Source organism: Aeromonas sobria (genome assembly GCF_006243315.1).
GTDB classification, from domain to species: domain Bacteria; phylum Pseudomonadota; class Gammaproteobacteria; order Enterobacterales; family Aeromonadaceae; genus Aeromonas; species Aeromonas sobria_A.
The window spans coordinates 55,652-113,322 of record NZ_NKWE01000008.1; the positions used below are offsets into that span (position 1 = coordinate 55,652).

The 57,671-nt window shown below is 58.8% G+C and carries 48 protein-coding genes and 4 tRNA genes (2 of these 52 running past the window's edge); 34 read left to right on the forward strand and 18 right to left on the reverse strand.

Translation table 11 applies throughout. The features are described 5' to 3' along the window. The 14 genes from murE to mutT all read left to right on the forward strand — a co-directional run. On the forward strand, positions 1-379 hold the 3' portion of the coding sequence (murE, locus tag CF137_RS02510) for a UDP-N-acetylmuramoyl-L-alanyl-D-glutamate--2,6-diaminopimelate ligase (protein WP_139717666.1). The gene continues 1,118 nt to the left of window position 1, outside the view; 379 of the gene's 1,497 nt are visible here — the last part of the coding sequence; its start codon lies off the left edge, out of view; its stop codon occupies positions 377-379. Further along, positions 376-1,731, forward strand: coding sequence for a UDP-N-acetylmuramoyl-tripeptide--D-alanyl-D-alanine ligase (locus tag CF137_RS02515; protein WP_139717669.1), 1,356 nt, complete (start codon positions 376-378; stop codon positions 1,729-1,731). The genes murE and CF137_RS02515 overlap by 4 nt, the downstream gene beginning before the upstream one ends. Then, entirely contained in the window at positions 1,725-2,807 is a 1,083-nt protein-coding gene (gene mraY / locus CF137_RS02520) for a phospho-N-acetylmuramoyl-pentapeptide-transferase (RefSeq protein ID WP_042019586.1), read from the forward strand. Before CF137_RS02515 ends, mraY begins: the two co-directional genes overlap by 7 nt. A gap of 4 nt (positions 2,808-2,811) precedes the next feature. Next, positions 2,812-4,095, forward strand: a complete 1,284-nt coding sequence (gene murD / locus CF137_RS02525) for a UDP-N-acetylmuramoyl-L-alanine--D-glutamate ligase (RefSeq protein WP_139717671.1) — start codon at positions 2,812-2,814, stop codon at positions 4,093-4,095. Next, a complete protein-coding gene (ftsW, locus tag CF137_RS02530) occupies positions 4,092-5,273 on the forward strand; it encodes a cell division protein FtsW (protein ID WP_042019584.1) in 1,182 nt (393 codons plus the stop codon). Before murD ends, ftsW begins: the two co-directional genes overlap by 4 nt. Further along, positions 5,273-6,355 (forward strand): undecaprenyldiphospho-muramoylpentapeptide beta-N-acetylglucosaminyltransferase, encoded by a 1,083-nt coding sequence (gene murG, locus CF137_RS02535; RefSeq protein WP_101348218.1) that lies wholly within the window; start codon positions 5,273-5,275, stop codon positions 6,353-6,355. Before ftsW ends, murG begins: the two co-directional genes overlap by 1 nt. 100 nt (positions 6,356-6,455) lie before the next feature. Continuing rightward, entirely contained in the window at positions 6,456-7,910 is a 1,455-nt protein-coding gene (gene murC, locus CF137_RS02540; RefSeq protein ID WP_139717673.1) for a UDP-N-acetylmuramate--L-alanine ligase, read from the forward strand. A 97-nt stretch (positions 7,911-8,007) separates the two neighbouring features. Continuing rightward, positions 8,008-8,760 carry a cell division protein FtsQ/DivIB gene (locus tag CF137_RS02545; protein ID WP_042019579.1) on the forward strand — a complete coding sequence of 251 codons (753 nt, stop codon included), beginning with the start codon at positions 8,008-8,010 and terminating at the stop codon, positions 8,758-8,760. Then, entirely contained in the window at positions 8,741-10,000 is a 1,260-nt protein-coding gene (gene ftsA / locus CF137_RS02550; protein WP_042019577.1) for a cell division protein FtsA, read from the forward strand. Before CF137_RS02545 ends, ftsA begins: the two co-directional genes overlap by 20 nt. A 39-nt stretch (positions 10,001-10,039) precedes the next feature. Continuing rightward, positions 10,040-11,191, forward strand: coding sequence for a cell division protein FtsZ (gene ftsZ / locus CF137_RS02555; protein ID WP_042019576.1), 1,152 nt, complete (start codon positions 10,040-10,042; stop codon positions 11,189-11,191). Positions 11,192-11,290: 99 nt separating this feature from the next. Further along, on the forward strand, positions 11,291-12,214 hold the full coding sequence (gene lpxC / locus CF137_RS02560) for a UDP-3-O-acyl-N-acetylglucosamine deacetylase (protein ID WP_005336146.1): 924 nt from the start codon (positions 11,291-11,293) through the stop codon (positions 12,212-12,214). A 140-nt stretch (positions 12,215-12,354) separates the two neighbouring features. Beyond that, positions 12,355-13,260 carry a M23 family metallopeptidase gene (locus CF137_RS02565; RefSeq protein ID WP_139717675.1) on the forward strand — a complete coding sequence of 302 codons (906 nt, stop codon included), beginning with the start codon at positions 12,355-12,357 and terminating at the stop codon, positions 13,258-13,260. 58 nt (positions 13,261-13,318) lie between these two features. After that, positions 13,319-16,039 (forward strand): preprotein translocase subunit SecA, encoded by a 2,721-nt coding sequence (gene secA, locus CF137_RS02570; protein WP_139717677.1) that lies wholly within the window; start codon positions 13,319-13,321, stop codon positions 16,037-16,039. A gap of 165 nt (positions 16,040-16,204) precedes the next feature. Further along, positions 16,205-16,609 (forward strand): 8-oxo-dGTP diphosphatase MutT, encoded by a 405-nt coding sequence (gene mutT, locus CF137_RS02575; RefSeq protein ID WP_139717679.1) that lies wholly within the window; start codon positions 16,205-16,207, stop codon positions 16,607-16,609. A gap of 70 nt (positions 16,610-16,679) precedes the next feature. On the opposite strand, the gene yacG is transcribed toward mutT, so the two are convergent. The 9 genes from yacG to CF137_RS02625 form a co-directional block, all read right to left on the reverse strand. Further along, on the reverse strand, positions 16,680-16,874 hold the full coding sequence (gene yacG, locus CF137_RS02580; protein ID WP_042019568.1) for a DNA gyrase inhibitor YacG: 195 nt from the start codon (positions 16,872-16,874) through the stop codon (positions 16,680-16,682). 12 nt (positions 16,875-16,886) lie between these two features. Then, the gene (gene zapD / locus CF137_RS02585) at positions 16,887-17,609 is read right to left on the reverse strand and encodes a cell division protein ZapD (protein WP_162515793.1); all 723 of its coding nucleotides are present in this window, start codon (positions 17,607-17,609) and stop codon (positions 16,887-16,889) included. 37 nt (positions 17,610-17,646) lie between these two features. Further along, on the reverse strand, positions 17,647-18,261 hold the full coding sequence (gene coaE / locus CF137_RS02590; protein WP_101320364.1) for a dephospho-CoA kinase: 615 nt from the start codon (positions 18,259-18,261) through the stop codon (positions 17,647-17,649). Between the two features lie 3 nt (positions 18,262-18,264). Then, positions 18,265-19,137, reverse strand: a complete 873-nt coding sequence (locus CF137_RS02595; protein ID WP_139717683.1) for a prepilin peptidase — start codon at positions 19,135-19,137, stop codon at positions 18,265-18,267. A 143-nt stretch (positions 19,138-19,280) separates the two neighbouring features. Then, the gene (locus CF137_RS02600; RefSeq protein ID WP_068978945.1) at positions 19,281-20,522 is read right to left on the reverse strand and encodes a type II secretion system F family protein; all 1,242 of its coding nucleotides are present in this window, start codon (positions 20,520-20,522) and stop codon (positions 19,281-19,283) included. 240 nt (positions 20,523-20,762) lie between these two features. Next, entirely contained in the window at positions 20,763-22,469 is a 1,707-nt protein-coding gene (gene tapB, locus CF137_RS02605; RefSeq protein WP_139717685.1) for a PilB family type IVa pilus assembly ATPase TapB, read from the reverse strand. A gap of 7 nt (positions 22,470-22,476) precedes the next feature. Next, complete coding sequence (locus CF137_RS02610) at positions 22,477-22,923, reverse strand: pilin (RefSeq protein ID WP_139717687.1); 447 nt, start codon at positions 22,921-22,923, stop codon at positions 22,477-22,479. 326 nt (positions 22,924-23,249) lie between these two features. Further along, a complete protein-coding gene (gene nadC / locus CF137_RS02620) occupies positions 23,250-24,125 on the reverse strand; it encodes a carboxylating nicotinate-nucleotide diphosphorylase (RefSeq protein WP_139717689.1) in 876 nt (291 codons plus the stop codon). A 3-nt stretch (positions 24,126-24,128) separates the two neighbouring features. Beyond that, positions 24,129-24,599, reverse strand: a complete 471-nt coding sequence (locus tag CF137_RS02625) for a retropepsin-like aspartic protease family protein (protein WP_139717691.1) — start codon at positions 24,597-24,599, stop codon at positions 24,129-24,131. Between the two features lie 130 nt (positions 24,600-24,729). On the opposite strand from CF137_RS02625, the gene ampD reads away from it, so the two are divergent. The 6 genes from ampD (at position 24,730) to CF137_RS02655 (ending at position 33,779) form a co-directional block, all read left to right on the forward strand. After that, positions 24,730-25,314 (forward strand): 1,6-anhydro-N-acetylmuramyl-L-alanine amidase AmpD, encoded by a 585-nt coding sequence (gene ampD / locus CF137_RS02630; protein ID WP_139717693.1) that lies wholly within the window; start codon positions 24,730-24,732, stop codon positions 25,312-25,314. 269 nt (positions 25,315-25,583) lie between these two features. After that, positions 25,584-26,348 (forward strand): pyruvate dehydrogenase complex transcriptional repressor PdhR, encoded by a 765-nt coding sequence (pdhR, locus tag CF137_RS02635; RefSeq protein ID WP_042019553.1) that lies wholly within the window; start codon positions 25,584-25,586, stop codon positions 26,346-26,348. 79 nt (positions 26,349-26,427) lie between these two features. After that, positions 26,428-29,088, forward strand: a complete 2,661-nt coding sequence (gene aceE, locus CF137_RS02640) for a pyruvate dehydrogenase (acetyl-transferring), homodimeric type (RefSeq protein ID WP_042019551.1) — start codon at positions 26,428-26,430, stop codon at positions 29,086-29,088. A gap of 124 nt (positions 29,089-29,212) precedes the next feature. Further along, entirely contained in the window at positions 29,213-31,099 is a 1,887-nt protein-coding gene (aceF, locus tag CF137_RS02645) for a pyruvate dehydrogenase complex dihydrolipoyllysine-residue acetyltransferase (RefSeq protein ID WP_139424002.1), read from the forward strand. A 162-nt stretch (positions 31,100-31,261) separates the two neighbouring features. After that, the gene (gene lpdA / locus CF137_RS02650; protein WP_042019549.1) at positions 31,262-32,689 is read left to right on the forward strand and encodes a dihydrolipoyl dehydrogenase; all 1,428 of its coding nucleotides are present in this window, start codon (positions 31,262-31,264) and stop codon (positions 32,687-32,689) included. A gap of 127 nt (positions 32,690-32,816) precedes the next feature. Continuing rightward, positions 32,817-33,779 carry a GGDEF domain-containing protein gene (locus CF137_RS02655; protein ID WP_139717695.1) on the forward strand — a complete coding sequence of 321 codons (963 nt, stop codon included), beginning with the start codon at positions 32,817-32,819 and terminating at the stop codon, positions 33,777-33,779. Positions 33,780-33,864: 85 nt separating this feature from the next. Here CF137_RS02655 and CF137_RS02660 read toward each other — a convergent pair whose 3' ends face one another. Next, on the reverse strand, positions 33,865-35,775 hold the full coding sequence (locus CF137_RS02660; RefSeq protein ID WP_139717697.1) for a methyl-accepting chemotaxis protein: 1,911 nt from the start codon (positions 35,773-35,775) through the stop codon (positions 33,865-33,867). 235 nt (positions 35,776-36,010) lie between these two features. Between CF137_RS02660 and CF137_RS02665 the strand changes: the two genes are divergently transcribed. The 6 genes from CF137_RS02665 to mdtD all read left to right on the forward strand — a co-directional run bounded on the left by CF137_RS02665 (position 36,011) and on the right by mdtD (position 47,208). Continuing rightward, positions 36,011-38,272 carry a patatin-like phospholipase family protein gene (locus CF137_RS02665; protein ID WP_139717746.1) on the forward strand — a complete coding sequence of 754 codons (2,262 nt, stop codon included), beginning with the start codon at positions 36,011-36,013 and terminating at the stop codon, positions 38,270-38,272. 229 nt (positions 38,273-38,501) lie between these two features. Continuing rightward, positions 38,502-41,099, forward strand: coding sequence for a bifunctional aconitate hydratase 2/2-methylisocitrate dehydratase (gene acnB, locus CF137_RS02670; RefSeq protein ID WP_139717699.1), 2,598 nt, complete (start codon positions 38,502-38,504; stop codon positions 41,097-41,099). A gap of 281 nt (positions 41,100-41,380) precedes the next feature. Further along, positions 41,381-42,958 carry an EAL domain-containing protein gene (locus tag CF137_RS02675; protein WP_139717701.1) on the forward strand — a complete coding sequence of 526 codons (1,578 nt, stop codon included), beginning with the start codon at positions 41,381-41,383 and terminating at the stop codon, positions 42,956-42,958. A gap of 158 nt (positions 42,959-43,116) precedes the next feature. Further along, a complete protein-coding gene (locus CF137_RS02680; protein ID WP_139717703.1) occupies positions 43,117-44,511 on the forward strand; it encodes a D-arabinono-1,4-lactone oxidase in 1,395 nt (464 codons plus the stop codon). Between the two features lie 71 nt (positions 44,512-44,582). Further along, positions 44,583-45,710 (forward strand): CobW family GTP-binding protein, encoded by a 1,128-nt coding sequence (locus CF137_RS02685; RefSeq protein WP_162515795.1) that lies wholly within the window; start codon positions 44,583-44,585, stop codon positions 45,708-45,710. A gap of 85 nt (positions 45,711-45,795) precedes the next feature. Further along, positions 45,796-47,208, forward strand: a complete 1,413-nt coding sequence (gene mdtD, locus CF137_RS02690) for a multidrug transporter subunit MdtD (protein ID WP_139717705.1) — start codon at positions 45,796-45,798, stop codon at positions 47,206-47,208. Here the strand turns inward: mdtD and CF137_RS02695 are convergent. From CF137_RS02695 to folB, 3 genes are all read right to left on the reverse strand, one after another. Then, a complete protein-coding gene (locus CF137_RS02695; RefSeq protein WP_139717707.1) occupies positions 47,180-47,668 on the reverse strand; it encodes a YbaK/EbsC family protein in 489 nt (162 codons plus the stop codon). The genes mdtD and CF137_RS02695 overlap by 29 nt on opposite strands. A 99-nt stretch (positions 47,669-47,767) precedes the next feature. Then, positions 47,768-48,277 (reverse strand): 2-amino-4-hydroxy-6-hydroxymethyldihydropteridine diphosphokinase, encoded by a 510-nt coding sequence (gene folK / locus CF137_RS02700; RefSeq protein WP_139717710.1) that lies wholly within the window; start codon positions 48,275-48,277, stop codon positions 47,768-47,770. Then, positions 48,277-48,648 carry a dihydroneopterin aldolase gene (folB, locus tag CF137_RS02705; protein ID WP_042019536.1) on the reverse strand — a complete coding sequence of 124 codons (372 nt, stop codon included), beginning with the start codon at positions 48,646-48,648 and terminating at the stop codon, positions 48,277-48,279. The genes folK and folB overlap by 1 nt, the downstream gene beginning before the upstream one ends. A gap of 156 nt (positions 48,649-48,804) precedes the next feature. Between folB and plsY the strand changes: the two genes are divergently transcribed. The 6 genes from plsY to CF137_RS02735 all read left to right on the forward strand — a co-directional run bounded on the left by plsY (position 48,805) and on the right by CF137_RS02735 (position 51,166). Next, positions 48,805-49,467 carry a glycerol-3-phosphate 1-O-acyltransferase PlsY gene (gene plsY, locus CF137_RS02710; protein ID WP_042019534.1) on the forward strand — a complete coding sequence of 221 codons (663 nt, stop codon included), beginning with the start codon at positions 48,805-48,807 and terminating at the stop codon, positions 49,465-49,467. A 47-nt stretch (positions 49,468-49,514) separates the two neighbouring features. Continuing rightward, positions 49,515-49,590, forward strand: a tRNA-Phe gene (locus CF137_RS02715). A 52-nt stretch (positions 49,591-49,642) separates the two neighbouring features. After that, positions 49,643-49,718 (forward strand) — tRNA-Thr (locus CF137_RS02720). 11 nt (positions 49,719-49,729) lie between these two features. Continuing rightward, a tRNA-Phe gene (locus CF137_RS02725) sits at positions 49,730-49,805 on the forward strand. Positions 49,806-49,813: 8 nt separating this feature from the next. After that, positions 49,814-49,889, forward strand: a tRNA-Asn gene (locus CF137_RS02730). 104 nt (positions 49,890-49,993) lie between these two features. Beyond that, entirely contained in the window at positions 49,994-51,166 is a 1,173-nt protein-coding gene (locus tag CF137_RS02735) for a CD0519/CD1768 family membrane protein (protein WP_139717712.1), read from the forward strand. 86 nt (positions 51,167-51,252) lie between these two features. Here the strand turns inward: CF137_RS02735 and CF137_RS02740 are convergent, their stop codons facing one another. Then, the gene (locus CF137_RS02740) at positions 51,253-51,585 is read right to left on the reverse strand and encodes a nucleotidyltransferase family protein (protein ID WP_139717714.1); all 333 of its coding nucleotides are present in this window, start codon (positions 51,583-51,585) and stop codon (positions 51,253-51,255) included. Between the two features lie 132 nt (positions 51,586-51,717). Between CF137_RS02740 and CF137_RS02745 the strand changes: the two genes are divergently transcribed. After that, the gene (locus tag CF137_RS02745) at positions 51,718-51,894 is read left to right on the forward strand and encodes a ClbS/DfsB family four-helix bundle protein (protein WP_240038500.1); all 177 of its coding nucleotides are present in this window, start codon (positions 51,718-51,720) and stop codon (positions 51,892-51,894) included. 22 nt (positions 51,895-51,916) lie between these two features. Here the strand turns inward: CF137_RS02745 and CF137_RS02750 are convergent, their stop codons facing one another. Further along, positions 51,917-52,609 (reverse strand): B3/B4 domain-containing protein, encoded by a 693-nt coding sequence (locus CF137_RS02750; RefSeq protein WP_139717716.1) that lies wholly within the window; start codon positions 52,607-52,609, stop codon positions 51,917-51,919. A 432-nt stretch (positions 52,610-53,041) separates the two neighbouring features. On the opposite strand from CF137_RS02750, the gene CF137_RS02755 reads away from it, so the two are divergent. Then, positions 53,042-53,497 (forward strand): hypothetical protein, encoded by a 456-nt coding sequence (locus CF137_RS02755; RefSeq protein WP_139717718.1) that lies wholly within the window; start codon positions 53,042-53,044, stop codon positions 53,495-53,497. A 54-nt stretch (positions 53,498-53,551) separates the two neighbouring features. Here the strand turns inward: CF137_RS02755 and CF137_RS02760 are convergent, their stop codons facing one another. The 3 genes from CF137_RS02760 to CF137_RS02770 all read right to left on the reverse strand — a co-directional run. Then, the gene (locus CF137_RS02760; protein WP_139717720.1) at positions 53,552-54,508 is read right to left on the reverse strand and encodes a hypothetical protein; all 957 of its coding nucleotides are present in this window, start codon (positions 54,506-54,508) and stop codon (positions 53,552-53,554) included. Between the two features lie 268 nt (positions 54,509-54,776). Beyond that, positions 54,777-56,162, reverse strand: a complete 1,386-nt coding sequence (argH, locus tag CF137_RS02765) for an argininosuccinate lyase (RefSeq protein WP_139717722.1) — start codon at positions 56,160-56,162, stop codon at positions 54,777-54,779. A 414-nt stretch (positions 56,163-56,576) separates the two neighbouring features. Beyond that, a protein-coding gene (locus CF137_RS02770) for an argininosuccinate synthase (protein ID WP_101320411.1) crosses the window boundary here: on the reverse strand, positions 56,577-57,671 show its 3' portion. It continues 141 nt past the right edge of the window; the window shows 1,095 of its 1,236 coding nt (coding positions 142-1,236); its start codon lies off the right edge, out of view — the gene reads right to left on this strand; its stop codon occupies positions 56,577-56,579.

The window sequence follows — 57,671 nt, forward strand, 5'->3', positions numbered from 1 at the left end:
ACACTGCCAAGGTCAGCTCTGGTGTCTGGTCGGTTGTGGCGGCGACCGCGATCGCGGCAAGCGCCCCATGATGGCAGCCATGGCCGAGCAGTATGCGGATCGCGTGATCCTGACCGACGACAATCCCCGTACCGAGGAGCCGGCCCGGATCATGGCCGACATGGTGGCGGGTCTTCGCGATCCTGCTGCGGTGCAGGTGGAGCACGACCGGGTCAAGGCGATAGCGCTGGCCATCGGTCAGGCGAGCAAACAGGACATCATCCTGGTGGCCGGTAAGGGCCACGAGGATTATCAGATCATTGGAACCGACAAGCGGCACTACAGCGATCGGGAAACCGTCGCAGCCGCTTTGCACACATTACTGGAGTCATTCACATGATGACCCTCAAGCTTGCCGAGCTGGCGCAGGTACTCGATGCCCGTCTGATTGGTGAAGATGGCGAGATCACCGCAGTCAGTACCGACACCCGCACCCTGGGTGCCGGTGCCCTGTTCGTTGCCCTGCGCGGCGAGCGTTTCGATGCCCATGATTTTTGCGATCAGGCGCTGGCGGCAGGGGCCTCAGCCTTGCTGGTCGAGCGTGAACTGCCGCTGGCGATCCCCCAGCTGGTGGTGGCCGACAGCCTCAAGGGGCTGGGCCGTCTTGGCAAGCTGGTGCGCGAGCGCATCAATCCGAAAGTGCTGGCCATTACCGGCAGCTGTGGCAAGACCACGGTGAAGGAGATGGCGACCGCCATCCTGCGCAACGAAGGGGAGGTGCTGGCCACCGCTGGCAACTTCAACAACGAGGTGGGGGTGCCGCTCACCCTGCTGCGCCTTGAGCAGCAGCATCAGTTTGCAGTGATGGAGCTGGGCGCCAACCACAAGGGCGAGATCTCCTGGACCACCTCATTGGCCAAACCCGATGCCGCCATCATCAACAACGTGGCGGCGGCCCATCTGGAGGGCTTCGGCTCGCTGGAAGGCATTTATTACGCCAAAAGCGAAATTTTTGAGGGCCTGCGCGCAGGCGGTACCGCCATCGTCAATGCCGACAACGAGTTCTGGCCCAAGTGGCGGGAGCGGGGCATTGGTTGCGCTTTCTCCATCGAGGATCAGAGCCAGCCGTTCCACGCCCGTGATGTGGCGCTCAATGAGCAAGGTTGCGCCGAGTTTGTGATGGTGACCCCGCAGGGCGAGCTGAGTTTGACGCTGGCGATCCCAGGTCGCCACAACGTGGCCAACGCGCTGGCTGCGGCCGCAGGCTGTCTGGCTCTTGGCGCATCCCTCGACTCCGTCAAGGCGGGGCTGGAGCAGATGGCGCCGGTCAAGGGGCGTTTCTGCGTCCAGCGCTGGGGTGGTCTGACTCTGGTGGACGATACCTACAACGCCAGCGTGGAGTCCGTGCTGGCGGGCATCGATGCCCTGACCGCCATGGGCGGCTTCAAGGTGCTGGTGTTCGGTGACATGCGGGAACTGGGTGAGGAGTCTGCCGAGCAACACGCTCGGGTTGGCCGTCATGCCCGCGAGTGCGGTCTGGATGCCGTGCTGACAGTAGGGGAAGAGAGTCGCCACACCGCAGATGCCGCGGCTGGCCGACATTTCGATAACAAGGCGTCGTTGTTTGAAGTGCTTGCGCAAATGATAAATACACATCAGGAAATTTCGATTCTGGTCAAGGGTGCCCGTGGCTCCCGTATGGAAGATATCGTCGAGATGGTCAAAGGCCATCAGGAGTCAGCCACATGCTAGTCTGGCTGGCGGAATTGCTCACCCCGCACTTCACCTTCTTCAACGTCTTCTCCTACCTGACGTTTCGCGCCATCCTGTCGATCATCACCGGTCTGGGGGTCGCCCTCTGGATGGGGCCACGGCTGATCCGTCGCCTGCAGATCCTCAAATTTGGCCAGGTGATCCGCAACGATGGCCCCGAGTCTCACCTCAGCAAGCGAGGCACCCCGACCATGGGGGGGCTGATGATCATTGCGTCCATCTTTATCTCGGTACTGCTGTGGGGCCGTCTCGACAACGGCTATGTCTGGCTGGTGCTGTTCGTGCTCGGTGCTTACGGTGCCATCGGCTTTGCCGATGATTACCTCAAGGTGGTACGCAAGAATACCGACGGTCTGATTGCCCGCTGGAAGTACTTCTGGCAGTCCGCGGTGGCACTGGTGGTAGCGGTTATCCTCTACTGCACCGCGACCCACGATGGCCAGACTCAGCTGGTAGTGCCTTTTTTCAAGGACGTGATGCCGCAACTGGGGTTGATGTTTATCGTGCTGACCTACTTTGTCATCGTCGGCACCTCCAATGCGGTTAACCTGACCGATGGTCTCGATGGTCTGGCCATCATGCCGACCGTGATGGTGGCGGGGGGCTTTGCCCTGATCGCCTGGGCCACCGGTAACGTCAATTTTGCCAACTACCTGCACATTCCCTACGTGCCCTATACCTCCGAGCTGGTGATCGTCTGTACCGCCATCGTTGGGGCGGGTCTGGGGTTCCTCTGGTTTAACACCTATCCGGCCCAGGTCTTCATGGGGGATGTGGGATCGTTGGCCCTCGGCGGCGCGCTCGGTACCATTGCCGTGCTGGTTCGTCAGGAGTTCCTGTTGGTGATTATGGGTGGCGTGTTTGTAATGGAAACGCTGTCGGTGATCCTGCAGGTGGGCTCTTACAAATTGCGCGGCGTGCGGATCTTCCGCATGGCGCCGATCCATCACCACTATGAGAAGAAGGGCTGGCCGGAGCCGCGCGTCATCGTGCGCTTCTGGATCATCACCCTCGTTCTCGTGTTGCTGGGTCTTGCCACCCTGAAGGTGCGATAAGACCATGGTCATCATCATCGGATTGGGCAAAACCGGACTCTCCTGTGTCGATTATTTCCTCAGCCGTGGCGTGACGCCGCTGGTGATGGATACCCGCGCCAACCCGCCCGGCAAGGATCAACTGCCGCCGGAGGTGGCGTTGATCCACGGGCTAGATGAAACGCTGCTCAAGCAGGCACACATGATAGTGGCGAGTCCCGGTATTGCGCTGGCAACTCCCGAGCTGAAAGCCGCCGCCGAGCGTGGCGTGCAGATCATCGGCGACATCGAGCTGTTTGTCCGCGAAACCCAGGCCCCGGTCATCGCCATCACCGGCTCCAACGGCAAGAGCACTGTCACTACCCTGGTGGGCGAGATGATTGCCGAAGCCGGGCTCAAGGTTGGCGTCGGTGGCAATATCGGCATCCCGGCGCTGGAGTTGCTCAAGCAACCGATGGATCTCTGCGTGCTGGAGCTCTCCAGCTTCCAGCTCGAGACCACCTACAGTCTGCGTGCTGCGGCCTCCGTGGTGCTCAATCTCTCCGAAGATCACATGGATCGCTATCAGGGCATGGCCGACTATCGCGCCGCCAAGATGGAGATCCATCAGCACTCCAAACACATTCTGGTCAATCGCGACGATGCCCAGACCCTGCCCGATGTGGGTCAGGTGTGGCAGAGCTTTGGCCTCGATTGCAATGGCTACGGCCGCTGCCCGCTGGATGGCCGCTACTGGCTGACCCTGCATGGCGAACCGCTGCTGGCGGTGGACGAGATGAAGATCGTCGGCGCCCACAACCAGGCCAACGCGCTGGCCGCCATGGCGCTGTGCGATGCGGTTGGTATTCCCCGTGCCGCCCAGCTCACCGTGCTGCGCCGCTTTGAAGGCTTGCCTCACCGTGCCCGCTTTGTGCGGGAGGTAAACGGAGTGCGCTGGATCAACGACTCCAAGGCCACCAACGTGGGGGCCACTCTGGCTGCCGTGGCCGGGGTGCGCGAGTCGGTCAAGGGACGCCTGTTGCTGCTGGCCGGTGGTCAGGGCAAGGGACAGGATTTTGGCCCGATCCAGGCGCTGCTGGGCAGCCAGATCGATCACATGTACTGCTTCGGTCAGGATGCCGAGGTGCTGCTGGCGCTGGGCGAGCAGACTGAGCTGGTGGCCGATCTGGCTGCCGCGGTTGCCAAGGCGGCGGCGGATGCCAAGCCCGGTGACTGGGTGCTACTGGCTCCGGCCTGCGCCAGTCTTGATCAGTTCAAGTCGTTCGAGGTGCGCGGCGACCGCTTCACCGAGATGGTACAGATGCTATGAACGCCCTTCGCGCAGCAGCAGGTCTGTTCCAGCGCTGGTTGTTACCGGCGCGCCCTGCCGGTCTTTACGATCGGCAGCTGGTACTGCTGGCGCTCTCCCTGATGGCAGTCGGGGTGGTCATTGTTGCCTCGGCGTCGATCCCGGAAGGGATTGCACTGGGGGATGACCCCTTTATGTTCGTCAAGCGGCATGGCCTGTTTCTGGTGATGGCGCTGGGGATCTCCTGGTTTGTGCTGCAGGTGCCGATGGCCCGCTGGCAACAGTACAACGGCCCTATGCTGGTGCTGGCGATCCTGATGTTGGTGCTGGTGCTGCTGGTGGGTCGCAACGTCAACGGTGCGGTGCGCTGGTTGCCGCTCGGCCCCTTCAACCTGCAGCCTGCGGAATTTGGCAAACTGGCGCTGTTTGTCTATCTGGCCGGTTATCTGGTGCGCCGTCAGAGCGAAGTACGGGAAGCCTGGTTTGGTTTCCTCAAGCCGTTGGCGGTATTCGGCGTACTGGCAAGTTTACTGCTGTTGCAGCCTGATCTCGGTTCCACCGTGGTAATGTTCGTCACCTCGTTCGGCATGCTGTTCCTGGCGGGCGCAAAGTTGGGGCAATTTATCACCCTGATCGGTGCCGGGCTGGGGGTGGTAGTGATGCTGATCATTGCCGCACCGTACCGGATGAGACGGGTTACCTCTTTTATGGACCCCTGGGCCGATCCGTTTGGTAGTGGCTACCAGTTGACTCAGTCGCTGATGGCATTTGGCCGCGGCAGCTGGTTTGGTGAGGGGCTTGGCAACTCCATCCAGAAAATGGAGTACCTGCCGGAAGCGCACACCGACTTCGTGTTTGCGATCCTCGGTGAAGAGCTCGGTTATGTTGGGGTGCTGGGCGCCCTGTTCCTGATTTTTGCGCTGGCGATCAAGGCACTCAAGCTGGGTCATCGGGCGCTGGTGGCAGATCGGCTCTATGACGGCTATCTGGCCATTGGTATCGGCATCTGGTTCAGCTTTCAGACCTTCGTTAACGTCGGGGCGGCCAGTGGCATGATGCCGACCAAGGGCTTGACCCTGCCGCTGGTCAGTTATGGCGGTTCCAGTCTCATCATCATGACGGTGGCGGTGAGCATGTTGATTCGAATCGATTTTGAGTTGCGTCAGGCGACAGCCCAGGCGCGCGTGCGGGAGGTTTAGTGAGCAAGACTCTGTTGGTGATGGCGGGCGGTACCGGGGGACATGTGTTCCCCGGTCTGGCCGTGGCTGATCGCCTAAAGGCCCAGGGCTGGACTGTCCACTGGCTCGGCACTGCCGACCGGATGGAGGCTGAATTGGTGCCTGCCCATGGCTATCCCATCTCCTTTATTGATATTCAGGGGGTGCGCGGCAACGGCATCAAGCGGTTGCTGGTGGCGCCCTACCGTATCGTCAAGTCGATCCTGCAGGCGCGTCAGGTGCTCAAGACCGTTCGCCCTGATGTGGTACTCGGCATGGGGGGCTTTGCCTCCGGGCCGGGTGGCGTGGCAGCCTGGTTTTCCGGCATCCCGTTGCTGCTCCATGAACAGAATGCCGCTGCCGGTATGACCAACAAATTGTTGGCGCGCATCGCCAAGCGAGTGTTGATGGCATTTCCGGGGGCCTTCGCCCCGAGCCGTCGCACCGCTGTGGTGGGTAACCCGGTGCGCCCGGAAGTGGTGGCCTTGCCGGATCCGCAACTGCGCAGCAGCAGCGAGCCGCTGAATCTGCTGATCGTTGGTGGCAGTCTGGGGGCCCGGGTGCTCAATGAGCAGGTGCCCGCAGCAGTGGCGGCGGCCGGTGTGCCGATTGCAGTGCGTCACCAGTGTGGCAAAGGCAATGGCGAGACGGTCTCCGCCGCCTACACCCAACACGGCATCAATGCCGAGGTGAGCGAATTTATCAAGGATATGGCCGCTGCCTATGCCTGGGCCGATCTGGTGGTTTGCCGAGCGGGGGCCCTGACGGTCTCAGAAGTGGCCGCCGCCGGTGTGGCCGCCATTTTCGTGCCCTTGCCCCATGCGGTGGATGATCACCAGACCCGTAACGCCCTGACGCTGGTCGACGGTGGTGCGGCCGAGTTCCTGCCCCAGTCCGAGTTGAATACCGTTTCGCTGGCGGCGCGTCTGACCTGGCTGGCTGGTCGCCGGGAGACCCTGTTTAACATGGCGAAGGCGGCCCGTCGCGTGGCTATTACGGATGCGGCTGAGCGGGTAGCGGACGAGTGTAAGCGACTCGCAACCGGGCAGAGTGGTAAAGATTGATGAGCAAGGTTGCAGCGGTGACACCGTGCAGCCTTGTACCTGACTATATTGATGCCGCCGTGTGACAGCACACGGCCAGCGGCAGACTAGCGAGACGATTATGACCAAGGTTGAATTGGCAAAACTGCGTACTGTGATCCCCGAAATGCGCCGCGTGCGTCGCATTCACTTTATCGGCATAGGTGGTGCCGGTATGGGCGGGATCGCTGAAGTGCTTGCCAACGAAGGGTATCAGGTAACAGGGTCTGACTTGGCCCGTAATGCAGTGACCGAGCGGTTGGCCGGATTGGGCGCTCACATCTTCGTTGGTCACAGTGCCGAGCATATCGAGGGCGCCAGCGTGGTGGTGGTCTCTACCGCCATCAAGCAGGATAACCCCGAGCTGCTTGCTGCCCGCGAGCAGCGGATACCGGTGGTGCGCCGCGCCGAGATGCTGGCCGAGCTGATGCGTTTTCGTCATGGCATCGCCATCGCCGGTACTCACGGCAAGACCACCACCACCAGTCTGGTGGCGAGCATCTATGCCGAAGCTGACCGTGACCCGACTTTCGTCATCGGTGGTCTGCTCAATAGCGCCGGTACCAACGCTCGCCTGGGCAGCAGCCGCTATCTGATCGCCGAGGCGGACGAGAGCGATGCCTCCTTCCTGCATCTGCAACCGATGGTCTCTATCGTGACCAACATCGAAGCGGATCACATGGAAACCTACGGTGGCGATTTCGCCAAACTGAAAGCCACCTTTATCGAGTTTTTGCACAACCTGCCTTTTTATGGGTTGGCGGTGGTCTGCGTCGATGATCCGGTGATCCGTGGCATGTTGCCCGAGATTGCCCGCCCGACCCTGACCTACGGTCTCGCTGACGATGCCGACGTACAGGTGCTGGATTTTGTCCAGACCACCAACCACAGCTGCTTCCGGGTGCGTCGTAAAGATGCCGGTGAGTTGCAGGTCACCCTCAATTTGCCGGGTATTCACAACGCATTGAACGCTGCAGCGGCGATAGCTGTCGCGACCGAGGACGGTGTCAGCGATGAGGCGATTATCTCTGCGCTGGCCAAGTTTGAAGGGGTGGGGCGCCGTTTCCAGCAATATGGCGAGTTCGAAACTGGTCGCGGCAAGGCGATGCTGGTAGACGACTACGGTCACCATCCGAGCGAAGTGAAGGTCACCATCAACGCCGCCCGTGCCGGTTGGCCTGACCAGCGGTTGGTGATGGTATTCCAGCCGCACCGCTATACCCGCACCCGCGACCTCTACGAGGACTTCGCTGACGTGCTCTCCAAGGTAGACGTGCTGGTGATGCTGGAGGTTTATGCTGCCGGTGAGGAGCCGATCCCGGGTGCCGACGGACGGGCACTGTGCCGCTCCATTCGCTCCCGTGGCAACCTCGAACCCATCTTCGTTGCCACGCCAGATGACGTGCCAGCCGTGCTGGCCGACCTGATCGGCGAGGGCGATTTGGTGCTGACTCAGGGTGCCGGCAACGTCGGGGCGCTTGCCCGTCGTCTCGGAGAGATGAAATTGAGCATAGATAGCATGAAATCTGGCGCCTGAGGGCCCAATGAGTATTTTGACCGCCAAGCCGGGGCCTATATAATGGCGAACCGGTCTGTCAAAAGGCCGGTTTAGCGCGTTACACGGGGATCGTCGGGTGGAGGCAAGGGCAGAAGGGCGCACCAAGGGTGGCTTCATCGCAGGCGTAGTGTTTTTCCTGCTGGTGTTATGGGGCTGCTATCAGACTGCGCTGGATGTTAAAGGTTGGCTGACAGATGCCAACCGGTTGCCCATGAGCGAGCTGTTGCTACAGGGGCAACACCAGTATTTGGAAACCGAGGAGTTGCGGCTGGCCGTGCTGGATGGCGCCGAGCTGCGCAACTTCTTCGAGTTGGATGTCAACGAATTACAGGCACGGCTCAATGCCCTGCCATGGGTAGCTCAGGTCTCGGTACGAAAAAAGTGGCCGAACAAGATCAAGATCTACCTCACTGAACAGGATGTGGCGGCGCGCTGGAATGGTAATCGCTTCGTCAATGCCAAGGGCAAGGTGTTCAGTGCCCCGGACAGAGTCAAGACGCCGCTGCTGCAACTGTCAGGGCCGGATGACCAGGCTGCCCGGGTGTTAAAAGAGAGTCGGCAGTACCAGTCGCAGCTGGCTGCCAAAGGATATACGTTGCAAGGGGTGAATTTGACCTCGCGCCATGCCTGGGAACTGACCCTGGATGGCAACATCAAGCTGTTCCTCGGGCGCAACGATATTGCGCTCCGGTTACAGCGGTTTATCGATGCCTTCCCGGTGATCGAACCCCGTGCGCAGGTTGCCTACGTGGATCTTCGATACGACACCGGAGTGGCAGTTGGCTGGAAGAAGAGCGAAGAGAAAGTGCATGACCAACACCGCAGATAGGAATTTGATTGTCGGACTGGATATCGGCACAACCAAGGTGGCGGTTCTGGTCGGGGAAGTATTGCCGGACGGTGAACTGAATGTCATCGGCATGGGTAGTCACGCTTCCCGCGGAATGGAGAAGGGCGGGGTCAATGATCTCGACTCCGTGGTCAAGTCACTGCGTCGTGCGGTAGAAGAGGCCGAAATGATGGCCGATTGCCAAATAAGCTCGGTTTATCTGGGATTGTCCGGCAAGCATATTGACTGCCGCAATGAGACCGGTATGGTGCCCATCTCCGATGAGGAGGTGACCCAGGAGGACGTGGACAACGTCATCCATACCGCCAAGTCGGTCCGTCTCTCCGACGAGCTGCGGGTGCTGCATGTGCTGCCTCAGGAGTTCGCCATCGACTATCAGGAAGGGATCAAGAATCCGGTTGGCCTGTCCGGTGTGCGGATGGCCGCCAAGGTGCACCTGATCACCTGCCACAACGACATGGCCCGCAACATTGAAAAATGTGTGGAGAAGGTGGGATTGCGGGTGGATCAGCTGATCTTCTCCGCGTTGGCCTCCAGCTATGCCGTGTTGACCGAAGATGAGAAAGAGCTGGGTGTCTGCGTGGTGGACATCGGTGGTGGCACCATGGACATGTCGCTGTTTACCGGCGGTGCCCTGCGTCACACCAAGGTGATCCCGTACGCCGGCAGCACAGTGACCAGCGATATCGCCTACGCCTTCGGCACCCCGCCGCTCGATGCGGAAGCGATCAAGGTGCGCTACGGCTGCGCCCTCGGCCGTCTGGTCAGCAAAGAAGACACGATTGAAGTGCCCAGTGTCGGCGGTCGTCCGGCGCGTAGCCTGCAACGGCAGACACTGGCTGAAGTGATTGAGCCCCGTTACACCGAGTTGCTCTCCATGGTGAATGATGAGCTGGTGCGGGTACAAAGCGAACTGAAAGCGCAGGGAGTCAAGCATCAGCTGGCAGCCGGTGTGGTCTTGACCGGCGGCGCAGCCCAGATCGAAGGCATTGTGGAGTGTGCAGAGCAGGTCTTCCAATGCCAGGTCCGGGTGGGAGAGCCCATGAACATACGTGGTTTGAGTGATTACGTGCAGGCACCGGTGTACTCGACAGCAGTCGGGTTGCTGCAATATGGCCGCACCCATCAAGCCACTGGTAGCAACAAAGAATATACCGCCAAGGCAAGTGTCGGTGGCCTGGTCAAACGGGTTAGCAACTGGCTGCGTGGCGAGTTCTAAGAATTTTGCTGAGTCAGGCAAATAAAGCGGAGAGACAACATGTTTGAATTTATGGATAGCCACACTGACGAAGCCGTCATTAAAGTGATCGGTGTAGGTGGCGGCGGCGGCAACGCTGTCGAGCACATGGTTCGTCAAAATATTGAAGGTGTTGAGTTTATTACCGTCAACACCGATGCCCAGGCGCTGCGTAATTCCAGTGCCAACACCACCTTGCAGATCGGTGGTGGCATCACCAAGGGTCTGGGTGCTGGTGCCAATCCGGAAGTGGGTCGTGATGCGGCCATGGAAGATCGCGAAGCGCTGCGTGAGCTGCTGACCGGTTCTGACATGGTGTTCATTGCTGCCGGTATGGGTGGCGGTACCGGTACCGGTGCTGCACCGATCGTGGCCGAAGTGGCGCGCGAGATGGGCATCCTGACCGTTGCCGTGGTGACCAAGCCGTTCTCCTTCGAAGGGAAGAAGCGGATGGCGTTTGCTGCCCATGGTATCGAAGAGCTTTCCAAGAACGTCGACTCCCTGATCACCATCCCCAACGACAAGTTGCTGAAGGTGCTGGGTCGCGGCATCTCCCTGCTGGATGCCTTCAAGGCTGCCAACGATGTATTGCTGGGCGCGGTGCAGGGTATCGCCGAGCTGATCACCCGTCCGGGCTTGATCAACGTCGACTTCGCGGACGTGCGTACCGTGATGCGTGAAATGGGTACTGCCATGATGGGTACCGGTTCCGCCTCAGGTGATGACCGTGCCGAAGAAGCGGCCGAAAAAGCCATCTCCAGCCCGCTGCTGGAAGATGTGGATCTGGCCGGTGCCCGTGGCATCCTGGTCAACATCACCGCCGGCATGGACATGACCATTGAAGAGTTCGAAACCGTGGGTAACGCGGTCAAGGCCTTCGCTTCCGAGAACGCTACCGTTGTTGTGGGTACCGTAATCGACCCGGAAATGCACGACGAACTGCGTGTCACCGTGGTTGCGACCGGTATCGGTGCCGAGCGCAAGCCGGACATCACCCTGGTCAAGAGCAGCCAGGTGCAAGAGCGCCCGGTACGTCAGCCGCTGGTGAGCGACATGATGCAAGGCCGTGTGATGGACGAAGCCCCGGCCAAGGTGGTCAACGCCGAGCCGCAAGCTCGTCGCGAACCGGATTACCTGGATATTCCGGCATTCCTGCGCAAGCAAGCTGACTAAGCCTCTTATGGCTCTCGTTTGTTTGTTGTTCAAGGATTGTGCTAAGATGGCCAGCCAACGACCATCTGGTCCGGAATTTAAGCTGTGTAGGGTACACCCATGATTAGACAAAGAACCTTGAAAACGAGTGTACAGGCGACTGGCGTCGGCTTGCATTCGGGCCGGAAAGTCACAATGACGTTCCGTCCGGCACCTGTGAACACAGGAATCGTTTACTTGCGTACCGACTTGAATCCTGTGGTAGAGCTGCCAGCCAATGCCGATCAGGTGCGCGATACCGTGCTCTGTACCGCACTGGTCAACGAAGCCGGCGTCCGTGTCTCAACCATTGAGCACCTCTCTGCCGCGCTGGCCGGGATGGGGATCGACAACCTCTATGTCGAGGTTGACGCGCCCGAGATCCCGGTGATGGACGGCAGTGCGCATCCCTTTATCTACCTGCTGCAGGAAGTCGGGATCCGTGAGCAAAATGCTGCCAAGCAGTTTGTGCGGATCAAGAAGAGCATCCGGGTTGAAGACGGCGACAAGTGGGCGGAATTCCACCCCTATCGCAACGGCTTCAAGATGGATCTCGAGATCGATTTCCAGCATCCGGTGTTTGAAGGGCGCAATCAGCGCTGCGTACTGGACTTCTCCGGTGCCTCCTTCGTGAAAGAGATCAGCCGTGCCCGCACTTTCGGGTTCATGCGCGATATCGAGTACCTGCGTTCCCAGAACCTGGCGCTGGGCGGAAGCCTGGAAAACGCCGTGGTACTGGACGATTATCGGGTGCTGAACGAAGACGGTTTGCGTTATGAGGACGAATTCGTCAAGCACAAGATGCTCGATGCGATCGGTGACCTCTATATGTGTAACCGCAGCATCATCGGTGAGTTCCGTGCTTACAAAACCGGACATGCCCTGAACAACAAGCTGCTGCGTGCCTTGCTGGCCGAGCAGGAGGCTTGGGAACTGGTGACCTTCGAGGGTGAGGGCGACAAAGCGCCTATCGCTTACTACGACAACGGTCTGGTTCTGGCCTGATAGCTGTGCAACGGAACGTCGGTCCTCTCTCCGCACCGACGTTCCGTCATTTATTGACTCCATCCTTTAATACCGATTATCTCCCGGTTTTATTTCCTGTGCAGGCTGTTGGCCGCACCTGACCGAGCAGACAGATTTCTATGAGCATTACCCTGATCCTCCACGGCAAGCAGCGACGCAGGTTGCACTTACCCAAACAACGTCTGGCTTGGGTCGGCGGTATCCTCTTCTCTTTGGCCATTCTTGGTGGTGGTTGGCTCTGGCAGAGCTGGCACCAGAAAATGGAAGCGCTGGAAGTGGCGCTGGCCGTTGCCGAGCAGCAGTCTGTCGACCAGAGTGGTGACGAGGCTCGTGAGCAGTTAGCAATGCTGGCGGCTCAGGTGGGCACCATGCAGGGTCAGTTGGGGCGTTTGAATGCCCTCGGTGAGCGACTGACCGAACAGGCAGATCTCGATCCTGACGAGTTCAATTTCAAAGAGCTGCCTCCCATGGGCGGCCCTTCTTATGATGAAGAGCTGGAAGTGAACCTCAACGAGCTGCAAGCCTCGATGAAACACCTTAGCCAGCAACTCAGTAGCCGCGAAGAGCAGCTGTCGGTACTTGAATCTTTCATCATGAATCACCATATCACCGATGCTGGCTTTATTTCTGGCACGCCAGTCAAACAGGAACGAGTTTGGGTCTCGTCCGGGTTTGGTGGACGGGTTGATCCGTTCAATGGGCGAGCCAAAATGCATAAAGGTGTCGATTTCCGTGGTAAACCAGGCACTCCCATTCTGGCCACCGGTCCCGGTATTATCAGTTGGGCGGGACGTCATCCGGAATTTGGCAATATGGTGGAGATTAATCACGGCAATGGTCTGGTCACCCGTTACGCTCACAACTCCAAGCTGCTGGTCGAAGTGGGCACCCTGGTTGATCAGGGCCAGAAGATTGCCTTGATGGGGCGCACCGGTCGCGCGACCGGCGTCCATTTGCATTACGAAGTGTTGAAAGACGGTCGTCAGGTCAACCCCGCACGCTTTCTGAGTGCCGGACGGGGTTAGGTTTTTTCTCCAGGTTCCCATGACGGAACGCTTTTATAACCAGAAATAGTTGGTACCCATGATTAGCACACTGCTTACCAAGATTATTGGCAGCCGGAACGATAGAACGCTCAAGGCTTTGCGCAAAATTGTAAAACAAATCAATGCAATGGAGCCTCAGTTCGAAGCTCTGTCTGACTCTGAGCTGCAGGCCAAGACGGCCGAGTACCGTCAGCGTCTGGAGCAGGGTGAGACCCTGGAGCAGCTGTTGCCGGAAGCATTCGCGACCGTGCGTGAAGCCTCCAAGCGGGTGTTCGGCATGCGTCACTTCGACGTGCAGCTGATCGGCGGCATGGTGCTGGATTCCAACCGCATCGCTGAAATGAAGACCGGTGAAGGTAAAACCCTGACCGCAACCCTGCCAGCGTACCTCAATGCCCTGAGCGGTCGTGGCGTCCACGTGGTGACAGTGAACGACTATCTGGCCAAGCGCGATGCCGAAGCCAACCGTCCGCTGTTCACCTTCCTCGGCATGACCGTGGATTGCAACGTGCCAGGTATGGATGCGTCGCAAAAGCGTGACGCTTATGCTGCCGATATTACCTACGGTACCAACAACGAATTCGGTTTTGACTACCTGCGCGACAACATGGCGTTCTCGCCGGAGCAGCGCGTCCAGCGTCCGCTCAACTATGCGCTGGTGGATGAAGTTGACTCGGTGCTGATCGATGAAGCCCGCACCCCGCTGATTATCTCTGGCCCGGCTGAAGACAGCTCTGCCATGTATACCCAGATCAACAAGCTGATCCCGCTGTTGGTCAAGCAGGACAAAGAAGACACCGAGGAGTACACCGGTGAGGGGCACTACACGGTTGACGAAAAGAACCGTCAGGCCCTGCTGACCGAAAACGGTCAGATTTTCGTGGAAGAGCTGCTCAAGAAAGAGGGGCTGCTCGATGAGCATGACTCCCTGTTCTCTGCCACCAATATCAGCCTGCTGCACCACGTCAACGCCGGTCTGCGTGCTCACACCCTGTTTGAGCGCAACGTGGATTACATCGTCCAGAAGGACGAGATCGTCATTGTCGATGAGCACACCGGTCGTACCATGCCGGGTCGTCGCTGGTCCGATGGTCTGCATCAGGCGGTTGAAGCGAAAGAAGGGGCCAAGATCCAGAACGAGAACCAGACTCTGGCCTCGATCACCTTCCAGAACTACTTCCGTCTCTACAACAAGCTGGCGGGGATGACAGGTACTGCAGATACCGAAGCCTTTGAATTCCAGCAGATTTATGGTCTGGATACCGTGGTTATCCCGACTAACCAGCCGATGGTGCGCAAGGACATGGGCGATCTGGTCTATCTGACCGCCAATGAGAAGTATGCCGCCATCGTTGAAGATATCCGCCAGTGTGTGGCCAAGGGCCAACCTGTACTGGTTGGTACCGTCTCCATTGAAAACTCCGAGTTGCTCTCCGGCATCCTGAACAAAGAGCAGATCCCGCACAAGGTGTTGAACGCCAAGTTCCACGCCATGGAAGCGGAAATTGTCGCTCAGGCGGGCCAGCTTGGCGCGGTCACCATCGCGACCAACATGGCTGGTCGTGGTACTGACATTGTGCTGGGCGGTAACTGGCAGGCAGAGATTGCCACGCTGGAGAGCCCGTCCAGCGAGCAAGTCGCCGAGTTGAAAGCGGCCTGGCAGGTGCGCCACGATGCCGTGCTGGCTGCCGGTGGTCTGCACATTATCGGTACCGAGCGTCACGAATCCCGTCGTATCGACAACCAGCTGCGCGGCCGTTCCGGTCGTCAGGGTGACCCGGGTTCCTCCCGTTTCTACCTCTCCATGGAAGATACCCTGATGCGGATCTTCGCCTCCGATCGCGTGACCGGCATGATGAAGAAGCTGGGCATGGAAGAGGGCGAAGCCATCGAGCACCCTTGGGTCACCAAGGCGATCGAAAACGCCCAGCGCAAGGTGGAAGGTCGTAACTTCGACATCCGCAAGAGCTTGCTTGAATTTGATGACGTCGCCAATGACCAGCGCAAGGTGGTTTACGAGCAGCGCAACGAGCTGCTGGATACCAACGACATCTCCGAGACCATTCACGTCATCCGTGACGATGTCTATGGCGCTGTGATCGACGAGTACATTCCGCCCCAGTCACTGGAAGAGATGTGGGATGTCGCCGGTCTGGAAGCACGCTTGAAGGCTGACTTCGGGCTGGATCTGCCGCTGCAACAGTGGCTGGCAGAAGATGACAAGCTTTATGAAGAGAAGCTGCGTGAGCGCATTCTGGACGAAGCCAACAAGCTCTATAGCCACAAGCAGGAGCTGGTCGGGGTCGAAGTGCTGCGTAACTTCGAGAAGGCGGTGATGTTGCAAACCCTGGATGGCCTGTGGAAGGAGCATCTGGCGGCCATGGATCACCTGCGTCAGGGTATTCATCTGCGTGGTTATGCCCAGAAGAACCCCAAGCAGGAGTACAAGCGTGAATCCTTCGATCTGTTTACCCAGATGCTGGAAACCCTCAAGCGCGATGTAGTCAGCATCCTGAGCCGGGTTCAGGTGCAAGAGCGTGATGTAGAAGTGATGGAAGAGCAGCAGCGCCAGCAGGCAGAAGCCGCTCCCCGTACCTACACCCACGCCGCCGCAGAGAGCCAGCTGGCCGATGAAGAGGCCGCAGGCGAAGAGGGTCACACCACCTTCGTGCGCGACGAGCAGAAGGTTGGCCGCAACGATCCTTGCCCTTGTGGCTCCGGCAAAAAGTACAAGCATTGCCATGGTCAGTTGACCTGATCGATCGCAATGCCATAACAAGGCGGGCCCGGTGCCCGCCTTGTTTTTATCAAACGAGCGAAGACCGCCAGGGTTGTCGATATCAAGCTAGAGCGGATATGAGCGCTAATCAGGGATTGGCGGTATCGAGCAGCTCGATTAAGCAGATAGTGCAAAGGTAACAAGATGGAACAGAAAAAGCGGATCTGGGTGGCGGTTGGCGTCATCGAGAATGAGCAGGGTGAGATCTTTATTGCCAAACGATCCTCCGATCGTCATCAGGGGGATCGCTGGGAATTTCCCGGTGGCAAGGTGGAGTCAGGCGAAGATCTGCTCGGCGCGCTGGATCGGGAGCTGTGGGAAGAGATCGGTATCCGGGTGCAGGATTGTGCACCCTTCATGGAGTTGCAGCACGACTATCCCGAGAAGCAGGTGTTGCTGGATATCTGGAAGGTGACCCGCTTCAGTGGTGAGCCGTTCGGCAAGGAGGGGCAGGAGTGCTTGTGGGTGCCGGTAACAGAGCTGCATCACTATCAGTTCCCTGATGCCAATGGCCCGATTGTGGCGCGGCTACAGGGCACCCTGGCGTGAGCTGGTAACAAGAAAAGAAAAAGGGCCATTCGGCCCTTTTTTCATGTTGCAGAGGTGAGTGACCGTTGGCTTATAGCCACTGATCGCCCTCTTCCGGCTCTGGCAGCAGATCCGGGTTGATCGCCCCGGGGATCCGCTTCTCTTCATCGGCCCATTCGCCCAGATCGATCAGCTGGCAGCGCTTGCTGCAGAAGGGGCGAAACGGGCTCTGCGGACCCCATTCCAGTTCAGTTTGGCAAGTCGGGCACTTAACCTTGGTGACCATCGGGATGTCTCCTTAACAGCAAGCGAGCTGGAACGGCACATCACCAACCAGCTGTTCAGAGGTGGACAAAAACCGCAAGGCAAAGCGATTTTTATGGCCGCTCAGGGTCGGGTAGCAAGAGAGATTGGCTGGCAGCTTGATGCGGATCAGCTCGGCGCTCTCGGCGGTATCCTGGAAGAAGCCGTTGCTGGCAACCTGTTCGCTGAAAGCACCCGAGTCGCGCCATAGCCCCAGTAGCAGGGTAATGGAATTCATCAACAAGTTGATGTCGGCAAGCCAGCCTTGCATCTGCTGGTGACGGGCAATGGCCGGGGTACCGAGCCAGTGGTGCAGTTGCGGCACATCGAAGGCACACAGGCCGCCGGGAATAGAGAAACGCTGGCGGATCGCCGCAAGCTGGCGATCTTCTTTCAGTCGTGCGCCGGGGCGAGGGGACTTGAGCAGACTGCGGGAGAGCTGGCTGCTCTCTTGCTGCATCTGCTTGATCTGCTCCAGATCGACGTCAGGCAAGCTGGCCCAGTGGCTCAGGCGCTGACTGAGGCGCTCCAGATCCTTGATAAGATCGGCGCGCAGGTCACCCCGTTCCAGCAACTCTTGCAGGTCAAACAACCCTTTGAAGAAGGCGATATGTGCCCAAGGCTGGTCGCTCTCCAGATTGTCGCGGATCTGGGAAAACAGAGACTCCAGACGAAGATAGGTCCGGCTTTTTTCATTGAGAGGAAAATCGTAAATCATGCCTAATCCTGGCCAGCCATAAACCGGCCTAGTGTACTCACAGTTGATGGGCTTGTTGAGAGGCAAATGCCAGATATGTTTCGTGCAGCGCCAAAATCCGCGTTTTAATCGCCATTTCGCCGCCATTGTGGTTTTCGATGACATCATCTGCCGCAGCGAGACGCTCTGACCGGCTCGCTTGGGCCGCGATAATCAAACGGGCCTGTTCGGCTGACACCCCATCCCGGCGGCAGGTGCGCTCAATCTGGGTCGCTTCGTCCACATCGATTACCAGCACCCGGTTGGCCAGTGTGGTGAGTTGGTTCTCTACCAGCAGTGGCACCACCAGCAGGCAGTAAGGTGGGCGGGCAGCGGCGCACTGGCGCAGCATTTCATTGCGAATGAGCGGGTGGAGCAGGGCATTGAGCCACCCCTTGGCCTGTGGATCGGCAAAGATCTGTTCGCGCAGGCGGCGACGATCAAGCTGACCGGCCGGATCGATGAGGTCCGCGCCAAAATGCGCTGCGATGGCCGCCAGCGCCGGGCTACCCGGTGCCACTACCTCGCGGGCGATCACATCGGCATCCACTACCTCGATGCCCAGTTCGGCAAACTGGTTGGCGATGGTGGTCTTGCCGCTGCCAATGCCACCGGTAATTGCGACTACATACATGGGTTAGAGCACCATCTGAAGATACCAGTGGGTGATGGTATCGCCCCACAGCAGGGCGATCCAGCCCGCGATGGCGAGATAGGGGCCGAAGGGGATCGGTTTGCCCTGATGGTGCTTGTGCAAGGCGATCAGGCCGATGCCGATAATGGCGCCGACCAAGGATGAGAGCAGCAACACGATGGGCAATGCTTGCCAGCCCAGCCAGGCACCCAGTGCCGCCAGTAACTTGAAGTCGCCATAACCCATCCCCTCCTTGCCGGTGAGCAGCTTGAAGGCCCAGTAGAGGCTCCAGAGCACCAGATACCCGGCCATGGCGCCGATCACCGCATCCCCCAGTGGCACAAAACCACCCAGCAGGTTGAAAAGCAGGCCACCCCACAGCAGCGGCAGGGTGAGCTGGTCGGGCAGCAGCATCTTGTCGAGATCGATAAAGGTGAGGGCCACCAGCATCCAGGTCAGCAGCAGGGCGGCCAGCGTGCCCCAACCCGGGGTAATCACCATGGCAACGGTAACCGAGAGCAAGGCGGTCAACAGCTCCACCAACGGATAGCGAGCCGAGATCGGGGCTTGGCAGTCACGGCAGCGCCCCTTGAGCCAGAGCCAGCTCAGCAGCGGGATATTCTCCAGCGCCGTAATAGCGTGACCACAGTGAGGGCAGGCGGAGCGTGGCACCATCAGGTTGTAACGCTCTGCTGAAGCGGCCTCCTCATCGGGAGCGAAGTAGCCGCGATATTCCGCCTGCCACTCCCGCTCCAGCATGATCGGCAAACGGTGGATCACCACGTTGAGAAAGCTGCCGATCATCAGGGAGAAGAGAAAAACCAGCGAGAGGTAGAGCCAGGGCAAGCTGTGAGCCAGCTCGATAAATAGAGGCATAAGAATAACCGTTACTAACAATGGGTGAAAAAAGGTCTGTTAAACCAGACCGGCTGGATCGCCAGTGTGAACCGGTCTGGTTAGCGCAGAGCAATCGAGCGTTGCAGTGGCAGGGCTCGGGCACGCGGGTCTATCGCGCATCCTTAGCCAATGACATCACCGAGCTTGAAGATGGGCAGGTACATGGCGACCACCATGCCACCAACTAATACCCCGAGCACCACCATGATCAGGGGTTCGAGCAGGCTGGTGAGGCCATCGACCAGATCATCCACTTCCTGTTCGAAGATGGTGGCGACCTTGGAGAGCATATCATCGATGGCGCCTGACTCCTCACCGATCATCACCATCTGGATCACCATGTCCGGGAAGAGATCGACCGTGCGCATCGCCACGTTAATCTGCATCCCTGCCACCACCTCGTTGCGAATGGCCAGCACGGCGGTGCGATAGACATAGTTACCGGAGGCGCCAGCTGCCGAGATCAGCGCATCTACCAGCGGGATACCCGCTGAGAAGGTGGTCGACAGGGTACGGGCAAAGCGCGCCATCGCCGCTTTGTGGAGGATCATTCCGACCACCGGAATAGTCAGTACAAACTTGTCGGTGTTGTCTTTGACCGTTTGCGAGGCGCGCCAGGCACGCACATAGAGGAAGATCCCTAGCCCCACACCGCCAAAAATCAGGTACCACCAGTTCTGCATAAAGCGGGAGATGCCGATGACAAACTGGGTGAAGGCCGGTAACTCGGCACCAAAGCTTTTGAAAATATCCTCGAACTGGGGGATCACGAACAACAGCAGGATCGAGGTCACCACAATGGCCACCAGCATGACCATGGCGGGGTAAAACATCGCCTTCTTGATCTTCGACTTGAGCGCTTCCGATTTTTCCCGGTAGGTCGCGATACGGTCGTAGATGGTCTCCAGTGCGCCGGATTGCTCACCGGCCTCCACCAGATCGCAATAAAGTTCGTCAAAGTGGCGGGGATGGCGGCGCAGCGCCTCCGACATCGGGGTGCCGGTCTCGACATCGGAGGCAATTTGCCCCATCAGCTCGCGCATTGCCGCTTTTTCATGGCTGCGGGCGATGATCTGCAGGCTCTGCACCAGCGGCACCCCGGCAGAGAGCATGGTGGTGATCTGGCGTGACACGATGGCGATATCCATCGGCTTGATCTTGGCGCCCCCCTTGGAGAAGAGCCCCTGGGATTTTTTGGCGACCTTGGTGACGTTGACCCCTTGCTTGCGCAGCTCGGCCTTGACGGTACTGATGCTGTCAGCCTGCAGTTCGCCGGACACTTTTTGTCCTTTGCGATTGACCCCGTGCCAGCGGAAGGCGAAGACTTTTTTTGGCGCATTACTCTTTTTTGCTAGCGTAGCCATGACTGCATCCTGCAATGGGGTTGGTTGTCAGAGCCGGGCTCTGCGCATCACCAACTGGGTCAAGGTGCCCGGCAGGCTTGATGCCTGAGGGGTATTGATAGGGTGGGTGGTACCTTCTTGGCGCCAGCCCAGTAACTTGAATGTCTGATTACTCTGTTGCCGTGGTTATCATCCGTTCCGTATTCGTGAACGACCGATACCCTTTGCCAACCAAACTGATGAAACGCTTCGCCACGCTAACTAGTTGGTGGTCACCCGGTTGATTTCAGCCAGGCTGGTGACGCCGAGCCGGGCCTTCTCCAGCCCGGAGATCCGCAGGGTGCGCATCCCCTCTTTCTGGGCAATGGCGGCAATTTGCAGCGAGTTGGCCCCTTGCATGATCAATTTGGCGATGTTTTCAGACATCAGCATGATTTCGTAGATACCGACTCGCCCCTTGTAGCCCGCCGAGCACTCTTTGCAACCGACCGGTTTGAACAGCCGCAAGCCAGCCGACAGTTGCTGTGAGGTAAAACCCAGCTCCAGCAGTTCGGCTTCCGGCACCACTTCAGGCGCCTTGCAGTGATCGCACAGTTTACGGGCCAGCCGCTGGGCCATGATCAGGGTCACCGAGGAGGCGATGTTAAAGGCGGGCACTCCCATGTTCATCATCCGGGTCAGGGTCTCGGCGGCGGAGTTGGTGTGCAGGGTGGAGAGCACCAGGTGGCCGGTTTGCGCCGCCTTGATGGCGATTTCGGCGGTTTCGAGATCGCGGATCTCCCCCACCATCACCACGTCCGGGTCTTGCCGCAAGAAAGAGCGCAGGGCGCTGGCAAAGGTGAGCCCCGCCTTGGGGTTGACCTGCACCTGATTGACCCCGGGCAGGTTGATCTCCACCGGATCTTCGGCAGTGGAGATGTTCACCTCTGTGGTATTGAGAATATTGAGGCCGGTATAGAGCGAGACTGTTTTGCCCGAGCCGGTGGGGCCGGTCACCAGGATCATCCCTTGCGGCTTGGCCAGCGCCCGCAGGTATTGTGCCTTCTGCCGGTCGTCAAAGCCGAGCTGCTCGATATTGAGGCGGGCCGCCGACGAGTCGAGCAGTCGGATAACGATCTTCTCCCCCCACATGGTGGGCAGAGTGTTGACCCGCATGTCCATCGACTTGTTGCGCGATAGCTTCAACTTGATGCGGCCATCTTGCGGCAAGCGCCGCTCGGCGATATCGAGCCGCGCCATTACCTTGAGGCGGGCGGAGAAGCGATTGGAGAGGTTGACCGGCGGAGTGGCGATTTCATGGAGAATGCCATCGATGCGAAAGCGCACCCGATACTTGAACTCGTAGGGTTCAAAATGCAGGTCGGAGGCGCCGCGTTTGATGGCATCCATCAGGATCTTGTTGATGTACTTGACGATGGGGGCATCGTCATCGGCGGTATTAACGCTCTCATCGAGCCGGCTGTTTTCGTCAGAGACCTCGAGTTCGGAGATCTCGGACTCGTCGATCTCTTCCATGCCGAGGGCATCGTTTTCGCTCTCCAGCAACTTGCCGATGGCGATGGTGAGTTTGTTCTCCTCCACCAGCAGCGCCTCGGTATGCAGGCCGAAGCTGAAGCCAAAGTCCTCCAACGCCGAGACATTAGTCGGGTCCGACATGGCGATATAGAGGGTGTGGCCCTGGGTATAGATGGGCAGCACATGATGTTTCTCAATCAGCTTTTGATTGAGGTACTTCTGCGGGATCTCGGCCAAATCGAAAGCGGCAAGATCCAACAGAGGTACCCCATACTCCAGCTCGCAAAAATCAGCGAGCGCCTTGCTGTCGAGGATGTCGTTCTCGATCAGAAAGGTGACAAAGTGCTTGCGCTGGGCCTTGGCCTGGCTCAGATAGCGCTGGGAGTCCTCTTCACTTATCAGTGAAGAGGCGGCCAAGCTTAACGCCAGGCCGCTATTAGGGCTAGAGGTCATAATGAACCTAGCAAGCTCCACTCGTGACGCATGTACCGCCTTGAGTTGCGTCAGTTTTATCGTGTGCCCAAATCAGCTGACCATTGGTATTCAGTGTGCTCCTAAGAATATAGGTCAATCCCCCAACAGCCGAAGTAGCTGTTGCAGTGATGATGGGGCCCGCAGCTGATGTGCCTGTCGCAAGATTCATTGCTGCGACGACACCTCTATCTGTAGCACCAGTGAAGTTTGCTGGAATTCCATTCGAACTGGCAGCGCATGCAGTTATTGCGGTACCTGATTGAACACATAGTTCTACGGCTGTTTTTACTGGACCAGTTGCCGCAATTACTTCACTAAAGCGAGCCTTCGCTGTATACGTTTGGTACGCTGGCAGCGCTACCGCCGCCAAAATGGCCACGATGGCGACCACGATCATCAGTTCAATAAGGGTAAAACCCGATTGTTTCTTCATTTCGCTGTTCATGGAAAATATCCTTTTATCCTTGGTTCCTGGGAAGTGCCGGTAGAAAATCGTCCGCACGTCAGTATCTTATCCGAGCTATCAGGGGTGGCAACAGAGATCGCGCTCTTTGTTAACCACTTTTCTATCATTTACCAAAAACATGATATAAATCATAAAATAAGCGGCTTCTATCGACTCTTTTTTAGCGGTTTGGGAAGACCCATCATCACACTCCTTTGCTGCGGGATCCTGCATAAAGAAAAGGCGCCTATGGCGCCTTTTGCAAGTTGTTTATCCGGTTAGGTCGAGTATTTGCTCAGTCCCGGTGGTTTGCCTTACTGCTGGATAAAGCGCATGGAGAGATCGAGCGCCCGCACATGCTTGGTCAGTGCCCCTACCGAGATAAAATCGACCCCGGTGGCGGCAAATTCAGCCAAGGTGTCGAGGGTGACATTGCCGGAGACTTCCAGCTTGGCCCGTCCCTGATTGATGGCGACCGCCTCGCCCATCATGGCTACATCGAAGTTGTCGAGCATCACGATATCGGCGTTTGCCTCTAGCGCCTGTTCCAGCTCGGCCAGCGATTCAACTTCCACCTCCACCGGTTTGCCCGGATTGAGGCGGCGCGCTTCGCCAATCGCCTCGGCAATGCCGCCGCAGGCGAGGATATGGTTCTCTTTGATGAGGTAGGCGTCATAGAGCCCGATGCGGTGATTCTTGCCGCCGCCGCAGGTGACCGCATACTTCTGGGCGGTGCGCAGCCCCGGCAGGGTCTTGCGGGTGTCGAGCAGGCGGCAGTCGGTGCCCGCCAGCTCTGCCGCATAGCGGGCGGTAAGGGTGGCGACACCGGAGAGAGTCTGGACGAAGTTCAGCGCGGTACGTTCGCCGGTCAGCAGCAGGCGGGCAGGGCCGTGCAGGCGGAACAACTCTTGGTTGGGGGTGAGCAGCTCGCCATCTTGCACTTGCCACTCGACCTGCACGTCGCCACCGAACTGGGCATTGAGTTGCAAAAAGACCTCGTCCACCCAGGGTTGGCCGCAGAACACCCCGGCTTCGCGGGTGATGATCCGGGCGCTGGCCATCCGATCCGCCGGGATCAGCTGGGCGGTGATATCGGCGCTGGCGTCCGGTTGATCCAGTGTGGTGAGGGCATCGCCCAGATCTTCGAGTAGTGCGGCGCGCACGGCGCGGCTGACATCCTGTTGAAACATGCCTTATTCCTGCAAGGGTCTGAGCAGCAACTGCCGCTCCTTTTGAACCAGCTCCAGCCGACCGAGGGCGTTCATGCCAACCAGCACTTCGTCACCGTCTGCCGCCGGATTGATAAAGATGGCCAGATCGTACAAGGTCAATGGCCCCATCGCCAGCGTTTCGATGGTGCCGTTGCCAACGCGGATCTGCCCCGCGGCGGTATTGACCAGGCTGCCGCCCCGGGCGGTCAGGCCGAGCCGCTCGGCAACCTGCTGCGGTATGGTGACGCGGGTGGCGCCGGTATCGAGCAGCAGTTGCACCGGCTGGCCGTTGATGGCACCCTCCAGACGATAGTGGCCGCTCTGGTCGGCCCGCAGCAGCAGCTCGCCGCTGGCGGTGACGCTCGGTTGCGAGCGGGAGTGGAAGTAGAGGGTCAGTAGGCCCATCAAAGAGAGCCAGGCCAGTAACCACAACCAGCGCGCCGTTTGCTGCATAGCCCATCCATATCGAGCAAAAGATGACTCAGCCTAACATACAATTTCCCGTTGATTCAGCGAGTTGCTGCAGGCTTGCCCATTACAAATCTTCATCTTTTCGCCATTAATCAGCCATATCGAGTAGCCAATGACTCAACTCGCTTCGCAACCTCACTTTTCTATCGATGCCGCTGGTTGGTGCCAGCAGGCGCGCCGGGTGCCCTCTCCCCATCACAACGAACGGGCCGTGCCGGATGATATCTCCCTGCTGGTAGTGCATGGCATCAGCCTGCCGCCGGGGGAGTTTGGCGGCCCCTTTATCGACGATCTCTTTATGGGGCAGCTCGACCCTGACGCTCACCCCTATTTTGCCGGTATCCATCAGTTGCGGGTCTCGGCCCACTGCCTGATCCGCCGTGATGGTGAGCTGGTGCAATATGTGCCATTTGGCGCGCGCGCCTGGCATGCGGGGGTATCGAGCTGGCAGGGGCGGGAGGCGTGTAACGACTTCTCCATCGGCATAGAGCTGGAAGGAACCGACGAGACCCCCTATACCGAGGCCCAGTATCGGGCGCTGGCAAGCCTCGCTCGAGCCATCTCAGGCCGTTATCCGGCGATTACCTGCGAAAAAATTGTCGGTCATTGCGACATAGCGCCGGGGCGCAAGACGGATCCCGGTGCCAGTTTTCAGTGGGATCATCTGCGCCAGTTACTCAATCTTGAAAGTAAATAATAAAATTTAGTTTAGATTTTAAAATCAATGGCTTGCCGAACTGGCAGGCCATTGCCCCCGCCAGTTGCTCAAATGTTATCTGTGAGCGCCATCAAATTTATTGGTCAGACCAATTTCTATGAGCTAAATCATGTTTACCCCGTTTTACCCCTTAAGTGGTGGGGTTGGTTCTTGATTCAGATCATCTTTTGAGTGGACTTTTCAAAAGGCCTCTGCTAATTTTCGCCCCATCCATGAAATTGGTAATACCAATTTAACAAAGTAGCCTCATGCCCTATCGCAAGATTACGCAACCCAAGTTGGCCGACGCCATTGTCGCCGAGCTGGAACAGATGATTCTGGAAGGCAGTCTGCAGTCCGGGCAGAAATTGCTGCCCGAGCGGGAACTCGCCATCCAGTTTCAGGTATCGCGCCCCTCCCTGCGCGAAGCCATTCAGCGGCTGGAAGCGCGCGGGTTGCTTTATCGCCGTCAGGGCGGCGGCACTTATGTGCAGAATGCCTTGAACAAGGGGATCGCGGATCCGCTGTTTGAACTGCTCAGTACCCACCCGGAAGCCCAGTATGACCTGCTGGAGTTTCGTCACGCGCTGGAAGGCATCTGTGCCTACTATGCGGCGTTGCGCGGGACCGAGTCTGATTTCGAGCGCATTCGTCAGGTGCAAATCACCATCGAAGAGGCGGGCCAACTGGGTTCGCTAGTGGCTGAATCCGCCGCTGTCACCCAGTTTTATCTGGCGGTGGCCGAGGCGTCCCACAACGTGGTGCTGCTGCACCTGTTGCGGGCGATGGGCCCGATGCTTGAGCAGAACATTCTGCAAAATAACGAAATTTTGAATCGCCGCCCGGGAGTGGTAGCCAAGATCCGTCGCCATCGTGCGAATCTGATCGAGGCTATTCTTTCGGGGGCTCCGGAGCGGGCCAGAACTGCTTGTCATGAGCATCTGGCCTTTATCGAGGACACCTTGTTGGATATGCAGAGGGAAGAGACCCGGATCCAGCGATCCATGCGTCGGATCCGTCAGCAGGAAAACTAATCCCACAAGGCTTTATTGTCGAATGTTTGCGCCCTTCGCCGCGCAATGCCGTGCAATCACAACAAAATAGGAACCAGCCATGTCTGATATCCTGAAGAACGATGTGGACCCGATAGAAACGCTGGAGTGGCTTGCCTCTCTGGAATCCTTGCTGCGTGAAGAGGGTCCGCAACGCGCTCAGTTCATTCTTGAACAGCTTGCTGAGAAAGCCCGCGCAAGCGGTGTGGACGTGGCTGCCAAGGCAAATCGCGATTACATCAACACCATCCCGTCCAGCGATGAGCCGGACTACCCGGGCGACCTGGAGATGGAACGCCGCATTCGCGCCATCATCCGCTGGAACGCCATGATGATCGTGCTGCGCGCTTCCAAGAAAGATCTGGACCTCGGTGGTCACATGTCTTCCTTCGCCTCTTCTGCGACTATCTATGATGTCTGCTTCAACCACTTCTTCCGCGCTCGCAGCGAGAAGGATGGTGGTGACCTGGTCTACTTCCAGGGTCACATCTCCCCGGGCATCTATGCCCGCGCCTTTGCCGAAGGTCGTCTGACCGCAGAGCAGCTGGACAACTTCCGTCAGGAAGTGGATGGCAAGGGTATCCCTTCCTATCCGCACCCGAAACTGATGCCGGACTTCTGGCAGTTCCCGACCGTTTCCATGGGTCTGGGCCCTATCGCCGCCATCTATCAGGCGCGTTTCCTGAAGTACCTGACCGACCGTGGTCTCAAGGATTGCTCCGAGCAGACCGTTTACGCCTTCCTGGGTGACGGCGAGATGGACGAGCCGGAAGCCAAGGGTGCCCTGACCGTTGCCGTGCGTGAAAAGCTCGACAACCTGGTATTCGTGGTCAACTGCAACCTGCAGCGTCTGGATGGTCCTGTGGTCGGTAACGGCAAGGTGATCAACGAGTTGGAAGGTCTGTTTGCTGGCGCCGGTTGGGATGTCACCAAGGTGATCTGGGGTCGCAAGTGGGATGAGCTGCTGAAGAAAGATACTTCCGGCAAGCTGATCCAGCTGATGAACGAAACCGTGGACGGTGACTACCAGACCATGAAGTCCCGCGACGGTGGCTACATCCGCGAGAACTTCTTCAACCGTTACCCGGAAACTGCCGCGCTGGTCAAAGACATGACCGACGAGGAGATCTTTACCCTGAACCGCGGTGGTCACGATCCTCGCAAACTGTTCGCCGCGTTCAACAAGGCGACCCAGACCAAGGGCAAGCCGACCGTTATTCTGGCCAAGACCATCAAGGGTTACGGCATGGGTGAAGCGGCTGAAGGCAAGAACATCGCTCACCAGGTCAAGAAGATGGAGCTGGACTCCGTGCGTCACCTGCGTGACCGCTTCAACCTGCCGGTGGCCGACGAGCAGCTGGCTGATCTGCCTTACCTGAAGATCGAAGCCGGTTCTGCCGAGCACAAATACCTGCACGACCGTCGCACCGCGCTGAAAGGCTATGTGCCGACCCGTCTGCAGGAGAGCACCACCAAGCTGGAAATCCCGGCATTGGAAACCTTCGGCCCGCTGCTGGGTGAACAGGCGCGCGAAATCTCCACCACCATGGCGTTCGTCCGTTCCCTGAACGTGATGCTGAAAGACAAGTCCATCGGCAAGCGTATCGTACCGATCCTCGCTGACGAAGCCCGTACCTTTGGTATGGAAGGTCTGTTCCGCCAGATCGGTATCTACAGCCCGCACGGTCAGCAGTACACCCCGCAAGACCGTGACATCGTCTCCTACTACAAGGAAGACAAGCAGGGTCAGGTTCTGCAAGACGGTATCAACGAGCTGGGCGCCATGTCCTCCTGGCTGGCTGCTGCGACCTCTTACAGCACCAACGACTGCCCGATGATCCCGTTCTACATCTACTACTCCATGTTCGGCTTCCAGCGTGTCGGCGATATGGCGTGGGCAGCCGGTGACCAGCAAGCCCGTGGCTTCCTGCTGGGCGCGACCTCCGGTCGTACCACCCTCAACGGTGAAGGTCTGCAGCACGAAGATGGTCACAGCCACATCCTGGCCAACACCATCCCGAACTGCGTCTCCTACGATCCGTCCTACGCCTATGAAGTGGCGGTGATCGTACAAGACGGCCTGCGCCGCATGTACGGTGAGAAGCCGGAGAACGTCTTCTACTACATCACCACCCTGAACGAGAACTATGCGATGCCAGCCATGCCGCAAGGCGCGGAAGAGGGTATTCGCAAGGGTATCTACAAGCTGGAAACCGTTGCTGGCAGCAAGGGCAAGGTTCAACTGCTGGGTTGTGGTTCCATCCTGGGTCATGTGCGCACCGCCGCCCAGATCCTGGCGAGCGAGTACGGCGTGGGTTCCGACGTGTTCAGCGTTACCTCCTTCAACGAACTGGCCCGTGACGGTCAGGACGTGGATCGCTGGAACATGCTGCACCCGACCGCCGAGGCTCGCGTACCGTACATCGCTACCGTACTGGGTTCCGAAGCCACCATCGCTGCGACCGACTACATGAAGTCCTTCGCCGATCAGGTTCGCGCCTTCGTACCGACCGAGCACTACCGTGTGCTGGGTACCGACGGTTACGGCCGTTCCGACAGCCGCGCCAACCTGCGTCGTCACTTCGAAGTGAACGAATTCTACGTGGTGGTTGCTGCCCTGACCGAACTGGCCAAGCGCGGCGAGATCGACAAGCAGGTTGTGGCTGATGCCATCACCAAGTACGGCATCGATGCCGACAAGGTCAACCCGCTGTACGCGTAAGAGGATCAAGTGTCGCGCCGCACTGCGGCGCGACACTATCTAGGTTTACAGTAAACGGTTAACGCGCGATACGCGTGAGGGCGGTCAGCCAGTCACGCGGATGCACGCAAGAGGATAAAGCACAATGTCCAAACAGATTATGGTGCCGGATATCGGCGCCGATGAAGTGGAAGTGACCGAGATCATGGTGGCGGTGGGCGATAAGGTCGAGCTCGACCAGTCCCTGATCGCTGTGGAAGGTGATAAAGCCTCCATGGAAGTCCCGGCTCCTGCCGCCGGTATCGTCAAAGAGATCCTGATCAAGGTGGGCGACAAGGTTGCCACCGGTTCCCAGATCATGATCTTCGAAGCAGAGGGCGCAGCTGCCGCTCCTGCTGCAGTGGCCGCCCCGGTTGCCGCTGCACCGGCCGCCGCTCCTGCTGCCGCCGTGCGCAAAGATGTACACGTACCGGACATCGGTGATGACGAAGTCGAAGTAACCGAGATCATGATTGCCGTGGGCGACATGGTTGAAGCTGACCAGTCCATCATTGCTGTGGAAGGTGACAAGGCCTCCATGGAAGTGCCGGCACCGTTCGCAGGTCGCGTGGTCGAGATCAAGGTTGCCACTGGCGCCAAGGTCTCTACCGGTTCCCTGGTAATGGTCTTTGAAGTGGCTGGCGCTGCCCCTGCTGCCGTTGCTGCTCCGGCTCAAGCCGCCGCTCCCGTGGCTGCTGCCCCGGTTGCCGCCGCTGCCAAAGAGGTCAACGTACCGGATATCGGTGGCGACGAAGTGGAAGTCACCGAGATCATGGTTGCCGTGGGTGACAAGGTTGAAGCTGACCAGTCCCTGATCGCGGTTGAAGGTGACAAGGCCTCCATGGAAGTGCCTGCACCGTTCGCCGGTGTTATTAAAGAGATCAAGGTGAAGGCGGGTGACAAGGTCTCCACCGGTTCCCTGATCATGGTCTTCGAAGTGGCTGGCGCAGCTCCTGCCGCCGCCCCGGTGGCACAAGCTGCCGCTCCGGTCGCAGCTGCACCCGTTGCCGCGGCTCCGGCACCGGTTGCCCAGGCTGCTGCCGCTACCGATTTCGTTGCCAACGATGCTTACGTGCACGCCTCTCCGGCGGTACGTCGTCTGGCCCGTGAGTTCGGTGTCAATCTGGCCAAGGTTAAAGGTTCAGGTCGCAAAGGCCGCATCGTCAAAGAAGACGTGCAAGCCTATGTGAAGGATGCCATCAAGCGCGCCGAATCCGCTCCGGCTGCTGGCACCGGCACTGGCAACGGCATGAGCGTTCTGCCGTGGCCGAAGGTTGATTTCAGCAAGTTCGGTGAAGTGGAAGAGGTCGAGCTGACCCGGATCCAGAAGATCTCTGGTCCTGCCTTGCACCGCAACTGGGCCATGATCCCTCATGTCACCCAGTTCGACGAAGCTGATACCACCGAGCTGGAAGCGTTCCGCAAAGAGCAGAACCTGATGCTCGAGAAGCAGAAGTCGGACGTGAAGATCACCCCGCTGGTGTTCATCCTGAAAGCCGCCGCCAAGGCGCTGGAAGCGCACCCGCGTTTTTGCAGCTCCCTGTCTGAAGATGGCAGCCGGATTATCATGAAGAAGTACATCAACATCGGTGTGGCGGTGGATACCCCCAACGGTCTGGTGGTTCCGGTGGTGCGCGATGTTAACAAGAAGGGCATCATGGAGCTGTCGCGCGATCTGGCCGAGATCTCCAAGAAGGCCCGTGCCGGCAAGCTGACCGCTGCCGACATGCAGGGCGGTTGCTTCACCATCTCCAGCCTGGGTGGCATCGGCGGTACCAGCTTTACCCCGATCGTCAACGCGCCGGAAGTGGCTATCCTCGGTGTCTCCAAGTCCGAGATGAAGCCGAAGTGGAACGGTAAAGAGTTCGCGCCGCGCCTGATGCTGCCGCTGGCTCTGAGCTACGACCACCGCGTGATCGATGGTGCCGATGGTGCTCGCTTCATCACCACCATGAACGGCGTGCTGTCCGACATTCGTCGACTGGTCCTGTAAGTGAGAGGGCGGGCCCAGAGCCTGCCCTTTTTACTTCTCATTTCATTAACAGGATTGTAAACTTGCCCCGTTTTTTCACGGCCGCAGCCGCCCTCTTGTTTAAGTAAAAAGTAGGCTTGAGACTGCGCCGTCCGGGGATATAAGAACGACAAAGAGGTCATGATGAGTAAAGAAATCAAAACTCAGGTCGTAGTACTGGGTGCTGGCCCTGCCGGTTATTCCGCTGCTTTCCGTGCGGCTGACCTGGGTCTGGATACTGTTATCGTCGAGCGTTACTCCACCCTGGGTGGCGTCTGCCTGAACGTGGGTTGTATTCCCTCCAAGGCGCTGTTGCACGTTGCCAAAGTGATTGAAGAGGCCAAGGCGCTGGCCGAACACGGCATCATCTTCGGTGCCCCGCAAACCGACATCGACAAAGTCCGTCTGTGGAAAGAAAAAGTCATCAACCAGCTGACCGGCGGTCTGGCTGGCATGGCCAAGATGCGTAAAGTTCAGGTTGTTAACGGCTTTGGTAAATTTACCGGCCCGAACACCCTCGAAGTAACCGGGGAAGATGGCAAGACCACCGTCACCTTCGACAACGCCATCATCGCCGCCGGTTCCCGTCCGGTGAAGCTGCCGTTCATCCCCCACGATGACCCCCGCGTATGGGATTCTACCGATGCGCTGGAGCTGACAACCGTGCCTGGCAAACTGCTGGTTATCGGTGGCGGCATCATCGGTCTGGAGATGGGTACCGTTTACTCCTCGCTGGGTTCCGAGATCGACGTAGTGGAATTTGCTGACCAGCTGGTTCCGGCTGCCGACAAAGACATCGTCAAGATCTACACCAAACGCGTGGCCAAGAAATTCAACATCATGCTGGAGACCAAGGTCACCGCAGTTGAAGCCCGTGAAGATGGTCTGTATGTCTCTTACGAAGGCAAGCACGCCCCGGCCGAGCCGGTACGTTACGACAACGTGCTGGTGGCAGTAGGTCGTGTGCCGAATGGCAAGCTGATGGATGCCGAGAAGGCCGGTGTGACCGTGACCGAGCGCGGTTTCATCGAGGTGGACAAGCAGCTGCGTACCAACGTGGCGCACATCCACGCCATCGGTGACATCGTTGGTCAGCCGATGCTGGCTCACAAGGGTGTTCACGAAGGCCACGTTGCCGCCGAAGTGATCGCCGGCAAGAAGCACTACTTCGACCCGAAAGTGATCCCGTCCATCGCCTATACCGAGCCAGAGATGGCGTGGGTCGGTGTGACCGAGAAGGAAGCCAAGCAACAAGGGCTGAACTTCGAAGTCGCCACCTTCCCGTGGGCTGCATCTGGTCGCGCCATTGCGTCTGATTGCTCCGACGGTATGACCAAGCTGATCTTCGACAAGGAGAGCGGCCGCGTCATCGGTGGTGCCATCGTCGGTACCAACGGCGGTGAACTGCTGGGTGAAATCGGTCTGGCCATCGAGATGGGTGCTGACGCCGAAGATATCGCGCTGACCATCCACGCTCACCCGACTCTGCACGAGTCAGTGGGTCTGGCTGCCGAAGTGTTCGAAGGCTCCATCACCGACCTGCCGAACGCCAAAGCCAAGAAGAAAAAGTAATTTTCTTCCCCCGCTAGCCTGAAAAAGCCGCTCAATTCGAGCGGCTTTTTGTTTTCTCCGTAAGCCCGCCGACTTTTCTAACGCCAAATATGCTAAAGATAGGTTTTATCACGGACGAGAGATACCCATGCTAGAGGCTCCTATTCCACCCGATGAGGCATTGCGACTGGACACCCTGCGGCGGCTCTCTTTGCTTGATACCGAAGCCGAGGAGCGGTTTGACCGACTGACCCGCATGGCCCGACGGGTGTTTGATGTCCCGATCGCGCTGGTGAGCCTGGTAGATGAAGATCGCCAGTGGTTCAAATCCTGTATCGGATTGGAGGTCAGTGAGACCGCGCGGGATATCTCATTCTGCGGCCATGCCATCATGGGTAATGAGACCTTCATCGTACCCGATGCCTCCCTTGATCCCCGTTTTGCCGACAATCCGCTGGTGGTGGGCGGGCCTTGCATCCGCTTCTATGCCGGACAGCCACTGCAGATCGCCAACGGTTGCAAGCTGGGGACGCTCTGCATCATAGACACTGTGCCGCGGGAATTGAGTGACGAAGATGTGGGGCTGCTCAAGGATCTGGCGGCGATGGTGGTGCGGGAGCTCGAAGCGGTACAACTGGCCACCATCGATGAGTTGACCCGGATCTCCAATCGGCGCGGGTTCGTGATGTTGGCAGAGAAGAGTCTCTCGCTGGCCAGTCGCTTGCAGATGCCACTGGCGTTGCTCTATCTGGATCTCAATGGTTTCAAGGGGATCAATGATCGCTGGGGCCATGCGGAAGGGGATCGGGCCCTGATCGTCTTCGCCACTCTGCTCAAACAGGCTTTTCGTGGTGCTGACGTGTTTGCCCGCATGGGAGGCGATGAGTTCGCCGTCCTGCTGCCCAATGTGGTGGAGGCGCAGGCGCAACTGGCTTATGAGCGTTTCAACGCTATCTTGGCCGAGCACAATCGGCAAAGTAGTTGCGGTTATGCGCTGGCCTGCAGTACCGGGATCGTCAGCTATGACGGACGCGGTTGTGTATCGCTGGCCGAGCTGCTCACCCGTGCCGATGAGCTGATGTATCAGCGCAAGCGGGATGGCAAGCGCTGACGGTTATACCGACGGAGCAGCCACGAGAAACAACAGAGAGCGCCACGGCGCTCTCTGTTGTTGATGGTTCACGTCAAGGGAAGGATCAGAGCCGGAAGTTGCCAACCAGCTTGTCCAGCTGACCGGAGAGCTGCTGCAGGCTGCGGCTGGACTCGGTCAGCTGGTGGGCGATATCGGCGGTCTCCATGGTGAGCTGGTTGATATCCTCTACGTTGCGGTTGATCTCGCCGACCACGCTGGACTGCTCCTCGGTGGCGGTGGCGACCTGGATATTCATGTCGTTGATCTGGGTGATGTGGGCGGTGATCTGGCCGAGGGCCGCGTTGGCTGCATCGGCCTGATTCACCACTTCCAGACTCTGGTTGCGCCCTTGTGCCATAGCACTGACGGCGCGGGCACTCTGCTCCTGCAAGCGGTTGATCATCCCCTGGATCTCGGCGGTCGAGGCGGCGGAGCGGTTGGCCAGATTGCGTACCTCATCCGCCACCACGGCGAAACCGCGACCCTGTTCACCGGCGCGAGCGGCCTCGATGGCAGCGTTCAGTGCCAGCAGGTTGGTCTGCTCCGAGATGCTGCGGATGGTTTCGAGGATGCTGCCGATGGAGTCGGTCTGGCTTGCCAGCGACTCGATGACCCCAGCCACCTGTTCAATATCGCCGGAGAGCCCGACGATACCGTGGCGCGCCTGCGCCACCACTACCGCCCCCGCATCGGCCTGATCGTTGGCCTGTTTGGCAACGTCCGCTGCCAGCGAGGCATTACCGGCGATCTCGCTCACCGTGGCCCCCATCTCGTGGATGGCGGTCGCCACCTGCACGGTGCGGTCGCGCTGGGCGGTACAGTTGTGCTGGGTCAGCTGCGCCTTGTTGGCCACCTCGTTGGCGGTGTCGGCGAGCTGGCGGGAGTTCTCTGCCACCTGCTCGATAGAGGCGTGGATCTTGGCGACGAAGTTGTTGAAGCCGGTGGCGACCTGACTCAGCTCGTCACGCCCCTCCACCTTGAGGCGCTGGGTGAGATCCCCATCGCCGCTGCCCAGCTCCTTGAACAGGCGGGCCAGCTCGTTGAGCGGCCGACTGACCGAGCCTGCCAGCAGCACTCCCATCAACCCCATGGCCAGCGCAATCACCAGCGAGATCATCAGGATCTCGTTTCGGGTCTGATCCAGCTCGGCATAGATCTCGGCTTGTGGCACCTGGGCCACCAGATACCAGTCGAGCAGCGGGATATAGCTGCTGGCCAGTACCATGGGCTCGCCGTTCACCTCGGCGTTGATGACGGCAAAGGGGCGTTTGGCCAGCAGGCTGCCGGTATCACCGCTGGCAATGCTGCCAAGGGTGTCACGTTCGATGCGGTTGGCCTCGGGGTGCAGCTTCACCTTGCCGCTGCCATCGACCATAAAGACGATGCCACTCTCTTCCAGCCGGAAGTTGGCGACCATGGTCACCATGCTGTCGAGGGATTTGGCAAAGCCGGCCAGCCCGCGACCGTTGAGCTGCTGGAAGTTGACGAACAGCTTCACCTCGCCGTTGCTCTCGCGAAAGATGCTGAGGGTCATCTCCTTCTGGCTCTTGGTGTAGCCATAGAACCAGCCATCCTGTGCGGGGGTCAGGTTGCGCAGAAAACCATCCTGGTTGTAGTAGGCGGCGGTTTGGCGATCGGCGAAAGAGGCAGTCACCAGACCATACTGGTTGGCCACATCCTTGAGCTGGTTGATGAGGATGGGCTCCTGCTCTTTGGGCATGCCCCGATCCACCCAGTCGAGGATGAAGCGGTCGGTGGCCAGTTGGCGGGCGGCCTGGGCGATGCCGTGGAGATCCTGTTCAATCTCCTTGCTGATCCGCTGGGTCAGGTTGGGCAGCTCCTGCTCGAACATCCGGTTTTCGATCAGTTGCTGGGCCGAGCGTTGACTGAAGTAGCCTACCAGCAGGCAGGAGACGACCACGGCCAGAGTGACCGTAGCCAGTATTTTCTGTTTAAGAGTGAGGGTTGCCAGCATAAACGTGCTCAAAGGGTGGAGGGTTGACGACCCTCATATTAGCGGCAGCGCAGCCCCACCCATGAGGCTGGCACTCCTTTATTTGTGGATTACGTTTGCGCTCACAGAGGTGGCTGCTCGCCCCTCCGGCATGCTGGCCGCGCAGGATGCTGATTGGCGGTTGCGCTAACCGCCACGCTCCTTATAGTAGAAGCCATCTTTGGTGACTGACCCCCTGAATAATATGGAAAATATGATGCGCAGCTTTGGTGCGGGATGGACCCGTCTGCTTTTGATGTTGGTGGCGCTCAGCCCTCTGCTGGTTCACGCCGCTGATGGTGGTCGTCCCAAGATTGCTCTGGTGCTCAGCGGCGGCGGCGCCAAGGGATCCGCCCATATCGGCATCCTCAAGGTGCTGGAGCAAAAGCGTATTCCGGTCGACATCATAGTGGGTACCAGCATGGGCTCCTACGTGGCGGGCATGTACGCCATGGGGCTCAGCGCCGAAGAGGTGGAGCGCACCACCCTGGCCATTGACTGGAACAAAGGCTATCAGGACAAAGTTGGCCGTGACGAGCTCTCTTTGCGCAAGAAGCAGCAAAACGAGCAGTACCAGCTGCGTACCGATATCGGGGTCAATGGCGATGCAGTGCAGTTAGCGGATGGCTTCTTCCAGGGCCAATCCATGGCCAGTCTGCTGCGGGGGGCGACCTCCAACCTGCCGGTGCAGCACAGTTTTGATGACCTGCCGATCCCCTATCGGGCGGTAGCGACCGACATGGAGACAGTCACCCCCTTTGTGCTGGGGAGCGGCAGCCTCGCCAAGGCGATGCAGGCCTCCATGTCTATCCCGGGGGCGCTCAAGCCCGTCGAGTGGGAGGGGCATATTCTGGCGGACGGGGGCAGTGTCAACAACATGCCGGTGGATGTCGCCAAGGCGATGGGGGCCGATGTGGTGATCGCGGTGGATATCAGCGCCAAGCTGCGCACCCGGGAGTCCCTCAAGTCTGGTCTGGCGATGATCGATCAGCTCACCACCTACATGACCCAGGTGGGCACTGAAAAACAGAAGGCGCTGCTGGGGCCTCAGGATATTTTGCTAGTACCCGAGTTTGGTGGCATGGGGATCGCCGACTTCGCCCGCATGCCGGAGGGGATCAAGATGGGGGAGGCGGTCGCCGAAAAGGCAGCGCTGCAGCTCGATAAGCTGTCCCTCAGCAAGGAGCAGTACACCGCCTATCGCAACCAGAAATTGAGCCGTCGTGCCGAACGCAGTGGTCAGCCCGCCTACTTTATCGACAAGGTGGAGATCATCAACAAGTCGCGCCTCTCTGATGAGACAGTGCGCGCCATGCTCAAAGTGCGGCCCGACAAGGTGCAGACCAACGAGAGTCTGGAGGCGGGGATTCGTCGCCTCTATGCCCTTGAGTCGTTTGATCGCATCACCTATGAGGTGGAAGAGCGCGATGGGGAGAATGTGCTGGTGGTGGATGCCAGCGAGAAGAGCTGGGGGCCGGGTTACCTCAACTTTCAGTTTGGCTTCTCTGATGACTTCGAGAACACCTCCAACTACAACGTTGGCATGTCTTATACCCTCACCAACGTCAACGATTGGGGGGCCGAGTGGCTGACCGAGGCATCGCTGGGCACCGCCAAGCACATCAAGACCAACTTCTATACCCCGCTCGAGCCTTCCCAGACCTTCTATGGCGAGGCCAGTCTGGCCTATGACCAGACGCAGCGCCGGCTGTTCTTCCCCGACCCTGACCCCTCGTCAGTGCAGCTCAGTTATCTCGACTCTGAATACTCTTTCTTCAGCACTAATGTCGCTGTTGGCTGGAATCGCCAGCCATGGAGCCGCTTGTCGATGGGGCTGGAGGGGCAGACTGGCAAAATCGATGTGAAAAATATCAATGACCTGGAGGTGGATGCCAATGCATGGGGCCCTTATGCCCGTTTCGAGCACGATACCCTGGACAGCCGCTATTTCCCTTACCAAGGGGTTAAGTGGGATATGAAGCTGGGCTATTCCCACGTCGATCTGGCTGGGGATCCCTCCGAGAGCTCCCGCAGTGAGGGGTGGAACTATCACCTCTCCATGATCAAACCCTGGTCTTGGGACCGCCATAGTCTCAACCTTATCCTCGAAGGGGGCGGCTCAGGCAGTGAAGAGGTGGTGCCGCTGCACATTCAGGATCTGGGGGGGCTGTTCCGCCTATCCGGTTTCCAGCGTTATCAGCTGAGTGGTCGCTACAGCCTGTTTGGCGGCTTGCGTTACATCTATCGGGTGGCTGACAACGACTTCGGCGCGCTCAAGGTGCCGCTCTATCTGGGGGGATCCATCGAGCAGGGCGGGGTCTGGAACAAAGGCGATGATATCAGCCTGGAGAGCTCGTTTACGGCGGGCTCTGTCTATGTGGGAGTCGAGAGCTTCCTTGGCCCCATCTTCCTTGGCTACGGCATGGCGGAGGGGGGCAATGATGTCTTCTATCTGCAATTGGGCAGTACGTTCGAATAATGCCAAATTGCTGCCGATTTGTTAACTCTGGTTGATGGTGGGCAGTAATTTTTCAAAAAATATCAGGCTGGTTAGTTGGTTACGTTTTTGTGATGAATAAGTAAACAGGGTTTGGATTTTAATTAGTCGTTAAAACTTATATAGTGGGGAGCACCCTACGGGGTGTCCTGCAAGGACGATCGCCGCGAGCGTGGGCGAACCCCAAAAAAAGACCAAAGAGGAATTAGTCGTGCTTGAAACATACCGTAAACACGTCGCAGAACGTGCTGCCGAGGGCGTGGTCGCCAAGCCTCTGGATGCAGAGCAAGTCGCCGCCCTGGTAACGCTTCTCAAGAACCCGCCCGCTGGCGAACAAGACTTTCTCAAAGAGCTGTTGTCCTCCCGCATTCCACCCGGAGTTGATGAAGCTGCCTATGTTAAAGCCGGTTTTCTCACCGCCGTCGCCAAGAGCGAAGCCCACTCGCCGATCCTGACCGCCGCAGAAGCCGTTGCGCTGCTCGGTACCATGCAGGGTGGTTACAACATTCAACCGCTGATCGATCTGCTGGATCATGCCACCCTGGCACCGCTGGCCGCCAAGGGGCTCTCCCACACCCTGCTGATGTTCGACTCCTTCCACGATGTGGAAGAGAAGGCCAAGGCGGGCAATGCCCACGCCAAGCAGGTGATGCAATCCTGGGCTGATGCGCAGTGGTTCCTCTCCCGCCCGGAGCTTGCCGAGAAGATCACCGTCACCGTGTTCAAGGTGACCGGCGAAACCAACACTGACGACCTCTCTCCGGCACCGGACGCCTGGTCCCGCCCGGACATTCCGCTGCACGCCCTGGCGATGCTGAAAAACGCCCGTCCCGGCATCACCCCCGACAAAGATGGCGCTGTCGGCCCCATCAAGACCATCGATGCCCTGAAAGAGAAAGGCTTCCCGCTGGCCTATGTGGGTGACGTGGTCGGTACCGGTTCTTCCCGTAAATCGGCCACCAACTCGGTGCTCTGGTTTATGGGTGACGACATTCCGTTTGTGCCGAACAAGCGCGCTGGCGGTGTCTGTCTGGGTGGCAAGATTGCCCCGATCTTCTTCAACACCATGGAAGATGCCGGCGCACTGCCCATCGAAGTGGATGTCTCCAAGCTGGAAATGGGCGATGTGATCGACATCTATCCGTTTGCCGGCAAGATCTGCAAGCACGGTACCGAGCAGGTGCTGGCGCAGTTTGAACTGAAAACCGAGGTGCTGATCGATGAAGTGCGCGCCGGTGGCCGTATTCCGCTGATCATCGGTCGCGGCCTCACTGACAAGGCCCGCGAAGCGCTGGGTCTGCCGTTCTCCACCGTATTCCGTCGCCCGCAGCCAGTAGCCGATACCGGCAAAGGCTTCACCCTAGCTCAGAAGATGGTGGGCAAGGCGTGCGGTGTGCAGGGCATTCGCCCCGGCACCTACTGCGAGCCCAAGATGACCACGGTCGGCTCCCAGGACACCACGGGCCCGATGACCCGCGACGAGCTGAAAGATCTGGCCTGCCTCGGCTTCTCCGCCGACCTGACCATGCAGTCCTTCTGCCACACCGCGGCTTATCCCAAGCCTATAGACGTGCAGACTCACCACACCCTGCCGGACTTCATCATGAACCGCGGCGGTGTGAGCTTGCGTCCGGGTGACGGCGTCATCCACTCCTGGCTGAACCGCATGTTGCTGCCGGATACCGTGGGTACCGGTGGGGACTCTCACACCCGTTTCCCCATTGGGATCTCCTTCCCGGCGGGTTCCGGTCTGGTGGCCTTCGCCGCCGCCACCGGCGTGATGCCGCTGGACATGCCTGAATCGGTACTGGTGCGCTTCAAGGGCGAACTGCAACCGGGCATCACCCTGCGTGATCTGGTCCATGCCATCCCTTATGCCGCCATCCAGAAAGGGCTGCTGACTGTCGAGAAAGCGGGCAAGAAGAACATCTTCTCAGGCCGCATCCTTGAGATCGAAGGTCTGCCGACTCTCAAGGTAGAGCAGGCATTCGAACTGGCTGACGCCAGCGCCGAGCGCTCTGCCGCCGGCTGCACCATCAAGCTGGATCAGGCACCGATCATCGAGTACCTGAAGTCCAATATCGTCATGCTGAAATGGATGCTCTCCGAAGGCTACGGCGATCCGCGCACCATTACCCGTCGCATCAAGGGGATGGAAGAGTGGCTGGCCAACCCGGTGCTGATGGAAGCGGACAAGGATGCCGAGTACGCCGAAATCATCGAGATCGATCTGGCCACCATCAAGGAGCCAATCCTCTGTGCGCCGAACGATCCGGACGATGCCCGCCTGCTCAGTAGTGTTGCTGGTGACAAGATCGACGAGGTATTCCTCGGTTCCTGTATGACCAACATCGGCCACTTCCGTGCTGCGGGTAAATTGCTTGAGAAGTATCAGGGCGAACTGCCGACCCGCATGTGGATTGCCCCGCCCACCAAAATGGACAAGGATCAGCTGACCGAAGAGGGCTACTACGGCATTTTCGGTCGTGTCGGAGCCCGCATCGAGATCCCGGGCTGTTCCTTGTGCATGGGTAACCAGGCGCGGGTAGCGGAAGGGGCCACAGTGGTATCTACCTCCACCCGTAACTTCCCGAACCGTCTGGGTAAAGGTGCCAACGTCTACCTGGCCTCTGCAGAACTGGCAGCGGTGGCCGCCATCCTCGGCAAGATCCCGACCGTGGCGGAGTACCTGCAATACGCCAAGGCGCTCGATGCCACCGCGGCAGATACTTACCGCTACCTCAACTTCAACGAGATCGCCTCCTACACCAAGAAGGCCGATGCGGTGATCCTGCAGCAAGCGGTCTAACCGAGTTATTGCGCATTTAGCTCACCAAGAAACCAATAATGCCGCGTATTTACGCGGCATTATTTATTTGTGTGTCATTTGTCGTCTTTTTTGAAGATTGTTTGCACGATCCTTGCTAGAGAGATCCAACCACCTGTTTGGTGGTTCGTTTTATAAACCCTTTGCGTTATGTTGTTCGGCTATGAGCGGTAATGATGGAGCATCGTTATCGAGGGAAGGTGGGTGTTTGTTCACTGGGTGCTTGCTTCGGGCAGGCCTGACGAATTGCGGCGTGGTTCTTTATGTTTCTGTTCAGGCTAGATCTCTCCCAAACCCGGTTACGTTTCGGCGCCACCTTGCTGGTGTTTGCCCTGCCACTGTTGGCGGGGAGCTGGATCATCAACAGCAATTATGTAGAGGATTTGAAAGCGGACTCCAGCGCCTCGGCCCACAAGGCCAGAGCACTGCTGGAGGCCATGCTGGATCATGCGGAGCAGGCCAATCGGGATGTATTGCCGCTGGTCAAGGCCCCTTGCGCCGAGAATAAGTTGGTCCTGCGGACCAAGGTTGCGCTGGAGCCCTTCTTGCGTTCGGTCAATCTGGTTCGCGATGGCATCATCAACTGCACCTCGCTGTTTGGTGAGGCCAATGATGCTGACGATGGCTCCATCTATACCGGGCGCAAGCTGCTGCTGATGAGTGGCAATCGGGTGCGGCAGAATCACCCGCTGCTGGTGGTGCGCACCGAGCAGGGCAGGGACGCCGCCTTGAGTGCCATCGACAGCACCCAGCTCAGTTTTATGCTCTCCCTGAGTGGCCAATCCAGCGAGCTGTTTTTGCAGGTAGGGTCGGCCCGCCTTGATGAGTCGGGTCGCTATCTGAGCGACCCGCCCAAACTGCACCGCAGCACCGGCTTGGCGTTAAGCTCATCGCACTATCCCTTCACCATTCATGCCGGTTACTCCCTGCCGCGTTACTGGCAGTCGGTGTGGGAGGTGCGGCGTACGGCACGGTTGTGGCTGGCGGCGTCTTCTTTTTTGTTGGCTTGGGCTGTGTGGTGGATCCTGGGGCGTCCCGGCTCACCCAGTGACGAGCTGCGCCGAGCCCTGCGGGCCAGGGAGTTTGTGCCCTATCTACAACCGCTGGTAGCCAGTAATGGCGGCGGTATGATAGGGGCAGAGGTACTGATGCGCTGGCAACATGTGACCGAGGGAATGATCCGCCCCGATCTGTTTATTCCCCAAGCGGAAGAGTCGGGGCTGATCGTTCCCATGACCAACCAGATCATGCAGAGCGTGGCGAGTCAGTTAAGCCGGGTACAGGAGCAACTGCCCGACGGTTTCCATCTCAGCTTCAACATCAGCGCCGCCCATTGCCACGACTTTGCCCTGCTGGCCGAGTGTCGCGCCTTCCTCGGCCACTTCGTTCCCGGCAAGGTGGTGCTGGTGCTGGAGTTGACCGAGCGGGAGCTACTGATGTCGGATCCCCAGACCCTCTCTCTGTTCCGCCAGCTGGACGAGATGGGGGTCAAACTCGCCATCGACGACTTTGGTACCGGCCACTCCAGCCTGGCTTACCTGCAGCAGTTTCATGTGGATTACCTCAAGATCGACCAGTCCTTTATCGCCCGCATCGGCACCGAATCCCTCTCGGAACATATCGTGGATAACGTGATCGATCTGGCGACCCGGCTCGGTCTGGCGCTGGTGGCGGAAGGGGTGGAGACCGAGCGTCAGGCGGACTACCTCAGGGCCAAGGGGGTCGATTACCTGCAGGGCTACCTGTTCGCCCGTCCTATGCCGCTGCGTCAATTTTGTGAGACGCTCTCTCCGCAAGTGGCGCGGACGGCCTTGCCTGAAGCCGCGCGGGCAGTTACCTGAGGCGTTGCTGCGCCATCTCCCCCACGCTCCCGGTAAAGGGCGTCGGCTCGATTTCCGGTAATCCGCCTCAACTACAGGGGCTTGTTTTCCATGCCTTGTGGCTCGCTTTTCGGTAGAATCGGCGCTCATTTTGACGTCAGTAAAAGATGAGGCGCGGTATGACGGTTCAGTTCCAGGCATTTCACAGCATCAAGGCGATCGGAAATCGGGAGGTGCTGTTCAACTGGTCGAGAACCAATCCCCTCGGGGCGCTGGATCAGGTGTGGCGCCCGAAAACCCGCGACCAGCTGCAAGCGCTGCTGCGGGAACATCCCGAGCGCAAGTTGCGTCTTATCGGCTCCGGCCTCTCTTTTGAACCCATTCACAGCGTCTATGCCGAGGGCAGTCAGGCGCTGCTGGTGGATCTGTACCACCTGCGCGGCCAGCTGGCGAAAACCGCCGATACCGTCACCTATCAGGCGGGTACGCCGCTCGATACCATTTACGCTGATCTCATCGCCATGGAGCGGATGCTGCCGGCATCCCCCGGCGTCATTGGCATCCAGACCCTGGGCGGTGCGCTCAGCACCGGCACCCATGGTCAGGGGCTGCACCAGTCCGCTCTCTGCGATGCGGTGGAGGCGATGACGGTGATGCTGGCCAGTGGCGACATCATCCGGGTCGATCGCACCGATCCGCGCTTCGGCGCCTTCGTTATGGGGATGGGGATGCTCGGCATCCTGCTCGACGTCACCCTTCGCACCGTACCCAACCGCATCATGCGCTGTACCAAGTTCACCACCGATTACCCCTTTCTGCTGGAGCATAACGAGCGGCTCAACCGCGAGCACGGCTTTGTGAAGAGCTGGTGGTTTGCCTGGACTGGCGAGAGCCACATCTGGCTGGTGGATCCCGCCTCTGATGACGAGGTCGCCCGTTACCGGGCCGCTGGCAGCGAACCGCTGTTGCTGGAGGGCGATATCGACGCCCGCATGAACGCCACCATTGATGCCACCTTGCAGAAGATGGCGAAAGATACCAAGGACGAAGCGCTGGCGGGGGAGCACTTCGAGACGGTGCGCCGCTTCAAGGATGCCTCCGATCTGGTGGGCAACGTCTACCAGATCCTCTGCAAGGGGATCCCGGCGCCCCAGATCAACTGCGAGGTGGCGGTGCCGCTTCATCGGATGAACGAGGCGTTGGAGACCCTGCAAGCGTGGCAGCAGGCCAATCCCGGCGTGCTGCACTATCCCTTTATCCTGCGCTGCACCGGCCCGTCCGAGGCCTGGCTCAGCGCCGCCCATGGCCAGTCGGTCTGCTGGGTCGGTTTTCTGGTCTATCTGGCGGCGGACGGCACCTTCGTCAACGGCTCCATGGAGCAGATGCGCGAGCTGCAGCAATTGCTGGTGCCGCTGGGCGGCATTCCCCATTTCGGCAAGCATCTGGCGATGGATCTCTACGACTTCCCGGCTCTGCTGCCACGCTGGAACGACTTCGTGGCCCTCAAAGCCGAGCTCGATCCCCATGGCCGCTTTGAAAACCGCTGGCTCGCCGACCTGTTTGCCAACCGGTAAGGACTCGATATGACCGATATACAAGACACCCGCTCGTCCATCACCCAGCCGCTCAGAGGGGAGTCATTGATATGACAGATATGCAAGACACCAGGATCCCCGTGACCCTGCTGACCGGCTTTCTCGGCAGCGGCAAGACCACCTTGCTCAACCACTGGGTCAAGCAGCCGGAGCTTGGCGAGTGCGCCGTGCTGATCAACGAATTCGGCTCAGTGGGGCTGGATCACCATCTGGTGCAGCAGGTGGACGAGCAGGTGATGCTGCTCGACTCCGGCTGCATCTGCTGCTCGGTGCAGGGCTCCCTGGTGGAGGCGCTGCAGGGGCTGTTTATGAAGGCCATCCAGCGCAAGATCAAACCGTTCAAGCGGCTGATTATCGAGACCACCGGTCTGGCGGATCCTGCCCCCGTGCTGTTTACCCTGCGCGAAGAGGGCTTTATCGCCCAGCGCTACCGCTTCGATGGCACTGTCACAGTGGTGGATGCCGGTCATATCGAGCAGCAGCTGGCGGCTCAGTATGAGGCGGTGAAACAGGTGGCGCTGGCGGATCTGCTGGTGGTGAGCAAGGGGGATCTGGTGGAGGACGAGCAACTGGCGCGGGTCGAGGCCCAACTTGCAGCCCTCAATCCGGCGGCTCCGATCCAGCAGGTGACCAATGGCGAGCTCTCACCCAATGTGCTGGAGAAGCTCGGCGCCTACAACGAAGCGGCGGGGCGCGATGTGCGCCAGCTGCTGGCCTGGCTGCGCACCGAATCCCCGAAACAGGGGCTGGCCTCACCGATGCAACCCAAGATGCAGCCGTTCGCTGCCAAGGTGGGCACGGCGGCGCCCACTCATTTCGAGCACGGTAATATAGAAAGCTTCTCCCTGCGTATCGGCGAGCCGCTCAAGCCCTCTCGCCTGCTGGCCGCCATCGATGCGGTGCAGGCGCAATATGGCGATGCCCTGCTGCGCCTCAAGGGGATCTTGCAGCTGGAAGGGGAGAGCCAGCCGGTGGTGATCCACGGCGTCCACGGCCAGCTCTATCCGTTGCAGGCATTGGGCGACTGGCCGGAGGGCAAGGCCCAGTCCCGGCTGGTGTTTATCGTGAAAAGTCAGGACAGGGCGGGAATAGAGCGACTCTTTATGGAGACCCTCAAGGCCCCCGAGCCCAGCCTCGAAGAGCGGCTCAAAGCCATGCTCGGCCAACCGGACGCCTGACAGGCCAACGTGACCCGCCCCGTTGCAACCCAACGAGTGCGGGTCTCTTTTTATGCAAGCGATGCGAGAGAGGAGGGTGGTGGTTATGTCAGAACATTCACAGAGGGTGACTCCCGCCCAGCGCAAGTGGCTGCCCCTGCTGGCGGCGGTCGGTTTCTTTATGCAGGCGCTGGATGGCACCATCCTCAATACCGCCCTGCCCAGCATGGCCGAAACCTTGGGGGAGAGTCCGCTACAGATGCAGTCGGTGATCATCGCCTACATGCTGACGGTGGCACTGCTGATCCCCGCCTCCGGCTGGCTGGCAGACAGGTTCGGCACCCGCCGTATCTATCTGGTGGCCATCTCGCTCTTTACCCTGGGATCCATCGCCTGCGCCGCCTCTTATTCCCTCCCCATGCTGGTGGCGGCACGGGTGCTACAGGGGATTGGCGGTGCCCTGCTGATGCCGGTGGGGCGATTGGCGGTGCTGCGGGTCTATGACAAACACGAGCTGCTGCGGGTGATGTCGTTCGTCACCATACCGGGGCTGCTCGGCCCGCTGATGGGGCCAGCGCTTGGTGGCTGGCTGGTGGAAGTAGCGAGCTGGCACTGGGTGTTTCTCATCAACCTGCCGGTGGGGCTGCTCGGTTTTATCGCCAGCTGGCACTTTATGCCGGATCTGCGACAGCAGACCGCCCGTTTCGACTGGCAGGGATTTGTGATGTTCAGCGTCGGCATGGTGCTGGTATCGGTCGGTTTGCAGGGGCTGGGGGAGCACAGCATCGCCACCGGTTGGGCGCTGTTTGCGCTGATCTTCGGGCTGGCGGCGATGGCGAGTTACTGGCTCTATGCTGCCAATGCCGAGCAGCCGCTCTTTAGCCTGAGCCTGTTCAAAACATCCAGCTTCGCCATCGGCATCTGGGGCAACCTGTTTGCCCGCCTCGGCAGCGGCTCCATGCCGTTCCTTACCCCGCTGTTTCTGCAACTGGGGCTCGGCTTCTCGCCGAGCAAGGCGGGGATGACCATGATCCCCACAGTGCTGGGGGCCATGCTGACCAAGACGCTGGTAAACAAGCTCATTCCCAAGGTGGGCTACCGCCGCATCCTGATCGGCAACACCTTGGCTCTGGGCGCCATGATCGCCAGCTTCTACTTTATCGACAACCAGCTCCCCTACGGGGTCTTGCTGGGGTGGCTGGCGATCTTCGGCGCCATCAACTCGCTGCAGTTCTCCGCCATGAACACCCTCACGTTGCAAGATCTCAGCCCGACGCTGGCCAGCAGCGGCAACGGCCTGCTCTCGGTGGTGATGCAGCTCTCCATGAGCTTGGGGGTAGCGATATCCGCCAGTCTGCTGGGGCTCTTCTCGGCGGGCACCTCAGCGGCGAACGGTCAGTGGCTGGGGGGCTTTCACCTTACCTACCTCTGTGTCGGGCTGCTCTCCATGCTGGCGGCGCTGATCTTCGCCCAGCTGGCGCGCGATGGAGCTATGCCGTCGGCGCGGGCAGATAGCTGACTTCGCAGGGGAGCTGCGCCAGCACCTCGGCAAGATGTGCGGTGGCCAGCAGAAAGGTCTGCTCCGGGTGGCCCGGGGTCCAGGTGAAGGCGGCGTGGCTGAGCAGTTGCGGATCCACCAGTAGCGGAATATCAGCGCGCGGCAGGAAGGGGCAGACCGCCCCCGGCAGACAGCCGATCGCCGTCTGCATTTCCTCGGCGGTGCAGATGGAGGGTTTGGCACCGAGCGCAGCTTTGACCGCCTTGTTGTCGAGTCGGCCGTCCCTGTGGGTCAGCAGCAGGGCGAAGCGGCCATCCTTGAACTTGAGAAACAGGGTCTTGCTGAACTCCGCCTGCCAGCCGAGGCGGGCCTTGACCCGTTCGTCGGTGACGTAGTCGAGGATCGGCTCGTGCTTATAGCGCTGGTGGGGCAGTGCGGCGAGCAGCTGGCAGTTGAAATGGTGAATGGTATCGAGTGGCATGGGGTTCTCCTGTAGTGGGCGCTATCCTGCCAACCTCGCAGGGCCGGGCCCGCTTATTTCGCTATAAACAACAAGGGCGCTGTGAGGCGCCCTTGTTGATCAGTGATGCTGCAATTCGCACGCTTCCCAGTGAAAGGGAATGGGGCACAACTGCTGGGAGGCCTTGTCATAGGCCTGCCACAGCTCGCCCATGGTGCGGCCATCGACGGGGTGGCGTAGATCGGGGGCCAGCTCGGCCAGCGGCCACAGCACGAAGGCGTTGGTGAGCACTTCACCGCGCGGCAGCACCAGCGGCGTCTCGCAGACCAGATCGCCGTAGAGCAGCAGATCCAGATCCAGGGTGCGCGGGGCGAACTTCTTGGCATCCGGCTCGCGGCCGTGGGCGAACTCCATGGCCCGCAGTCGCTGGCAGACGGTGGCCAGCGGCAGCTCGGTCTCGGCAGCGGCCACCAGGTTGTAGAAGGGACGGCCGTTGAAGCCGACCGCCTCGCTCTCGAATACCCGGGAGACCCGCAGCTCGCCAAATTCGGCGTGCAGGGCATCGAGCCCGGCGCGGATATGGCGATCCCGCTCGATGTTGGAACCCAGGCTGATATAGATGGTGGTCATCAGTTGCTGCTCGCGGCCGGGGTGCGATGGCGCAGGATCTCGACGCCGACCCCGGCGGCATTGGGCACGGCGCCCGGTTTGGTGAGGGTCACCTTGACCCACTGCACCCGCTCGTCATCCAGCACCAGCATGGCGACCTGTTCGGCCATGGTCTCGACCAGCTCGACCACCTTGCCGGTGACATGCTCACAAATCTTGTTGGAGAGGTCGGCATAATCCAATGCCAGCTTGATATCGTCAGTTGCTGCTGCGGGGCGGTTGTCGAACCCCATCTCGAGGTCAAAGCGAAGCTTCTGGCGAATGCCTTTCTCCCACTCATATACACCGATAGTGGTCAAAACCTCGAGTCCGCGAATAAACACCTTGTCCATGACTGTACTTCTTCTTTACTCTTGATGGGCTGTGATAACAGCGCAGGGATGCTGGCCGGGCAACAGGCTTGCCGGCGCGCTCAGGTTGGGCAAGGACCCATGCCAGCGTGTGTGGCGGCATCATACCCCATTCATATCGTGGTAAAAACGACCAAGATGACGGCCCTGACGATTTTGATGATTATTCTGGCCTACCTGGGTGGTTCACTATCCAGTGCTGTGCTGGTCTCCCGTTGTAGCGGTCTGCCCGACCCGCGGGATCATGGCTCCCACAATCCGGGGGCAACCAATGTGCTGCGCCTCGGTGGTCGAGTTGCTGCGCTGGTGGTGCTGCTGCTCGATGTGCTCAAGGGCACGGCCCCCGTCTATCTCGCCTGGTATCTGCAAATCAAACCCGTCTACCTCGGCTTTATCGGGGTCGCCGCCTGCCTTGGTCATATGTATCCCCTCTTCTTTCACTTTCGTGGCGGCAAGGGAGTCGCAACGGCACTGGGTACCATGATGCCGCTCGGTTTTACCATGGGTGGCGCCGTTATCGGCACCTGGCTGCTGGTGCTGCTGGTGAGCGGCTACTCCTCGCTGGCCTCGATCATCACGGTGTTACTGAGCCCGCTCTTTACCTACCTGCTCAAACCTGAGTACACCCTGCCGGTCTCTTTGCTCTCTTGCCTCATTCTGATCCGCCATCACGAGAACATCTCCCGCCTGCTAAAGGGGGAGGAACCCCGGCTATGGGGGCGAAAATCCGGCAACTGCGCCGAGGAAGTGGCAAAAATGAGCGATGTTGCGCAAAAAAAAGACGAACGAAACAAAAAGTGAAATTTCCCGTTGACCATCAGCCTTAAAATCCGTTTAATAGCGCCCACGCCCAGATAGCTCAGTCGGTAGAGCAGGGGATTGAAAATCCCCGTGTCGGCGGTTCGATTCCGTCTCTGGGCACCAAGATTTGGTGCCATGAAATAAAAATTTGTTCATGCACAATAGTTTAAAGTGTGCCGGCTTAGCTCAGTAGGCAGAGCAACTGACTTGTAATCAGTAGGTCACCAGTTCGATTCCGGTAGCCGGCACCATTTATAGATTTGCCCAGATAGCTCAGTCGGTAGAGCAGGGGATTGAAAATCCCCGTGTCGGCGGTTCGATTCCGTCTCTGGGCACCAAGTACAATTCCTCCTTAGTTCAGTCGGTAGAACGGCGGACTGTTAATCCGTATGTCACTGGTTCAAGTCCAGTAGGAGGAGCCATTTAAAAAGCCCTTGTCGCAAGACAAGGGCTTTTTTTTATTGGGCCAAGCCCGTTTATAACCATAAAAACAACCACACACGCACAGATGAACCGCAGGATAGATATGGAAAATCATGTAGTTATAGAGTCAAAGGGGCGACTTGCCGCCATTCGGGACTGGCTGGAGCCCGTGCTGGTGCTGCTTATTCTCGGCAGCCTGTTCGGTTACCTCGGCAGCCAGATGGGCCTCTCGGCCATGGTCAACACCCTGTTCAATACCGCCCACCAACTGTTGCTCAATACCGTGCTCTTTATCATGGGGATCACAGTGCTCTCCGGTGCCCTGAGCCAGCTGCTCAGCGAGTTCGGGGTGATCCGTCTGCTGGAGGTGCTGCTGGCGCCGCTGATGAAGCCGGTGTTTCGCCTGCCAGGTCGCACCGCGCTGGCTGCCCTGATGACCTTCTTCTCCGACAATCCGGCGGTGATCAGCCTCGCCAAGGACAGCCGCTTTCGCAAAGGCTTCACCCCTTGGCAGCTGGTGTCGCTCACCAACTTCGGCACCGCCTTTGGCATGGGGCTGATCGTGGTGACCTTTATGGCCACCTTGCAGCTGCCGAGCGGTGAATCCACCGCCAGCGCGGCGCTGATCGGCCTGCTCGGCGCACTGGTTGGCTCGGTAGTCTCTACCCGACTGATGCAGCGGATGATCCGCCCCTTGGTGGGTGAAGAGCTGATCGATGACCAGCCTGCGGGCAACGGCCCCAAGGTCGGGGTGACCAAAGAGGCCGCCCCCGGCTGGCTGCGGATCCTCAACTCCCTGCTCGATGGCGGAAAATCCGGTGTGGAGCTGGGGATGGCGGTGATCCCAGGGGTGCTGATTATCAGTACCTTCGTGATGCTGCTGACCTTTGGCCCGGGCGACAAGGGGTATACCGGCGAAGCATTTCAGGGAGTTGCCCTGCTGCCGGTGCTGGCCGCCAAGGTAAGCTGGCTGTTTGACCTGCTGTTTGGTTTCAAACAGCCGGAGCTGGTCGCCTTCCCGGCCACCTCGCTCGGTGCGGTCGGCGCCGCCATGTCGCTGGTGCCGCCCTTTATTGCCAAGGGGTGGATCACCGGTAACGAGGTCGCGGTGTTTACCGCCATGGGGATGTGCTGGAGTGGTTTCTTGAGCACCCACACCGCCATGCTGGATGCCCTCGGCTATCGCCACCTCACCTCCCGCGCCATCGTTGCCCACACCATCGGCGGCTTGAGTGCCGGTGTGGCGGCGCACCAGCTCTATATGCTGCTGGGCTGAGTCGGGTTCAGATACGGATACAAAAAGAGGCTCTTCGGAGCCTCTTTGCGTTTCTCCCTGCCGTGCCCTGCTCACGGGCGCACCAATCACCCTTGCGGCGTGATGCCCTGTACCTTCAACCAGAATCGCTCTTGGCAGTGGTTGTGAAACAGCTTGCTGGTTGGAGTGATGGGGATAGGGCTGGCGATGACCCGATAGCTGATCCAGCACTCGGCGCAAAGCTGTTGCGATGGCGCTTCGTCCTGCTCGGTTTGCTGGCGGATAACGACCCCATTGGCAAACCAGCTGGTCGTTATCTGGTGCCGGATCACAGTGCCGCTCTCATCATGCTCGCTATAGTGCTCACTCTCTTGGCGGGTGAGAGTGACGGTGCTCGCCTGTCGATGAATGGCCCTGATATAGCTGATTAGTTGATTCATTGCTGATCTTGCCGTGATGGTTGGCCTGCACTGGATGAGCTGCACAGGATGGAAGAGGGCTAGCCTAGCGCGCTACCTTGGCTGCGGCAATCGCCTCGGCTGCGCCGCAAGCAAACCGTAAGGGGGAGAGCAATGGGTATCCCGCAAAACAAGAGCGAGCTGCTGCTCGCCATCGAGACCAATTTCGGCAAGTTGTTCAAGGTGTTGCAGGTCGTACCCGAGAGCCGGGTACGGGAGCTGACCATTGCAGGGCACAGCAAGGGAACCACCATGAGCGCCGCCAATCTGCTGGCCTACCTTATCGGCTGACGAAACTCGCCAAGTCTCCGGTTTATTCGATATGGCCGATGAGGCACTGCGCGATCACCGCCTCCGGCATCATCTCCTGCAGTCCGGCGACCAGCTTTTCCCCCGCCTCATGCAGCGCTGCCAGCGGCATCTCGGGCAGGCTCTCCAGAATGAACCACATCTGGCCCGAATCGATACTTAATCGAGTACGCACACCCTGCCGCCAGTTCCAGCGCCGACAGGTGACCCCCTTGTTATCCCGCCAGACCACCTCACCGAGTTCCGGAGATTCGTGGGCGGGCTCGCCCCCTGTCATGGTATCGAACTGCTCGCTGCCATCGGCCACTACCAGTCGCGGTTGTCCTTCATAAGCAAGCAGGTTTTCGCCCCCGACCGGTATGGCGTAGCGAATGCTGATGGCGTTGTAGAGATCGACCACTGGGTCGATGGCGGGCAGGTTGCCATCTCGGGCGACCCGTTTTCTCAGGGCCTCGGCGGAGCAGGGGGTCCGCTGCGGCTTGGCGCCGAACTTTCTGAACAGATCGCCCCAGGCGGCGAGGTGCGCCTCTGCCCACGGCACATCGGCGGCCGTCATAGCGCTGCAGGCTTCATCAAGGGCGCGTGCCCCCACGTTCGGGTCAACCACGGTCGCGGCCTGCACCGTGATGCTCAGGGCGCGAAAGCCCGGGGCCAGTTGGCTGACTTCGGGGGAGATATGGGGGGTAATCAGGGACATAACGACTCCAGAATCAAAAGAGGCAAGGGGAGAGCGGCTGCCGGCCAGCATAGCGGTGACGGCAAATCCGGTTTGAGAGCCATCATGCGCGAACATCTTAGATAAGAAAATTTACATGTTCTTAATGGTCATAAGTTTCATGAATGAAAAGGGCATGTTCGAGAAGGTAACGGACGTGGAGAATAAGGACATCCCATCGCTTCCGGTTTGCTCCGGCAATCGTCCTTTGCCGCTCTGACCCACCGCGGCAGCCGCTGGCCGCCCAGCTCCCTCCTGATACCCGCAGCGGTCATGCCCAAGCACGAGGTGGCTATTCAAATCGCTCGACGGCTCAATGAGTTGGCTATGGTTGGCGTTTTTTTCATCGTTCTGGCCCCGCTTATGCACCTCTCTTTGCAACACCACCAAGGGCTGCCGTCGCGGAGAGATATCATGATCAGTACCCTGCTTCCCCTTGCCTCTATCACCCTCAAGCTGGGCAGTCAGCTGCTTGGCAGCAGTGCCAAGTCCCAACCTGTACAGCAACCAGTACAGGAGGAGCGCTTGCCGCCGACCGTCCAGAGCCTGTTTCAGCGGCTAGGCATCAAGGATGCCAATAGCGAGCAGAACCGCGCTGCCATCAACCACTTTATGGGTGAGCTGATGCAGACCCTGGGGCAGGAGAATGGCGGCCAATCCCTCCCTGCGGCTATCGATACCGCCCGCAGCCAGCTGGCCAACGGCACCCAGAGCACCCGCCTCGATGCCCTGCAAAGCGAGCTCAATACTCTCAAGGATTCCCTTGGTGCCAGCAATCTCAACCTCGATCAGCTGCTCGGCGCCTTTAAACAGACCCTGCCCAATGGCAAGGCGGAAGGGGTTGGCAAACTGCTAAACGTCCGTGCTTGATGGACAATGAAAGAAAACAGCCGAACCATTTGTAGCATCATCTTACGGATATGATTATTCACAAAATTTTCTTTGGTTATTTATAATTCGACAAAAATTGTCAATAAAGCCATACATGATTTGAAATAAATTATGATTATGGTAGATGATTTCATATTTTGAAAAATTGTTTTTCTTCACATATAAAGATACTACATTGGGTGTTTTGGAAAAAGTACCTTGTGATTCATGATGCAAATGTGAATGTTTTATTGAGTTAAATAAATCATTTAATGTTGAAATAAATGATGTTTTATCTTGGTCATACTCTGATTCATTGCCCAATATCAGGTCTCTACAAATGCCATATTTACCCATCCTTTTGTCGTCAAATAATGCTCCGACATTGTCAACTTCTAGTTTTAAATTAGACTCAAACTCTTTATTGTAGGCGAGTATAAAGGACAGTTGCGTTAGTTCATCTAATATTGTACGAATAGATAAAATCAGCCCTTCAGTTTTCAACCTGAATTTAACAAAAGTATTCTCATAGTATGGTTTTAGTGATGGATTATTCATTTCGCTTTCGACAGCACTATGTAATTGAAGTAAATCAAAGAAATCATCTTGAATTACACTGAATTTTGTCGCAATAAGTAAGGACTGTCTTATTGGGTTACTACATTTTTTTATCCCCTTGTAGGGTGGCATAAACTGAATTGGATCTTCAATATATGACTTCATGAAATGAGTTGGAAGTGGATCACAATGAATATAGTTAAATTCTATTAGGTTTGGTTTTTTGTATTTGTCTTCTTTTTTAATCCATCCACTACCATTAAAGACGTATATCCACCCATCTTCACACTTCTCATCTGGTAGTGCTATATCTGTTGCTGAGAATGGAAGTCCAGTGCCTTTTATTTGCAAGTAATCCTCTGAGTCTATGTAATAATGGTCTTCACTGTCATAGTGATGTATGGTGACGTTTCTATTATATTCAAAAAACATTTTTTCGCCATTGTTGGTCATATGCTATATTCTCTGATTGCACATATATAGTAGTTAAACCACACGATTCGTTAGCTATGGAATTATGCATATTTAGCTGTAAGCATAATACCATGCAAGTAGAGTTTGAAATTCTAACACAATTCACATAAATTAACTCGTGGGTGTAAACACTTGATATCTGGAAGTAATTTTATCAAAGAAGCATTTAAATTTAGTATTTTCTTTTAATAAAACGGCAACCGAGGTTGCCGTTTTGCTTACTTATTCGGATGACAAGCCGGTTGGTTTAATCCGCCCGTTTTGCCAGCCACTGTTCGGCGGCGGTCAGGGCTGCTTCAACCTGCTCGCGGGCGACGCCGCCTTTGGCGACCCGTTTGGCCAGGGTCGCTTCCAGCTCCAGATTGGGATAGACATCTTCGCCGATCACCGGGCTAAAGCGCAGGAACTCGGGTAGTGAGAGATCTTCCAGCGGCTTCTTCACCTCAAGCGCATAGACCACAACCTCCCCGACGATATGGTGCGCCTCACGGAATGGAATTCCCTTGGCCACCAGATAGTCCGCCAGCTCGGTGGCGTTGGCGTAGCCGCCTTGCGCCGCCGCCTTGGTGCGCTCGCCATTCACTTTTAGATCGATCAGCACCAGCGCCGCCATATCGAGGCAGTCGTGCCAGGTGTCGAGGGCATCGAACAGCCCCTCTTTGTCTTCCTGCATGTCCTTGTTGTAGGCCAGCGGCAGCGCCTTGAGGCTCATCAGCATGCCCATCTGGGCGCCGACCACCCGGCCGGTCTTGCCACGAATAAGCTCCAGCGCATCGGGGTTTTTCTTCTGCGGCATCAGGGAAGAGCCGGAGGTGACCGCGTCGGAGAGCTCGACAAAGCCCGCTTCGCCGGTGTTGTAGAAGATCAGGTCTTCGGCAAAGCGCGACAGGTGGGTCATGGAGAGGGACGCCACGTGCATTAGCTCCACCACGTGATCCCGATCGGAGACCGAATCCAGACTGTTGCGGGTGGCGCCACCAAAGCCCATATCCAGCGCCAACGCTTCGCGGTCGATGGCATAGGCAGTGCCCGCCAGCGCGCCGCAGCCGAGCGGGCTGGTATCGAGCCGTTTCAGCGCATCCTGCAGACGGGAGTAGTCCCGCTCCAGCATCTCCACATAGGCCATCGCCCAGTGGGCGAAGGTGACCGGTTGGGCCCGTTGCAGGTGGGTGTAACCGGGCAGCACCGCAGCCTGATTGACACGGGCGGAGGCGACCAGCCCCTGCTGCAGGGCGGTGATGGAGCCAAGCAGCAGCTCGCCCTGCGCCTTGCACCAGAGTTTCAGGTCGGTGGCGACCTGATCGTTGCGCGAGCGGCCGGTGTGCAGCTTTTTGCCGAGATCGCCGACGGCAGCGATAAGCTGGCTCTCGACCCAGGAGTGGATATCTTCGGCATCTGAGCTCAGGATCTGCTGGGGATCCTGCTTCACCGAGGCGAGCAGTACCTCCATCGCCTGTTGCAGTTTGCCCTGCTCATCGCTGGTCAACACGCCCACTTTCACCAGCGCCTTGGCCCAGGCCATGGAGCCCTGAATATCCTGCTCCGCCAGCCGGTAATCGAACCGCAGCGAATCGTTGAACTGCTTGAACCGGCTATCGGCTCCCTGACTGAAGCGTCCACCCCAAAGTGCCATACTGCTCTCCTTGAATGCGTTGTCGGCGGCGCTTGCGCCTGCCGTACTCGCGCGGCCCCTTGGCCTACGCGCAGAAATCTTGCCCTGTATGTTTCTGCATAACAGTGCGGTGGTGAGGGATGCTGCTGTCGTTGGTCACGTCACATCCAGCAACTGCGAACCGATCCTCTCTTCCTCCGGAAGAGGGCAATTCCCCCTCATCCCCAACCCTTCTCCCCTTGTTTTTCAAGTAAGCGGGAGAAGGGAGATAAATATTTCAGCATCTGATTCAAACCGCCCCTGTTATCTCACAGAAGCGGCCCGGGTGCTGCCGCTCTTGTCACACCCGCCGATGATGGATCAGGGGCTATGCCCTCTGTCTATAGAAGAGGGGGCTATGCCCCCTCAACGGAATCAACGGGTTATCGCGCTTGCTTAACCGTGGGTGTGGTCGCCACCGATGGCCTGATGCTGCTCCTTCATGGCGCGGATCCGGCTGGCCAGGGTGTAGAGACGGATAAAGCCTTCGGCATGGCTCTGGTCATACACTTCGTCTGCACCGAAGGTGGCGAAGTCTTCGGAGTAGAGGCTGTTCGGTGACTTCTTCTGCACCGCAGTGACTTGACCCTTGTACATCTTCAGGATGACTTCACCGTCGAGATCTTCGGCGATGGCGTTGGCAGAGGCGACGATGGCCTTGCACAGCGGAGTGAACCAGCGACCGTCATAGACCAGATGGGAGAATTCGGCCCCCAGCTTCTCCCGCCAGGCGCGGGTCGGTCTGTCCAGTACCAGCTCTTCCACGGCGCGCAGTGCCGCCACCATCACGGTACCGCCCGGGGTCTCGTAGCAGCCACGGGACTTCATCCCCACCATCCGGTTTTCGGTGATGTCGATGCGGCCCACGCCGTGCTTGCCGGCACGCTCATTCAGGGTCATAAGGATCTGGTGTGGGCTCAGCGGCTGGTCATCAACGGCCACCACTTCACCCTGCGCCACGGTCAGCTTGACGTACTCTGGCTCGTTCGGTGCCTGCTCGGCCGGTACTGTCCACTGCCAGACCGCTTCGGAGGGCTCGTTCCAGGTGCTCTCCAGCTCGCCACCCTCGGTGGAGATGTGCCAGGCGTTGGCATCGCGGCTGTAGATCTTTTTCAGGGTCGCCTTGCAGGGGATGCCGCGGGTCTCCAGATAGGTCAGCAGATCTTCCCGGGAGCGCATGTCCCAGATCCGCCACGGGGCGATCACTTTCAGCTGGGGCGCCAGCGCGGCGACCGCACCTTCGAAACGCACCTGATCGTTACCCTTGCCGGTGCAGCCGTGGGAGATGGCATCAGCCCCTTCCGCCAGTGCTGCTTCTACCATCGCCTTGGCGATGATCGGGCGGGCCATGGAGGTGCCCAGCAGATAGGTTCCTTCGTAGACGGCGCCGGTCTTCAGGGTCGGGTAGACGTACTCTTTGACGAACTCTTCGCGCAGGTCTTGGACGATGCACTTGGTGGCGCCGGAGGCGATGGCTTTTTGCTCGATCCC

Bases quoted from the DNA above. Each gene is read 5' to 3' on its own strand.
- nadC (WP_139717689.1), bottom strand. From the start codon at position 24,125: ATGTTTCAACAGGATGTCAGCCGCGCCGTGCGCGCCGCACTACTCGAA.
- ftsZ (WP_042019576.1), top strand. From the start codon at position 10,040: ATGTTTGAATTTATGGATAGCCACACTGACGAAGCCGTCATTAAAGTG.
- CF137_RS02600 (WP_068978945.1), bottom strand. From the start codon at position 20,522: ATGGCTACGCTAGCAAAAAAGAGTAATGCGCCAAAAAAAGTCTTCGCC.
- ftsA (WP_042019577.1), top strand. From the start codon at position 8,741: ATGACCAACACCGCAGATAGGAATTTGATTGTCGGACTGGATATCGGC.
- CF137_RS02735 (WP_139717712.1), top strand. From the start codon at position 49,994: ATGGAAAATCATGTAGTTATAGAGTCAAAGGGGCGACTTGCCGCCATT.
- CF137_RS02750 (WP_139717716.1), bottom strand. From the start codon at position 52,609: ATGTCCCTGATTACCCCCCATATCTCCCCCGAAGTCAGCCAACTGGCC.
- CF137_RS02680 (WP_139717703.1), top strand. From the start codon at position 43,117: ATGACGGTTCAGTTCCAGGCATTTCACAGCATCAAGGCGATCGGAAAT.
- CF137_RS02685 (WP_162515795.1), top strand. From the start codon at position 44,583: ATGACAGATATGCAAGACACCAGGATCCCCGTGACCCTGCTGACCGGC.
- plsY (WP_042019534.1), top strand. From the start codon at position 48,805: ATGACGGCCCTGACGATTTTGATGATTATTCTGGCCTACCTGGGTGGT.
- CF137_RS02760 (WP_139717720.1), bottom strand. From the start codon at position 54,508: ATGACCAACAATGGCGAAAAAATGTTTTTTGAATATAATAGAAACGTC.
- CF137_RS02755 (WP_139717718.1), top strand. From the start codon at position 53,042: ATGATCAGTACCCTGCTTCCCCTTGCCTCTATCACCCTCAAGCTGGGC.
- CF137_RS02660 (WP_139717697.1), bottom strand. From the start codon at position 35,775: ATGCTGGCAACCCTCACTCTTAAACAGAAAATACTGGCTACGGTCACT.
- folK (WP_139717710.1), bottom strand. From the start codon at position 48,277: ATGACCACCATCTATATCAGCCTGGGTTCCAACATCGAGCGGGATCGC.
- folB (WP_042019536.1), bottom strand. From the start codon at position 48,648: ATGGACAAGGTGTTTATTCGCGGACTCGAGGTTTTGACCACTATCGGT.
- coaE (WP_101320364.1), bottom strand. From the start codon at position 18,261: ATGTATGTAGTCGCAATTACCGGTGGCATTGGCAGCGGCAAGACCACC.
- CF137_RS02515 (WP_139717669.1), top strand. From the start codon at position 376: ATGATGACCCTCAAGCTTGCCGAGCTGGCGCAGGTACTCGATGCCCGT.
- murC (WP_139717673.1), top strand. From the start codon at position 6,456: ATGACCAAGGTTGAATTGGCAAAACTGCGTACTGTGATCCCCGAAATG.
- argH (WP_139717722.1), bottom strand. From the start codon at position 56,162: ATGGCACTTTGGGGTGGACGCTTCAGTCAGGGAGCCGATAGCCGGTTC.
- CF137_RS02745 (WP_240038500.1), top strand. From the start codon at position 51,718: ATGGGTATCCCGCAAAACAAGAGCGAGCTGCTGCTCGCCATCGAGACC.
- CF137_RS02695 (WP_139717707.1), bottom strand. From the start codon at position 47,668: ATGCCACTCGATACCATTCACCATTTCAACTGCCAGCTGCTCGCCGCA.
- aceE (WP_042019551.1), top strand. From the start codon at position 26,428: ATGTCTGATATCCTGAAGAACGATGTGGACCCGATAGAAACGCTGGAG.
- secA (WP_139717677.1), top strand. From the start codon at position 13,319: ATGATTAGCACACTGCTTACCAAGATTATTGGCAGCCGGAACGATAGA.
- aceF (WP_139424002.1), top strand. From the start codon at position 29,213: ATGTCCAAACAGATTATGGTGCCGGATATCGGCGCCGATGAAGTGGAA.
- CF137_RS02610 (WP_139717687.1), bottom strand. From the start codon at position 22,923: ATGAAGAAACAATCGGGTTTTACCCTTATTGAACTGATGATCGTGGTC.
- lpdA (WP_042019549.1), top strand. From the start codon at position 31,262: ATGAGTAAAGAAATCAAAACTCAGGTCGTAGTACTGGGTGCTGGCCCT.
- mdtD (WP_139717705.1), top strand. From the start codon at position 45,796: ATGTCAGAACATTCACAGAGGGTGACTCCCGCCCAGCGCAAGTGGCTG.
- CF137_RS02740 (WP_139717714.1), bottom strand. From the start codon at position 51,585: ATGAATCAACTAATCAGCTATATCAGGGCCATTCATCGACAGGCGAGC.
- mraY (WP_042019586.1), top strand. From the start codon at position 1,725: ATGCTAGTCTGGCTGGCGGAATTGCTCACCCCGCACTTCACCTTCTTC.
- murD (WP_139717671.1), top strand. From the start codon at position 2,812: ATGGTCATCATCATCGGATTGGGCAAAACCGGACTCTCCTGTGTCGAT.
- ampD (WP_139717693.1), top strand. From the start codon at position 24,730: ATGACTCAACTCGCTTCGCAACCTCACTTTTCTATCGATGCCGCTGGT.
- mutT (WP_139717679.1), top strand. From the start codon at position 16,205: ATGGAACAGAAAAAGCGGATCTGGGTGGCGGTTGGCGTCATCGAGAAT.
- CF137_RS02655 (WP_139717695.1), top strand. From the start codon at position 32,817: ATGCTAGAGGCTCCTATTCCACCCGATGAGGCATTGCGACTGGACACC.
- yacG (WP_042019568.1), bottom strand. From the start codon at position 16,874: ATGGTCACCAAGGTTAAGTGCCCGACTTGCCAAACTGAACTGGAATGG.
- CF137_RS02665 (WP_139717746.1), top strand. From the start codon at position 36,011: ATGCGCAGCTTTGGTGCGGGATGGACCCGTCTGCTTTTGATGTTGGTG.
- tapB (WP_139717685.1), bottom strand. From the start codon at position 22,469: ATGACCTCTAGCCCTAATAGCGGCCTGGCGTTAAGCTTGGCCGCCTCT.
- pdhR (WP_042019553.1), top strand. From the start codon at position 25,584: ATGCCCTATCGCAAGATTACGCAACCCAAGTTGGCCGACGCCATTGTC.
- CF137_RS02595 (WP_139717683.1), bottom strand. From the start codon at position 19,137: ATGCCTCTATTTATCGAGCTGGCTCACAGCTTGCCCTGGCTCTACCTC.
- CF137_RS02675 (WP_139717701.1), top strand. From the start codon at position 41,381: ATGTTTCTGTTCAGGCTAGATCTCTCCCAAACCCGGTTACGTTTCGGC.
- zapD (WP_162515793.1), bottom strand. From the start codon at position 17,609: ATGATTTACGATTTTCCTCTCAATGAAAAAAGCCGGACCTATCTTCGT.
- ftsW (WP_042019584.1), top strand. From the start codon at position 4,092: ATGAACGCCCTTCGCGCAGCAGCAGGTCTGTTCCAGCGCTGGTTGTTA.
- CF137_RS02625 (WP_139717691.1), bottom strand. From the start codon at position 24,599: ATGCAGCAAACGGCGCGCTGGTTGTGGTTACTGGCCTGGCTCTCTTTG.
- CF137_RS02565 (WP_139717675.1), top strand. From the start codon at position 12,355: ATGAGCATTACCCTGATCCTCCACGGCAAGCAGCGACGCAGGTTGCAC.
- lpxC (WP_005336146.1), top strand. From the start codon at position 11,291: ATGATTAGACAAAGAACCTTGAAAACGAGTGTACAGGCGACTGGCGTC.